The following is a 41,043-nucleotide window of genomic DNA, read 5'->3' as shown; positions in this document are numbered from 1 at the left end:
TTTTTGTATTTTGGTAAACAAAAAAGCATATATCCGCCCCTCGAAAGGGACGAATATATGCTGTATACCCGTGGTTCCACCCAAATTTCTACTCATGTTTGCACATCAGTAGCTCATTGATACAGATAACGCCTGTAAACGTCACTAGTTTCCTAGCGCGGCTCTAAGGGAGTAAATCATTTTGTCCAATCGGGAAACTTTCAGCCGGTGATTTCCCTCTCTCATGACCTTCTCAAAAATGACTCATATCCTTTTCATTGCCTTTTCTTTAGAAATTAGTTTCCAATTTATCGCGAAATTCAAATCTTGTCAACAATAAATTTTTATTTTTAAATGGCTTGTGTGTTAGATAACGGTGCTGAATAAAGCTGTTTTTCAAATAAAAGCCTGTTGATTTTTCTTGATACTCCGATGTTTTGTAGCACAAATACTATTGACAATAGTATAGGCGAATAATGATTATTATGTTGTCATCGCCCATTTTCCATCTAGTAAGCATATGCTATTCATTTTGTTCAGTAAAGGGATTTATATACATATCAATGTCTAAAAAGGCATTAATAGCAGCAGCGAAAGCACTAAATTCAGGATAAATAACTAAGCCGGGTGTACACCCCTCCTCCATGATAATAACCAGTTCTAATTGAACATCTAAATGGAGCTCGGTTTTTAAATTATTAATAATCTCAACCTTTGACTGAAACGTATTTAAAAGAGGACGTAACACATCTTCTGAGTCGAGTGTTTCTATTTGTTTTGTCTCATATTTCCAACAAGTGTATGCCCATTTATGAGGATGATTTGGGCGAATAGCGTCACCTACTTTCCACGTCTTAGTAGGCTGTACATTTAACCGCTCAGTGACTGTAGTAATTGGAAAATCATCGTTTCCAGTCAATTTAATATAAGCGTAAAGGGATGTTTTCTCCATTTATACCTCCATATTTTTCTATTAATTGAATTTATAATAGTATACGGATTTTTTTATTGAAGGTTTCAAATTTATTTTTCCGTAATAGCATCAATAATCAAATCACGATAGACAGGTAACTGCAAAAAAATTGTATTTTACGCTTGCATATTAAAATACTCTGTATTAAAATCTAACGTATGTTAGTTAAATTATTTTGTGGAGGTTAAAGATGCTACCGATTATCTTAAAGTAGTACCGACAAAAATATTTTTTTAAACAAAAAATCTAACGTATGTTAGTTAAATTTAGAAGGAGAGATTATTATGGCATGGTTTTATTTAATTCTTGGGGGAATTTTTGAAGTAGGTTGGGCGTTAGGGTTAGGTTATTCAGAAGGACTTACAAAAATAGAGATTGTGATTCCCACAATTGTATTATTAGTGCTTAGCTTTTGGTGTTTTGCAAAAACGTTAAAAATGCTACCAGTGTCAACAGCTTATGCAGTTTTTACAGGGTTGGGAGCATTCGGTACGGCATTAGTAGGTATGGTGTTTTTAGGAGATCCAGTTAGTTTACCTAAAGTTGTGTTAGTGACTTTTCTAATTAGCTGTATTATAGGGCTAAAATTGGTTTCTGATGAACCTAAGGACAAGAAAAATACAAAGGAGGCTGTGTAATATGTATTGGGTATTTTTGGTGTTAGCTGGGTTGCTTGAAGTAGGTGGCGTTATTAATCTAAAATTAACAGAGGGCTTTACCAGATTAAGACCAACAATCTTTTTTATTATATGTATGGGTTTAAGTTTCTTCTTTCTTTCAGTATCATTAATAGAAATACCTATTAGTATTGGCTATGGAATTTGGACAGGAATCGGCGCAGCAGGAAGTGTTTTATTAGGTATGTTTTTATTTAATGAGCCTAAAAATTGGAAGAAGTTAGCGTTAGTAGGAGGAATCATTTTTAGTATAGTGAGTTTGAAGTTAATATCTTAATTTAAACATAAAGAGGTGACAGGTTAATTGAAGAAAGGTGAAGAAACTAAAAAAAATATAATCGAACAAAGTTTAAGATTGTTTTCCTCACAGGGTTATGAGGAAACAGCACTTAAAGATATAGCTGTCAGTGTAAATATTAAAACACCATCCATTTATGCCTATTTTGAAAGTAAACAGAACCTTTTTGAGGAAATTGTAAACTATGTAATAGAAGATTATTTACGATTCATTGACAAGCAAGCGCTTATTATTGAGAAATTTCCGACGGAGCAAAAGTTGCACCATATTTTGCAGGAATTGAATAAATACTATTATATGAATGATAAAGGCCTTTTTCTTAAAAGGTATGGTATTTATCCACCTGAAAAATTCAAAGAGCTTATTACACTTAAAAATAAAAAAGTGGAAAATGAGATTAGAGCACTTATTTTCTCCATTTTGACAGGTAATAAAGAAGAAAATCTTATTGATAGTGAGGCTGTTGCCACATGCTTTATGACGATTTTGGATGGGATGCTATACAATCTGATGAATTACTCATATGACGAATATGAGAGCAGGTTAGCGATTACTTGGTCTGTCTTTTGGAGAGGGATAAAAAATTAGTAAAATAACAGCATAATTTAAAGCAGCATGTAGAGCGGTTTCTAACATGCTGCTTTTTTATATTCATATACATAATCCTAAAAGTTTTGCTGTGTTTAAATGTGTTTTATAAACGAAAATATAATTTGTTTACAAAATAATAAACTTTATATAATATATTTGTTGAGGTGGTATTTATGGATTTTCAAAGTATATCGATTGAGGAGTTAATGAACGGCTATCAATTAACGGATGTACAATATCAATGCCTTCATTGTGATCAAGCATTTGCGATACATGAAGTTTATCCGTTTCAGAACAAATTTTTAACAGCAGAAGGCATGATACAGGTACATCTTCAGCAAGAGCATGGCTCCGCTTTTCATGCACTTTTGCAAATGGATAAGAAAACAAGTGGCTTATCAGAGGTGCAGCAGGAAATGTTAAAGCTGTTTTATGAGGGACTATCAGATAAAGAAATTGCTGTAGATAGTAGTGTTAACAATATTTCAACAGTGCGACAGCATCGTTTTAAGTTGCGTGAAAAGGAAAGGCAAGCTAAAGTCTTCCTAGCCCTAATGCAGCTACTGTCAGAACCGAATCATTACAAAATTCATAGGGGGGCTACACAGGTGGACGAGCGTTATAGTATTGAGGAAAAAGAACGTGAAAAAGTGCTACAAACCTATTTTAAACAAGGCTTAGACGGTGGGATTGAGACAATTCCTAGCAAAGAAAAGAGAAAGTTGATTATTTTACAACATATTTTGCAACGATTTACAGCAGGAAAAGCTTATACAGAAAAAGAAGTGAATACCATTTTAAAAACGGTGCATGCAGATTTTGTTACTTTAAGACGCTATTTGATTGAGTATGGATTTATGAGTCGTAGTGCGGACGGTTCGTCTTATTGGATAAAGGAATAGGGAATTGTTGCTGAAAAAAGTGTCACTTTCTATATTATATTTTGTACAAGGTGCAGGAGCGCTTCTAATTTGAGGATAATACAAATTGGATTGTGAAAAGGTATTTACAATAGTAGGAATAATGTGTTACGTGGGTTTAAAGGTGGGAGTTTTGATGCTACCAAAACGGTAAGAGCCAGTATGAATTTTAAAAAGGTGGGGAATGTACAATAGCTACATTCCTCACCTTTTGAATTTAGAGCAGTGCCAGAACAAATCTTATAACATAAATGAATATAACGATGAATGCGATATATTTTAAAATAGTAAATGATATTTTTAAAATGCCACCGAAAACGAATAATATAGCTAAAAAGATAATTAAAGAAATTAAAAGGCTCACATGTTACCTCCTTTTGCATGAAATGTCCTTATATCATAATACGCATTTACAAGGGAAAAAGATTCACCTATTCAAATTCTTTAGTTCAAAAGTAATGATTCGATCGTAAGATAGATGAATTCGCCCGCAAGAAGCCCATTTTCGCACGTTAAACATTGAAATTCGCACGAAGAACAAGCAAATTCACTCAACGAAACTAAAAAATAGGGACGTGTTAGAAAAGTATGACCTTTTCTAACACGTCTATTTTAGGCCTCCTCTATTCTCTCTTTTAACAAAATATTAATGAGAGAAGTTTATGCAACGCAATTACTTATATCCATAAATCATTTTGATTACCTCTAAAATCAAATGTATAGCGTTAGTACTGATTATTTTTCTTTTACCGCAACCCAAACCTCACTATAAACATTATCAGCTGGGTCATCATAGCGGGTGAAAGAAATCATTGGCTCGTTTAACAACTCATAATTCGATGAAGGGAGCCACTGTGCATAAATATTGGCATAGGTTTGCTGCAGTGTAGCGGGAAATGGTCCGCGATTCGGAAAAATAGCCCATGTATTTGCTTCAAGTGTAATTTGTTCTAAGTCATCATATGGATTTTCCTTCGTAGTAGCAAAGCCAATCATATGCGTTAGATTCCCCTTTCCCTCCAAGTGTCCTTCATCAAAATGATAAGATGCATTTAATACTTGATGCGGATATAAATCACTTAGTTCATGCATTTCTGTTCTTTGCTGCTCTGTAATTGTTTGAGCTAATTCAATAATGGCATTGTTTTCGCCTTCGAATTGGATGGGTACTCTTTTCGTTACCCCAACTAAATTGAATTTTGCCTTCTGCTCTATTTTAAATTCCATTGAAATGCCTCCTTTAATATCAATAAAAAATGAAAACTTTGGAAAGGTTTTTTGGATTTTATTTTTCGCAACTTCGGAGGGTAAAAAGCCACTCCACTCGCGAAACGCCCTTGAGAATCCATCGACGGATTGATAGCCATATTTAAAAGCAATGTCTGTCACTTTTGCACCGTTGACGAGTTCAGCATTGGCACAGGACAATCTTCTGTTTTTGATATACTCTGTCAATGACATACCTGCCATATAAGAAAACATTCTTCTAAAATGATAGTCAGACAGCCCAACGATTTGAGAAATGGTTTCCCCTGAAATATTTTCTGTTAAATGAGTCTCGATATAATCCATTAACTGATTAAATTTCTGTAGCATGCGTTTTCCTCCTTTGTACATTTATCATAGCGAATAATATCTAATCCCACTCGATATTTCTGGAACGGAAATTATCGTTTGGTATGATAGAGAGAATAAGGGGGCTAAAAATGTTTACAAATGAACAATTAAAACAGCTGATTCAAGGTGAGATGATTGGTGAAGTTTTCCCTTATAATGCAGGGGATGAGCAGCAAATTTTTAGTTATTTAAAAAGAATAAAAGCAGAGTTAGAGAGGTCTAAGCGTATAGAGTGTGATCAAGAGCTATTACATTTTGGGAGCGGGTATGCCTCCTACATGCAATGGTTTGTTTATGAAAAGAGTGCCGTAACACGTCTAGAGCGAGCGGGGGGCTTAGTGGAGGCGGAGAAAATAGGGCTTGTTGTACAAATTAGTATGCTTGCACCTGTTGTATTAATTGGTAAAGGCGAGAAACGGGATGACTATTTTGAAGGAGAGTGGCAAAGTGGGGGGGTGAATTCTTTAATTAACCCGCAAAGTTTGCTCATTCCAACACATTTAACTGAGCTATACGAAAGCTTGCAGCGCCTTTTTATGAAGTATAATTATAGCATTTTGCGTAAGGAAGATGTGGAGAAGCCACTCCCTTTTAAAGCGAATATCGCCACTATTTTTAGAGAGCCAAGGGAGTATCTGATATGGGATGCGATTTTTTATTGGATGGACTGATGTGTGAAACCTCTTATCGAAATGTACGTAAATAAATAGAGGTGAAAAAATATGTATCATCTAGTTTTACTTTTTATGTTAATTCAGCTTGCGATTATCGCAAGGTTTTTGGTGTATGGATTATTTAGTGTCACGGCATATGCATCAACTTTTCTGCTATTGATTGCAGCGATGTTTATTTTGCTTTTGAGTAAACGACTTGTACATAAGGAGCAAAGCTATCAACCAAATAATATTGAAGGCTGGTCACTGTATGAGCGACAAACAACCATTTTATCTAAGAAGCCGTTGTTTAAAGGAGATGTAAAGCGCGGCTATATAAAGCGTTATTTTGAAAAGAAGTGGCAGAGGGTTGTGGCTGATATTTTAGGAGTAAACTGGTATTTGGCGTTTGATATTCAAATAGATGAAGATAATTATTTAGTACGCTGGCATGCGAAAAACCGCTCGTTAATACAGGAGCATTGGACGATATATAAAAACGGTGTAGCAATTGGTGAGGCATGTACATCAATAAATATAAAGAATAGTGCCCAATTAAAAGAGGTAATAGAATTTATAGTTGAAAATGAGAAATTCACTAGTTCCGCAGCAACCATTTCGTCAGCTATTACAGTGCAAAATAATCAAGGTATTATAGGAACAATGAAGCGCAATCATTTAATTAGCAATGTTCATGTATTCGATATTCAAGAGGAGCGACCAGCATATATTATTGCGCTTATGATGCATGCGTATTATTTCAAAAGTAAGTAGTTACTTTTAGAAGAATGAAAAGTGTGGTGTCCTATTTTGAGTATTTTTATTCTTGAAGACCATGTAATCCAAGCTCAAAATTTGAAAAAATTAATTGAGCAAATTTGCTTGGAGCAGCGCATTCCGTATGATTTTATTGAAGCAACAAGCAAGTATGAGGAGATTTTAGAGAAAATTGCGCATTGTACATATACACCGATTTATTTTTTAGATATCGAAATTAAACAGGAAGAACGCAAAGGGCTTGATGTGGCGCAGGAAATTCGTAAGGTGGACCAGCAGGGGATTATTGTTTTTGTGACGACACATTCAGAATTAGCCCCCATTTCCTATCAATATATGGTGTCAGCATTAACATTTATCGATAAAAATGCTCCTTCAACCGCGCGGAAACAGAGGGTTGAAAGCTGTTTACAGCATTATGTTGTGAAAAATGGGATGACACAGCAGGAGGATTATTTATTGATTGAAAATGCACATACAACAATCAAAGTGCCATTTCAAGAAATTGAATATGTAATGACAGATGAGCCGCACCGATTAAAGCTGATGACAACAAATCGACTTATTCAGTTTTACGGCACATTAAAGGAAATCGAGCAATATGACGCGAGACTAATTCGTTGCCATAAATCCTATTTGGTGAATGTGCAGCAAGTACAGGAACTCGATTCGAAAAATGGAGAATTACTTTTGCTGAGTGGAAAGAAAATCCCTGTATCGAGGCGGCTATTAAAGCCCATTAAAGAATTGATTGGGCAGCGTGATAAAAGGGAGTGGTGATAGTGCTGTTTTATCAATTAGCCACATTTATTTGCATAGGAATCGGCCATATTTATTTGTTTAATTTGTTTGCAGGCAATACGAAAGCACCGATGAGCTTTACTGTGTTTTTGAGTGTTTTATTATGCTTGCTCTTAAACATTATAATTCCATTATTCGGTATGATGGAATTAAACATTGTTGTTTTGTTAGCCTTTTTAGTGTTGCTAGGTACTATGTACAAAAAGCATACGTTGGCACATACGATTTATTTTGCATTGATAAGCATTGTGCTTTATACGGGTGTAAGGAATGGTTTGTTTACTATTTCTTTAGACCTGTATATGGATAGCCCATTTAATTATTATATTTGGACAAACCTAGCAATAGGCTTTTATGTAGCTTTAGGTATGCTAATCGTTTTATTTTTAATGAGAAATTGGATTGCATCTGCAGGAGACTATTTAATTCATAGTAAGCTGTATATTCCTTCCTTTATTTTTTTAATTATTAGCTTGATTTTATTGTTAATTATTAACTATCCTACGATTCAAGTTTTAGCTGAAATTAATGTGCGCTATGGGCGACAGTTATATGTGGTGATTCTTTTAATGATGATTATTTTATTACTTATTACCACAGTTAGCATCTATGTGTCGAAAGAGCGTCTAATCGATAAATATGAGCAATCCCAACATCAACAGCTGATGGAATATGTCGAGAAGTTGGAATTTATGCATGATGAACTTGCGACATTTCGACATGATTATAGCAATTTATTATTGTCACTTGAAGCATCGATTCATGCGAATGATTTACAGCAAATCAAACAAATTTATGAATATACGATAGCGCCAACAGCTGTGATGATGAATCATCAACAGCTAGAGTTAACAAAGCTAGCACACATCCAACAACCAGAATTAAAAAGCATATTAAGTGTGAAAACTTTAACAGCACAGCGCCAGCAAATAACGGTGCATTTAGATATTCCGCAAAATATCAAGCAAGTTGCGATGTCTATAGGACCATTTATTCGCGTTATTAGTGTTTTGCTTGATAATGCTATAGAGGAAGCGGTGAAATCGACTGCCAAGACGATGCAAATTGCATTGTTTGAGGTAAAGGATGCACAATATTTTATCGTTAGAAATAGCGTAGATTCCGAGGAAATCGAAGTGGAACAGCTTTACACGAAAAATTATTCAACAAAAGGAAATCAGCGAGGCTATGGCTTGTTTTCTGTACAGCGCATCGTCAAGCAATATCCGAATACGACATTGCTTACCTCAGTGGATACGGGCATGTTTAGTCAGGAATTAATTGTGAAAAAATAACCGTTTAAGATGAAAGAATGACCGTTTGAGAAACATGCATTTTATTTCATAGAGCTTTCGTTACAATAAAGTCGTGAAGGAGGTGACTTTGTTGTGGGAAAGCTCTTTTTTATAATAAGCGTTATCATTTTGCCTCTGTTGTTTTTTCTCTATGCCTTATATAAAAAAAGCGTCATACCATTTATTTTAGGAGTAGTCGCGTTTTCATGCTCACAGCTTTTAATTCGTATTCCACTAATTAATTTTATAGCGAAAGAAAGCAGTACTTATCAATTTTGGAGTGCGACAAAGCCGATGCTGATTTTATTTTTATTAGCTTTGTCAGCAGGAATTTTCGAGGAAACAGCACGCTGGCTGGCAATGCGATTTTTCCTTAAAACTTATACGCTTCGTAATGGTATTTTATTTGGGTTAGGTCATGGTGGGGTTGAAGCAGTCACTATAGTTGGTATCCCTGTAGTGGTGAATTATTTTTACATCATGCAGCCATTCCAACTGTATATGAGTGGTATAGAACGTCTTTGTGCAATGGGCATCCATGTCTGTTTATCTATATTTGTATTGATAGCGGTAAGGCAAGGAAAATTTATCTATTGTAGCTATGCTATTTTATTGCACGCTACTGTGAATTTTGCAACAGGCTTCGTTGCCATGCACACGACACCACTTATGACAGAGGTATGTTTAGTTGTACTCTCAGCCATTGTTATTTTAATTACATATTTATTTTGGAGGAGGAAGAAAGATGAAAAGGTTTTACATCACACTTATTAGTAGCTTATGTTTAGGGATTTTATTAGCAGGCTGTGGCAATAAAGTAGAGGAGGAAATCGCGCAGCAATACGAAAGTAAGGCGGAGGAAATCATTCAATTCGTTAATAAAGGCGAGTTTGAAGAAATCACACAGCAATTTGATGCAAAGATGAAAGCGAGCGTAACAGCGGAGCAACTAGCGGAAATAACACCAGTCATTGAGGCATCAGGCAATTTTGTGCAAATTAAAAAGAGCTCAATCCAAGAAAAAGATGGAGTTTTTATCGTTGTTCTTGTGGCAGAGTATAGCAAAGATGAACGAATTTATACAATAAGCTATAATGATAAGGAAGAAATTGCCGGTTTGTATATACAATGATAGAGGGCTGTCTAGAAGCAGATGAATCTGTTTTCTAGACAGTTTTTGTATTGATAGTAGCGAAGTAAAATACAAAAGGTTATCTGAAAAAGCGGCGTACAGCCTACATTTTTAGACAACCTCTTCAATATTAAGAAATAATTGTTTCGGCAATGTTAGATGCATGGTCGCCGATTCTTTCAAGGTTGCTTACGATATCTGCAAAGACGATACCAGCTGAGCCTGAACAAGTTCCTTCATTTAATCGCTTAATATGCATTTTGCGTAAACGGCGTTCCATATTGTCAATTTCGTTTTCATTTTCAATGACTTGCTGTGCTAAGGCAATATCACGTTGATCTAAGCACTCGATAGACATTTTAACAGTGTTCAATGTGAGAATAAACATTTCTTCCAATTCTTTTAAGGCCTGCTCACTTAATTTTACTCGATTGCTCTCTTTGTATTGTAGCAATTCGATAATGTTTTCTACATGGTCACCAATGCGCTCAATATCGCGAATATTTTCAAATAAAGCATGATGTACTTGGGAGTCATGACCAGATAGCGATTGCTTTGAAAGCTCTACTAAATACTCCGTTGATTTGCGATCTAAGTTATTGATAGCTTCTTCCAATTGACTGACTTTACCTATAGCTTTTGTATCAGCTGTTTTTAAAATGTTTAAAGTTTCCTCAAGTCCTTGAATGCTGTATTCCCCCATACGCACAACTTCCATTTTAGCTTGACCAAGTGCGACAGATGGCGATTTACTAATTAAATTTTTATCCAAAAATTTTGGTGAATGCTCAATTGTTGAATCTTCCCCTGGAATTAATTTTGTTACAATATATGCCCAAACACCAATAAATGGTAGTTGGATAATGGTGTTCACTATGTTAAAAGTTCCATGTGCAAAAGCGATTTGCATTTTTGGATCTAAATTTAGAACACCAGAAATCCATTCGACATAATTTGTGAAGAGTCCTAGTATGAGCATAAATATAATTGTACCTACAACATTAAATAGTACATGTGTAGCAGCAGCACGTCTTGCAGCTACAGAAGCTCCTAGAGCAGCTAAAATAGCAGTAATCGTTGTTCCAATATTGTCACCAAACAAAACAGGTAAAGCACCTTGTAAAGGTATTAGCCCTTCTGCATATAATCCTTGTAAAATACCAACTGTCGCTGAGGAAGATTGCACGATTAATGTGAAAATTGTTCCAACTATCACACCTAAAATGGGTATATCTGACATTTGTACGGTTAAATCTAAAAATGGTTGCCAGTCTCGAAGCGGCTTCATGCCACCACTCATTAATTCTAAGCCGATAAATAAGCCTGCAAAACCAAAAAGAATCTGTCCGATATTTTGAATGATGCTTTTCTTAAAGAAAAATAAGCAAATTGCGCCTAATGCCATAATTGGATAGGCGTAGGCACCTACGTCAATACCGATAATAAATGCTGTTACGGTAGTCCCGATATTAGCTCCCATAATAACACCAATTGCTTGACGTAGTTTCATGAGGCCAGCGCTCACTAGTCCGACTGTAATAACGGTAGTACCAGAGCTAGATTGGATAAGAACTGTTACTACAATACCAACAAGTACACCCATTAATGGATTTGTTGTAAACTTATCTAAAATATCACGCAGACGGTCACCTGCTGCTTTTTGCAAGCCGTCCCCCATAAACTTGATAGCAAATAGAAATAAACCTAACCCTCCAAGGAATTGGAAAATCATTTCCTGTATATTAATAGTCAATCTATTACACCTCTACTTTATATGAACTTAGTCTAAATTTTCTATCCCTATTATTGATTGGCATTAACTATATGTACATATACTTTACAATTAGTTAAATAAATATTTACAATGTCTTTACAATAGCTCTAAAAAATCGACATAATTAAAGAATTTATTGGAATTCGAGATAACAGAAATAAGGAAATATATTTAAAAAAACAGATTTAGACGAAGTTGATTGTCTAAATCTGTTTGAAATTATCTTTATTGCACAATGGGTATTTTTATTTTTTCACTAACAGGCTCTTCATCTGAAAGCACTTGTAAATATAAATCACGATTGACAAAAGAGGCGCTTGCAAAATGCTGATACCCTTTTCCATCATCATCACGATAGCCTGATTGCCAATAATAGCTTTGCCCATTTTCATCATAGAGCACAATGTTTGCGTCTGCACCGTGATAATAAACAGTTGTTGAAATGGGTGTTGTCACAATGCGCTCAATCATTAAACTATCGCCATTTGCTAAGGAAATGCTTTGATTCACATTGAGTACAACCGTTTCTTGTTGGACAGCTAACTGTGATGCTGTGAAGTCGAATGTCCAAGGCTGTTCTAGTTTTTCACCAAAAGGTGCAGACTCTTTATTAGCAGGTGTTGATAACGTCTCGTAAACAAGTTGTATAGAAATATTTTCATCCTCAATAGGCTTTTGCAATTTAAATTCATTATAAATCATAAACATTTCGCTATTTTGTTCGATGGATTGTGAACTTGCATCAGCCTTTTCAACAATTTGCCCATCAATATACAAAGTAGGGTGGAGATGGTGTCGATATGAAAACTTAGTCTCTGCTGATTTTTGCAATGTTGCGCTAACTAGAATTCGGTCATAGTTAATAATGACTTCATTTAATGTTAAATCACCCATCTCCGTTGTACTTGTTGTAGCGATAATATTTTTGTATTGTGTCCAATTCTCATTCTCTCTATTATTGTTCCAACCCTCTAATAAACCTGCAACAAACGGCATATTGGCAATCGTTTCATGGTTTGCTGCAAGTAGTCCGATTGCTAGAACGGCTGTAGCTGCACCGATGCCAAAAGGATTGCCTCTTTTTTTCAGCTTTAATTTTTTCACTACCTTTTTCTGAATGCGTTTTTTTTCTAAGCTTGAAAGCGGCTGCTGCTCAAATTCCATCAAATCAATTTTCACCTCGTTTAATTGCTGATAAATGCTCATCCTTACACCTCATCCCGAATAAATAATGTTTTTAATTTTTTGCGACTGCGTGATAGCTTATTGTGTACCCACGATTCCTTTGCGTCATGCTGTGCAGCAATTTCCTTTGTTGCCTTGCCTTCGAAATAATATTGCTGAAAAATTTGCCGTTCTTGAAGTGGGAGCTCTGTTAATAGGCTTTCCCAATCAAAGACCTCTTTTGTCGTAGTTGGAAGTTGCTCGGGGAGCTCGGTTGTTTGTTGGTGGCGCTCAAGCTTGCGTAATACATCAATGGCTTTAAATTTTGTAATGGCAGCAACCCAGTTTTTCAATGAATTTTTCGAAGCATCAAAGTCATCGATATGATACCAAATCGCAATGATGGCATCCGCCATACATTCCTCAATTTCTTGAGGCCTCCCAGCAATATATTTACGAATAATCGATTTCATCAAGCCGCCGTATTGCCCAAGTAATAAAGAAATACCTTGCTCTTGCCGTTGCTTAATAAAGGCTATAATTTTGTCGTCCATAAAGCACCTCGATTCCATAAAACATTTTTTTCGCGAAAAATCTGTTCGCTGTTATATTCGTTTACTTTTGATAAATCTATCACTTTTTTAACTTATTTTTCATCGGATTTTGTAGGTATGTCCATTGCGGAATATATGTGAATGATGTGTTTAGCAAGGACATCCACTATATAGCGAGGAAAAAATCCTTGATGAAGAAGTAAATGTTAGTTTATTGTATATAAATTTGGAAATTGAGGCCGAAATATTAGATGAGCCAATAAATTTATCATTTGAGGAATAGAGGTTTTTAATGAAAAAAAGAATTGAAGTAATTGATGCATTAAGGGGTTTTTCGTTGCTGGGTATTTTGATTGCCAATATGTTGCACTTTCAATATGCCAATGTAACATTAGAGGCCATTCAGCCAACAGCGTGGGTGGATAAAATCGCATTTTATTTCACGAAAATTTTTGTGGAAGGTTCATTTTATCCGATTTTTGGCTTTTTATTTGGCTATGGGGTTATTTTATTTGTCCGTTCGTTAGAAAAGCGAGATTTAAAGGTGAGAGGGCCATTATGGAGACGTGCCATTGGCCTAATTTTATTAGGTATTTTACATATGGTGTTCGTATGGGATGGCGATATTTTACTAATGTACGGCTCTAGTCTCCTCATTTTTATGCTGTTTATCCAGCGTAAAGTGAAAACTATGTTAATATGGGCGGCCATTTTAGCACTTTGTATGTTGCCACTTACAATCGTAAAAACAGATTTGATGGCAATCGTAGCGACAGAGATGGCGACAACATTAGATATTTTAAAAAATGGCTCATATTTAGATGTTGTTCAAAATCGCATTGGTATGACAGGTGACATACTACTGATTTTCTATATCGTAGGGATGATGATAGGCTTTGTAATGATGGTTATTTTATCATTTTTAGCTGTAGGACCATTTGTTTTGCTTGGAATGGCTGCGGCGAAGGTTGATTTCTTCAAGCATATTGAGGAGAGAGGCGTGCTACTAAAGCGTTTAGTATTGTTTATTCCAATAGGCTTATTATGTAAGTACCTTTTATTCTTTGACAACTTTGTAGCAAAATTAGCGCATGGCGTAGGGGCATATATGTTAGCAATCGGTTATATGGCTCTCTTTACAATCATTTTTATGTTGATACAGGAAAATAAGTATACCCAAGCTTTCACAAGCCTTGGACGTCTTTCATTAACAAACTACTTAATGCAGTCTATTATTTGTACGACAATCTTCTACGGTTATGGCCTTGGCTATTTTGGTGAGCTAGGTGTGGCGCTAGGCCTTTTAATTGCAGTTGTTCTTTATTCGCTACAACTGTATTTATCGAATTTGTATAGCAAGCGTTTTTCGATAGGGCCAGTGGAATGGGTGCTACGGAAATTTGTTTATTTGGGGAAATAGCGTAAAATATTTAACATAATGATGTAGAGAGGTAATGAAATATGAAATATGTAAAGATAGAAGTGCTATTGCCAGAAGAATACATTGAACCAATAAGAAATGAGCTGAATCAGCTAGGAGTTTTAACTGTGGGGCATTACGACCATGTTGTATCTTATACGGTAACAAAGGGATATTGGAGACCCCTTGAAACGGCTACACCTTATAATGGAGGAAAAGGGGAGATTTCATTTGGAATGGAGTGTAAAATGGAATTTCGATGTAACCAGATGAAAATTAAAAAAGTACTAGAAACGGTAAAATCTATTCATCCATATGAAGAACCTATTATAAATATTATTCCTTTACTGAATGAATAAATGAATCTAGAAAGTGAAATCACTTTTGATGATTTCTGTTCAAAGACAATGATTCGCTCAACGGATAGCAAAATTCGCTCATCAAAGTGTGGTTTTCGCTCAACGGATAGCAAAATTCGCTCATCAAAGTGCGGTTTTCGCTCAACAAAAATCAAAAACAAGAGCATTTGAAAAAGTATTCTCTTTTCAAATGCCCTCTTTCTTTATTTAAGCCATTGCAAAATAGAAGGGTCTTTAATTTTATTGTCCTCACTCAGCAGTACAATTTTTGACATGATTTCTGCTGTACGTGGGTCTTCATCGGCAAAGGGTAGGAAGATGCGTCCACGATGCTGGGATTGAATGGCCAAAATTGGCATCATCGCACCGCCAACCTTGTGCACAGTACCACTGCCTAAATGAACACTGTAGCGTGCTAGTGAACCTTCAATAAGAACATGCTGCTTTTCAACGGAGACCTTTGGCAGCTTCAGCATTTGTACTAGTTCACGAACAATTGCTGCGCGTGTTTCGATTGTTGAGAAGCTTGCCTCTGGGTCTACGCCACCAACATGTGCAACGCTTACGACTAAATCAACATCGCGCATTGCCTCAGAGAAAATTAATGGTGGTACATCTTGCAGCAAGATAGATTTACCTGTACGACGATTATAAAACGCTACATATTCAATTGTTGGCGCTTCAATATCTGCTGGTGAGAACCAATCCGCCATCGCATAAATTGTTACGATAATATCTTGGTCATAATAAATTTTGCGCAAGCCTTCATCATAGCTCGCTGTCCAGCCACGTGTTTTTAACATTGCTAATGTTTTTTGTGGTTGAATTTGATGCCCTGCATAGCGTGACGATACTTTTTTGTCTTGTTCATCGACATTGACCACATAGAGCTCACGGAAGATTTGCTTAAATGGCTGAATGATTTCGTTGGCAAATACTTCATGCTGAATAGTAGCCCATTTTTGGGATGCATACAAATCATATGGATGTGCAATGCGAGCCTCTGCATCATCTGCTAGCTCTAAATCCTTAATTAAGCCAATTGTAGAATCACTGACGATATAAAGCTTTGCAAGCATTGGTGCTAAAACAGGGTGCTCGAGTAAGCCCTTTATTTCACCAAAAGTGAAGGTTGTTCCTTTTTCCATTGCTTCTTCAAACGCTCGACGTGATCTACTTTGTTGCTCACGTAATTGCTTGCGGACATCGGTCATTTCTTGAATGATTTTATTCTTTTTCAAGCGAGCAGGTACAGATTTTAATTGCTTGTCAGCCTTCTTCACAACAAAATCGACAATGCCTTTTTCGTCAGCCTGTAAATATAGCGTAATATCATCTACTTCGATTGGCTCGAAATAGTTTTTGATTGCATCTAGTTCGAAAATTTCCATGCGCCATGCAAAGCGTGTAACATCATCGCCTAAATTGCGTGCTAAATTTTCAATGGCAATGCGGCAAGCTAAGCCTTCACTTTCTCGACGCTGAGCACCGAATTGCTTGCTTTCCTTTAAAAATGTTTGTATAAACTGATAACGTTTATAGGCATCTTTAAGCGGATTTTTTTTACTTAATGGCACAAGACCGATACAACGTAGTTTATCTTTATTGCGCTTATCAGCAACTTCATCTATTAAAGGCTTAAGCTTTATATGACCTAATGCGGCATCTGCAAACATTTGCGCACGGCGATGTGTTGCACCTTCAGAGGCGTATTTAGCACTGTCATATAGCATATTGAAGCGGGCTTTGCCAAGTTCGTTATAGCATTCAAGTAGCCAATCATGTGCGAAGGCACCGTCTTGTAGCTCATTAGCCGTAATGCTTGTATATAGCTGTATTTGGCTCATACTTTCATCGTTCAACGTATTCGTTGTATGTGCGCGGAAATACCATGCGGCACTTGCTAGTCCTTGCCAACCTAAATATTCACTAACAAGTGGAATGTAAGCAGGTGTATACATCATCGCATTTAATAATTCTTCTTCTGTAATAGAGTAAGATTCTAATGCTGTAGCTAATTCTTCTACTGTATCGCTAGAGGCTGGCTTGCAATGCTCTAACATACTAGAAAACACTTCACGTTTTGTATAGTCATTTGACCAAACATAGCCGCGTACTAAAGTCAAACCTTTCAAGGCATTCATAATTCGTGCAAAATAAGTAACACCAACAATTGGCTTTAAAGAATAGTTGGCAAAATGGCTCACTTCTGTTCGCATATCACCACGACTTAATTCAATATCAATAATACGTTCTGCGCCTTTTTCATATACTTCTGCTAAAAATGGATAGCTTGCAATCAATTTTTCACGCTTCTTTACATCAAAAATGTCTGCTGCATAGTAGCGATCATTCAGTGGGTTGAACATCTTTAAATAACAAGCATCGATTGGTACGAGTCCTAAACTATGTGCACGTGCAATCACTTCATCATCTGCATAGAAAATCGGTAAGTAAAAGGAACCTTCCTCAGTTTCCCGATTATACTGCTCATGCAATGTTGTAATTGCTGTACAAAGTGAGAATAGCTGTGTAAATTGTTCATCTGTATCAATATAGCGTTGACACGCTCTTAAGAATACTTGATACAATGGATAGGTTTCGTAACTATATGCTGACCAATCAGACTCTAAATTAACGCGTTCAAACCATTCAGGCATTGTCGATAGATTTTGGAAAAGCTCAACCAGTGCGCTATATACATAGTCGAAGGCTTCGTCATGGCGATATTCAGTACGATAGAGCAAATCGATAATATCGCGTATTTTTCCACCGTTTGCAAGCGTATTTAACCAATAATTGAAGTCATTAATATTGTCGAAATTAATCCACTTTGCTAATGTTGCCCTTGCTTCATCCGTTAATCCTTTATCCCAAGGCTCCTTGCCGTAATAGCTTTGTTTAACAAAGAGGGTAACTGCTAGACAATCTAAAGCGGTTAGCTGTACATCTTCTTTCCATTGTAGCCAAACATCTGCGAGAGGATAGTTTTTAATATGTTCTCCCTCAGTACCGTGAAGTGGTTGAAGTTCACGGCTAAGCAAGGCTTCATAAGGCTGACCGTCCCATGCACGCGCTTTATATTCAAAGGCTGCGTATTCCTCAAATAAATCCGATAAACGCTGCAATTTCAGCTTTAGCTTTTCAATATCGAATGACGTAAGCACATGTGTGGCATTATTAATCGTCATTTTAATCGGTGGTATAGCATCTTTTGAATAGCTTGGATTAAAGATACCGTAGCCACCAGCTAATGTTTTTTGGCTTGTGTCTTCAACTAATGCTGTGATTAATTCCTGCTCCTTCGCAGTAGGTTTTGCGATGCTATTAGCAATTGTAGCTATTTCCTGCGTGCTGACACTACCTACTTTCTTCAGCTCGACTAATAGCTCTAAGCCACCTAAACGTAAGTCTTGTTTAGTCTTTTTCACTAAACGCTGGGCACTGTCGATTGCTAATGGTTGTGCTACAAGTACCTTTAAAATAGCCTGCTTTGTTGCACCTGATTTTAAGTAGAAGAGCTGTTCAACTGCTTCAATTTGTGCAGCAGCTAACGGCTCCTTTTTCTTCGTAATGAATTGTAGCGCTAAATCACGGGTACCACGCTCCTGTAAGCATTCGATTAAAAATTCATCAGCAACAGGTAGCTTTAATTTTTCTACGAAGTAGCCTAATAAATTTTCACGCTGGTTTGATGTCAAAGCCTTACGATTATCATATATTTTCATGACATAATCATGGTCGTTCCAAGCAACTGCCAGAAGCATTGTGCCGTTACTAATATATTCTTTTGTTAACGTATAATTTACCCATGGGAATGGTTTGCCTTGCACTGTATGTTCTTGTTTTTTCATCAACTCAGCGATTTGCTCAAGGCGTGGGATTAACGCTTTCGGGTAATGCTCAAAATAATTTGAATCTAACTCTCTATCGTAAAAATGATATTTCGATTGTGTGTAATATGGGAAAATATCCTGCATAGCAAGTGTTAAAACATCTAAATCATCCTGCTCCATAATGACATCTAAAATTTGATAACGTAAATAGACTTCAAGATTTGTTGTTTGGGCGAAGCAAAGAGCTGTTAATATTTGATGCTTCTTGCCTTGTAATAGCTGCTGTAAAACAGGCTGTATATCGTTCACATTAAGCGTTGCAGTTGCCCAAAGTGCGGCGTAGTTGGCGATAGCATCCTCTGAATAAATAAGTGGTTTAACATCAGCATCGTTAGCAAGTATGTCATAGGCGATATCTAGAAGCTTTTGTATCACCTTTTTGTCATCTACATAATATTGCAAACCTACCCATGTCTCGACTGCACGTTGAACAGAGGAAAAGCGCAATAAATCGTTCTCTTTTATTAGCTTCATAAAATAAATAAGTGTTTCTGGTGTGCCTCTATCGGCATTTTCTAATATGACCTGTCGAGTCCCTTCCTGACGTTGTGCAGCAAGTAGTAGCTGTCCGAGCCATGCGATTATTTTCCTATTATTGCTACTGACAATACTACGAATTAATTGATGTGTTAAAATCGCAACATTGTTTTCACCGAAAATTGCCTCGTTTACATAATGCACAGCTTCTGTATCATCTATTGTTAATAAATGGGCAAATTTTGCTTCTATAAAGCTTTGTGAAGCAACCGGTGTATCCTTTTGGTTGACGTAAAAGTCCACAATCCCACGATAATAGCTAGGCTGATAATTACGTAAAATCTCAATTACAGCGGCTTCTTTATTTAAAGAGCCAGCAGCAATAAGTGACAGAATACGGTTTGAATGCTCCTTTAAGGAATCGCTATGTATAGACCGACGATAAATTCCTTGTTGAAAGGAGTGCGATACTTGTTTATTGCAATAAATTTTTAATTCCTCAGCAAAACCCTTATCATAGAGCTCTGTTAACGCCTCTAAAAGTCCACGATCAAATAATTGATCAACTGTAGTGAGCTTATGCTCTGCAATTATATTTTGGAATTTCTCTTCATACTCATATTGATATTCATAGCCTTCTTTTTTTGCTTGTAGTTCCATTGCTTGCAGAAATTCAACTAGTTGTTGTTTCATACGGTTATCTCCTGTCTCTTTATTTGAGGGCAGCCATATTTTTTTGAACACCTGTAATACCCGTCTAATCAATATAGACGTCCCGATAACATAGTTAATTTAATAAAGGTGAATATATCATCTGCCTGCAAATGTAATGGTTCGTCTAATTTTGTTAACTCCCTCTCACCATGAAGTACTTTATAAATACCGTCCTCAAATGCCAATAATGCCTCAGCGATAGCAGCTTGTTCAGATTGCTTTGCATCATTGTATTTATGATTAAAGCCAACTTTCCCTTGCTCATAGGCTGCTTCAATATCCTCTTCTAATAAATAGGTGGAAAACGGCTTTTCCGTATTAAAGGATTTGACATTGTGCTTTACAATTTGCGTAATTAATTCGTGTAATGTTTCTGCTGATGTTATATCAAAGGGCTGTAGCTCCAACACAGGTTTCCGTTTTCCAATCGACTTTACTTTCGCGTAAATTCGCAATATTCTCACCTCTTTATGTTCGATTATACAAAATCACTCTAATGATGAATAATAATTTCTAGTAAATTCTTGTAAAATGGTGCGAAAGGTATGGAAGAAATAGTTCAGATTTTCTATTAATATAAATACAGAACAAACGTTCCTTTTTGTAAAGTTTGTAGCTAGAATTATGGGGATAAGATTTAATTATTTTTATAAGAAAATCAACTATGCTAATCTCTGTTAAATAAAGGCTAATCAACACGCCTATAATTATATGGTATCTTTATACAAGAAAGGTGGCGCTCAGCTATGTCAAAGATTATATTAACGAATATGTGTATGGTTTATGATCAAGAAAATAACAAAGTGCTTGTGCAAAATAGAATTAAATCATGGAAAGGTATTACATTTCCAGGTGGACATATAGAGGATGGAGAAAGCTTAGTTGAATCAACGATAAGAGAGGTCAAGGAGGAAACGGGCTTAACGGTTGCTAATTTAGAGCCTTGTGGTGTTATTAATTGGTATAATGAGGAAAAAGATGAACGGTATTTTGTTTTTAATTATCGAACATGTGATTTTAGTGGAGAATTGCTAAAAGAAACAGATGAAGGTGACGTATTTTGGGTACATAAAGATAATTTGCGACAGCTTGATTTTGCAGAAGGATTCTACCATGAAGAGCAGGTGAAGTGGTACTAAGTGAAAAGGGGTGATGGAGAAAATTGTGGAATTATCAGGGGAACAGAAACTGAAAATCTTTATCTATAAAAAAGAAAACGTGTATTGGGCAGAAATTCATCATGACGAGCAATTAAAGAAAACTTCAAAGGTGTCTGATTTTTTAGCGCTTGTGACATTATTGAAGGTGCAGCATCTTGATATTGCACTGTTATTAACAGTGGTCAGTGCTTACATAACACCCGACATTTATTGAGCATAAAATGTCGGATAGAAAAACGCATCTCCTACTATAGTAGTGATGGAAAGGAGAATTTATGGATTGGCTAGAGAGAATTAATAGAGCAATGGATTATATCGAACAAAATTTATCGAATGAGATCGATTTTAAAGAGGTGGCAAGGCTGGCTTGCTGTCCTGAGTATCATTTCCCAAGAATGTTTTCATCTATGACGGGGGTGACCATGTCAGAATACATTAGGCGAAGACGTCTTTCACTTGCGGCATTTGAGCTTCAAAATAATGCGAATGTTCGAATTTTGGACCTTGCCTTAAAATATGGATATGATTCTCCAGATGCTTTCAGTCGTGCATTCAAGACCCTTCATGGAGTGAATCCAACAGTAGCACGTAACAAGGGAATTGAATTAAAAGCTATTCCGAGGCTCTCCTTTCAAATTTCAATTAAAGGAGCTGTGGAAATGGATTACAGAATTGAAGAATTAGATTTCGAAATTGAAATTGTAGGTGTTAAGCAAAAGGTGACAACGAAGGATGCTTTTCAAGTCATTCCGAGGTTGTGGGCGGAGGCAACAGAAAATGGCTTGCTACAACGATTAATTAATATGTCATGGGAGCAACCACAATGCAAAATGGAAGGCATTTTAGGAGTGGTAGGTAAACAGGCAGCTATTACAGATGAAGATTTTGAATATTTGATGGGCTGTCGCTATACAAGAGAACTACCAGCAGATATGGAGAAAATCATGCTACCTAAAAGCACATGGGCTGTCTTTCCAAATATTTCAGAGGCATGGCAGCGCCTTTATACAGAATGGCTACCTGTAGCTGACTATGAGCTGGCTGATTTGCCATGTATAGAAAATCAATTAGCACCAGACAGAGTGCCAAACAGCGAGCTTTGGGTTCCTGTAATATCTAGAAGATAAATAGAGAAAAAGCTATCTAATTCGATTGTGAATTAGATAGCTTTTATTAAATTTTCGACAATGTTTTACCGCTCCAGGCGAAAAGAACCGTTAAAATAGGGCCAAGTAAGCAGAAGAAGGCAAATGGAAAGTAGTCTATTGTAGAGACACCAAGTATATTTGTAATAAAAATACCGCAGACGCTCCAAGGAACAAGAGGGTTGACAACTGTTCCTGAATCTTCGATTGCACGGGCTAAGTTTTTAGGCGCAAGCCCAACTTTTTTATACTGCTCTCGGAAAGTTTCCCCTGTTAGTAAAATAGCTAAATATTGTTCACCAATTAATGTGTTTACACTGATGGCTGAAATTGCAGTGCCTGTAATAACAGAGCGTGCTGTCGTTAAAGAGGATTCAATTTTAGCAAAAATGCTTTGGATAATGCCTAATGTAAATAATAGGCCGCCCATGCTAAGCGCTAGTAGCACTAATGTGATAGTGAAAAACATGCTTGCAATGCCGCCGCGATTAAGCAGCGCATTGACATCCTCATTCGTTGTATTTGACACATACCCATTAAATAAACTATCCAAAATAGCTGTTATTGAAAGCGTGTCATGTAAAAAACCTAGTGCAATACCGAATATTGAGCCAATCGCTAATGTTAGTAACGCGGGCACTTTTTTTATAGATAAAATAACAAGTAGTACAAGCGGTAATAATGCATACCAGTGTACTAAATTTGTGCTAAGTAGTGTTGCTTGAAAAGCTTCAATGTTTGTAAGAGATGCTGTTGCATGCTTTGGCGATAAAGCAGCATAAGCAATGATAGAAATAATAAACGCTGGAACAGTTGTCCAAGCCATATTTTTAATGTGCTCAAATAAATCAATACCAACGATACTTGATGCTAAATTTGTTGTATCAGAAAGTGGTGACATTTTATCACCGAAAAATGCCCCAGATACAATTGCACCTGCTGTTAATGCGAGCGATAAATCCATCGCACTCGCCATACCGATAAAGGCAACACCAACTGTAGCAACAGTCGTTAATGAACTGCCAATTGTAATACCAATTATACATGTAATTATAAAGACAATCGCAAAGAAAAAGTTAGGTGTTACTATAGAAAAGCCATAGTAAATTAAGGTTGGTATTGTGCCACTGATAATCCAACTGCTAATCAGTATGCCAATGAAAAAGAAAATAAAAACAGCCGCAATGCCTGACTGTGCACCATTTACCATTCCTTGTTGAAGATGTTGAAATGAAACTTTCTTTAGTAAGCCATAGATAATTAGTAAAGTGATAATGATAAGAATAGGCATATGTGGTGGTGCATCAAATTTAATTATGCTGGCACTCATAATGCCGACAATCGCTAAAACGATGATAATCGCTTCCCAAAACACGGGAATGGTTTTTGCTTCTGTTCGAAACATAAGGAGCCTCCTCTAAGATGTTAACTTTGTCACTGCAACGCGTTGAAGTGACGAAGTATATTGTAGCATAATTATTAATAGAAGAATAGTCAACTGATCAATTACGACGAGGCATAGTTGTTAGTATTTACTCAGAATTGGGATGAAATATTACGATAGGTAGTGATTGAAAATAGAGTTAGTGGACAAAAGTAGTGTAATTAATAGGGTATTAAAACCTTATATTATACAAATTAATCCCATTAAATAGGTCTTCGATAATGAAGTTCGCCTTTGGAATTAACGCTTCTCATACCAATGCATTATTGCACAACAAATACAGGCTTGGCATAATGAAAAAGGTTAGTGTTATGAAGGAGGAAGAAAATGAGTGTTGGTAAGAAGTTAAATATAGTATTCTTTTCAATAATTTTTTTACTTTTGATTATAGTAGTATCGGGGTTAATGAATTTTAGTAACGTGGGCAGTAAAATGGAAGAAGCACTTGAGAATCGAGTGACTCAAATTCGTCTTGTTGACGATATTCGTTTTGGTGTAGCGGCACAAGGGGCTTATATACGTGCTGTAGCATTAAAAGCCTCTAGAGAAAATGAGGATAACTTTGTTGCCAATCAGGAGTTATTACAAACAAAATTGGCTGAGCTAGGGGAACTGATAAGATCAGAAACGATGATGGATCATCATATGGATATAAAAGAGAAAGTTGCTCAATTTAATACTACTTCTGAAGATTTTTTTACGGCTATAAAAGGGCGTCATGTGAGTAAAGCCCAAGATATTGTAAATAATGAATTAGAAGCAATTAACACAGAAATTTTAAGCATTGCCGATCAAATGCTAATATATCAAGATGAGAGCTTGGATAAAATTTCGAAAGACTCTGCTGTAGCATTGACGACAGCTAAAATTATGACAGCTATTTTAACTGCTATCGCGTTATTAATTGGAATTGGTCTTGTTATTTTTGTTAAGCAAACAATAACAAAGCCGTTAATACGTATTGTTAAATCGACAAATGTTATTGCTGAGGGAGATTTGACAGAGCGAGATATCGTTGTGCAATCGAAGGATGAAATAGGCCAACTTGCCACAGCATTCAATTTAATGAAAGGCAATTTGAAAAACTTGCTTGGCAATGTTCAATCAAATTCCGAGCAATTAAGTGCAGCAGCTGAGCAGTTATCAGCGAGTACTGAGGAAGTGACAGCAACGACAGCAGATGTGACAAATCGCGCTGCAAATACAGCGGAAATTACAAAAACAGCCTCTGATGCAGCCAATGAAAGTGCAAGAGCAATGGAAGAAACGGCTGTCGGTGTACAACGTATCGCTGAGGCTGCTCAAGATTTGCAGACGAGCTCTGTAGATGCGAGTACAACAGCTACGAGTGGTAGCAGTATTATCAATAAAGCGAAGCAGCAAATGGAAATAATTAATACATCGACAACGCAAGTAAATGAACTTGTACAAAAGCTATCAAAGCAAACCGAAGAGATTAGCCAAATGACACAGGTTATTACTGATATTACAGAGCAAACAAACCTACTTGCACTGAATGCAGCAATAGAGGCAGCACGTGCCGGCGAGCATGGTAAAGGCTTTGCGGTTGTGGCAGATGAAGTACGCAAGCTAGCAGAGGAATCAAAAAACTCTGCCAATACGATTGTTACGTTAACGACTGAAATTCAGTCAGATACAGAAAGTGTAGAGGCGGCTGTAAATCACTCCCTTCTATCCGTGAAAGACGGTGTTGAGATTATTGGTCAAGCGGGAGAAGCATTCCATGCGATTGAGGAAGCAGTAACGCATATGACAACACAAATCGAAGATATCTCTGCCACATCCGAGCAATTATCAGCAAGTGCAGAACAAGTATCAGCATCTGTCAATGAAATTGCTACAGGTGTAGTAGAGTCAGCTACTGATATTGATATGGTCGTAGCCGCAATGCAGGAGCAGGCTGCCACAATGGATGAAATAAGTAGCGTGGCTGTGAATTTAAGCGACAACGCGCAAGATTTACAGGAGCAAATTCAGAAGTTTAGAGTTTAAGAAATTGGTGACATTTATATAATAAGAGGACACAGATCATAAATTGACCTGTGTCCTTTTATTTCATCTAACCTTCGTTAGGATCTTATTTGAAAACGATTAATTTCTAGTTGTAAGGATTGTGCTAGCTGAGCTAATTGCTCAGAGGCATCGGCCATTTCAGCCATTGTTGCGGATTGTTCTTCTGTTGTAGCAGATACGCTTAATGTATGATCATTTGCTATAGCTGCCTGTGCCCGTAATTCGCTGACGACGGAAGAGATTGACTGTAGCTCTGAAAATACTTGTGTTGTATAATCACTTGTCACATCAATCATCTGCTTCAAATTATGAACAGCCGCTTCGATTTCTTCAAAAATACTGCCTGTTTGTTTTACAGAGGTAATCCCTTCTTGAGCAATTTCTCGACTTTTACTCATCATTGTTACGGCCGTTTCGATTTCGGCTTGTATTTTATGCACCATTGTAGCAATGTCGTTTGATGTGTCACCTGTTTGTTCGGCTAACTTTTTCACTTCTCCAGCTACTACGGCAAAGCCTTTCCCCGTTTCTCCAGCCCTTGCAGCTTCAATAGAGGCGTTTAGCGATAATAAATTTGTTTGATTAGCAATTGTTGAAATAAGTGAGCTCATCATGCCGATTTTTTCTGATTCCTCTTTTAATTGAATAACAAGATGGGTACTTGCTTCCACTTGCTCATGTAAGCTTGTTATATCTGAGACAAAGTCGTGAATTTGCGTTGCACCGTTAGTAGCAGCTTGAACAGTGGAGAGCGAGCTTTGCACAACCGCCTGTAACGTAGCTGAGAACTTTTCCATATTGTCTGTAATAGCAAGCGTCACTTGATTTAATCGCTCATTCATTTCATATTGCTTGGTGCTATCTTCAGTCAATTCAACCATTGAATTTGCAACGTTTGTGATTGAAACATGGACTTCATTGACGCTTGCTGTTAATTGCTCGGAAGTGGCAGCGACCGTTTCAGAACTAGAGTGAATATGGTTCATAATATGAACGAGTGAATCCAATGCCGTATTATAAGAGGTTGCCATTTCACCAAATTCATCTTTTGAGTCGACGACCATCTTTTTTGTTAAATCGCCAGTAGATAAAATATTTAAATGGCTATTTATTCGGTCAATTCCTTTTGTAATATATTTATTAATAACAATAAGCACAGCAATCAATAGCAGTAATAATATAGCGCTAATCGTGATTTGCATTGTTAAAGATTGCTTTAGTGGGGCATACATTTCTGTCGCTGAGGCTAACAGTACGACCTTCCAAGGCATACCATCAACTTTTTGATAATGGATGAGATAAGGTTCTCCTTCTATAGTGGCATCAAAGGAACCTTCATCTTGAGCAATTTGCGCTATAGGTATCGATAAATACTCCTGCATCGATGTTGAGTTTACTTTTTCAATGTCGGGATGTGTTAAAAATACGCCATCATTATCTACTAAAAAGGCATAACCGCTATTGCCAATTTTGACATCGGAAACAATTTCTTGAATGGAGTTCAATACGTAATCGCCCGATAGGACGCCAATGGGCTTTACGCCTTGTGTAATTTGGATAGCTGCTGTAATAAATGTTTGCTGAAGCGCTTCATCAAAATAGGGCGCTGTCCATAATACAGCATCAGATGCAAGTCCAAGTTCATACCATTCAGTTGTGGGGTAATCATAATTCGCATCCTCATAAACATTTGTATATACGATGTTATTGTCTTCTTTATAAGAGTATGGTCCAAAGTATTCATTCAAAATATCAGTGTTGTACCAAATGCCCATACCAAATGTTTCCTTATTAAGTGGTAATATTTTTTCAAAATACAACTTTGCTTCATCACGTGTTATTAAGTCTTTTCTTGCTTCTAAGGAAGATTTCGTGCTCAGCATCATTTGTTCGTGCGAGTGCAATTTTCCTAATACAGCTTCTGATGTATTATCTAAAGTTAATGACATTTCATTATGAATAGAATTTTTCATATTTGTAGAACTATTCATGTAGTTTAGGGCAGTAAGAATAAATAAGAAAATAGTAGTGATGAGTATAATGAAGCTAACTTTAAAGCGGATTTTGATATTTCTGAAGATTTGTTTCATAAGAAAGTCCTCCTAAATCCATCTTTCGGGTAAAAATGCACCTTAAAATTCCAAATAATTCTATAATAAAGCGTGTATAGTCTTATTCTATATAATAGATTATATGAAGTCTATCTATCTTTTCAAAGAGTTTGTGAAGGTTTAGTAAATAGAGGATGTAATATGCCAATCATTCCTGTGTATAAATGAAGTATAGCTATACACATCAAGGCTGGACAATTCATTAAAATATTTTAGATAGAGATAGGATTGTTGTTAGTTAGTATTTGTATTTCCTTGGTAGAGGCCTGTCTATTTCTATATTTTGTTTTAGCTATTATGTATGAGTTTAAAGAGGACTATTTCTATTTACATGTAGACTGCCTACTTGGGCGTGTATGTTATGCTAATGTTAAAGATAATCGTGAGCTAGATGATTTCCTTGATATAGATACGGGTTCTAATTTATTATCATGCACAAAAGGTATCTGGAAGAGAGAAGGAGAATTAAATGAATAGCTATTTAGAAAAAGTATTCCCAAAACTACATTTAGAGCCAGGATTATTTTACAAATGGCCTGTAGGTATTCGCTATGAATTAGGGACAGGCGATTCAAAAGTGGGCAGCGCGGCGTATATGCGAGGGGTTTATGAGCGAGCCATCACATTGTTTAAGGCATTACATGATATGGATGATGATTTGCTGGTTGTTGTAGATGGTTACAGTGTAGGTCGCCTTAACAAGAAATTTAATTTTTTTACACCATACATTAGAAATAAAAATAGTTTATATAAAATGAGTCATATGGTTTTTCAAGAAGATGGAGATGACCCAATGGTGTGGACGCATCGTTTCATATTGCCGTGTAAAGTAGCGGAGGTAAAGTATGTGCAAATGATACAGGCGCTATGTAATATAGATATGGGGATAACCCCACAATTGCCGGGTCGTGTTTATTTTATTAATATGACAAAAAATACAATTTTTCATGTGTATGATGATCGAGGGTGTGATTTATTAGCCCCTTCAGCAGAAATTATAAAGTATATGTATACAGACTTTAACGCTTGGATTTTGGACTATGACCGAGAGGCAATTGATTCTACATTTGATGAGGGGATACAAAATGACGAACCCAAAGGTAGATGAGTTTTTAAATACCACCACGACATGGAAGCAGGAGTTTGAGTTATTGAGGGAAATTGTGTTAGATAGTGGCTTAACAGAAGATTTCAAGTGGAAGCATCCTTGCTATACATTACAAAATAAAAATATTGTGCTGATTCATGGTTTTAAAGAGTACTGTGCATTGCTTTTCCATCAGGGTGCATTATTAGCGGACTTGGAAGGGATTTTAGTGCAACAAACCGAAAAGGTACAAGCAGCTCGTCAAATTCGCTTTAAAAGCTTGCAGGAAATACAGAATCTTGAGCCAACTATAAAGGCATATATTAACGAAGCGATTAAAGTTGAAGAAGCTGGATTAAAGGTAGAAGTGAAAAAGGGAGCGGAAGTCGAAATGCCAGAAGAGCTGCAAAGTAAATTTGCGGAAGATACCGCATTTCAAGAGGCTTTTGAGGCATTGACACCTGGTAGGCGACGAGAATATATTTATCATTTCACACAAGCAAAGCAATCCAAGACGAAAACAGCACGCATCGAAAAAAATATGTCGCGTATTTTAGCAGGCAAAGGCTTGCGCGATTGCGTTTGTGGATTTTCGAAGCGGATGCCTACCTGCGATGGTTCACATAAATATCATTAATGAAGTAGTGGAGGTAGTGAACTAATTATGCTGGAAGTTAATCTAATCATGGAAAGTGACAGGAATATAGTAAATTCGCTTAATATTTATGGTATTGCCGTTAAACATTCTCTAAAGGAAGATAGTGAGTTGGCGATTATAGAATCAATGAAAAAATATTTAAGCCATCATTTAGATATGCAAACGGTTAGCGATGTTTATTTGGTACAGATTTATCCTGAAGAGTATAATGTTAGTAGCGATCGATTCATAACCTTTTTAGGGGGATGTTGTCAAAAGGAGCCTGACAGTAAGCATCTTTCAAAATTAGTTATACCAAGCTCTACAGGGGTATCCTATATATACAATGAACAAGGCTCTGCGAAAAGTATAGATCAAGTATATGAGGAGATTTACAATCATTTTGAAGAAGCAGGTATTATTTTAAATGCGAATTATGATTTTGAAGTATGGAAAAGCAATGAGGATATAATTATGTATTTTCCTATTAAATCAGATAATATTGCTATACCCAAAATAACACCACTGAGCGCGATTACAAGCTAATGAAACAAAAGTTACTTGGAAAATCAGGTATAAGTTTGACTTTCCAAGTATTTTCCTTGAAAAGAGGTATAAAAGGTGTAGCGCAAAGGACAAGATAAACTGCAGTTGATGCTATCTAAAATTTTCCTATATAAAAGCGGATGATAATCAAACCTATGTAGATTTGTATTTAATAGAACGGCACCGTTCACTTGCTCAACTCACAGCTATTATCAAAGAAACTATCTTCAGTTAAGTAATTAATAGTTTACTTCATTTATAGCGATTTGTTAGCTTTTCTTTATGGCTTATCATAATCTCTGTTAAGTCGATATTATATTTGTCGGCTAGTATAAATAGGTTATCTAATACATCACCAAGCTCTTCCTTTAAATTTTCGATTTGCTCGGTTTTGGTTAGCGCGGTTTCGTCTGGACGGTCACGCCCAATCTCAATTGTACGAATGGCTCTCGAAACTTCGCCTACTTCTTCTGTTAAAAAATTTACTCGAATGAATGGACTTAATCCATACCAATTGCGCTTTTTATAAAACTCGGTAATCCATTGTTGGTATTCAAAAATATTCATCATATATCCTCCTATTATTAGATAGTAATGGTTTGTCGGTCAATGCCTATCAATCTAGATAAGCTACTACGAGGTGTCAAGGTGACTTAATTACACATTTAAATATTATAGCATCTTGGCTAAAATTTTAGTTAACTTGTATAGGTAGCTCCATTATGATTGTATTAAGGCTATATAGTACGTTGGAATTATTGATTTGCTATTGTTAGTGTTGAGGGATAGAGCAACTGTTTTATGTGAGAATGAATTAGTGTAGCTTTTAAGTGGATAAATATGTAATGAAGATTATATTTGTTTTATTTAACCATTTTATATATCATTTTTATTAATGTGCAATTACTTGATTGTGAGCAATAAGGCTCTATGTTGTACTTGTTTTTTAGTTTTATTGTCCTATAAAATCGTGTCGTTTTTGGTAATGTTGTATTTGTGTGATTTGAAATGACTAATAGATATGTTATTATTAAATAAATAAGTATATAAGAAAAGGGGAAGTTTATGAAAATACTTGTTGTTGATGACTCTGCATTCTCTCAAAAAATAACGATAAAAACATTAAAAACAATATACCCGAATGCTATATATGAAACTGCGGATGATGGTGTTGAGTGTATAGAAAAATACGGGACTTTTTTACCTGATTTGGTATTTATGGATTTGTTAATGCCAAATATGACTGGACAGGAAGCGATTGTTCAACTTATTGACAAGTTTCCAAACGCTAGAATCATTGTACTTTCAGCAGATGTACAAGTAACGGTTCGTGAAGAGGCTTTAGCTGCTGGAGCTTTAACATTTATTAACAAACCAATAAATGTTGATAAGCTTGGAGAAATTAAGCAGTTGATAGAAGGGTGAAATCCATGCTTACAACTACGCAAGAAGATATATTAAAGGAAATGTACAATGTGTTTGTCGGTGAAGCAGCTAGCTTGCTGTCAGAAATTCTTCAAAAAAGAATTTATCTATCTGTTCCAGAAGTAGAGTTATTATCAGTTAATGACTTAAACGCTGAGGATAGAGAAAATTTAATACCTATTTTAAATGGAACAATTTTATCTACTTCGTTAAAATTTGGTAACGTCTTCTCGGGTAGAGCTGAGTTTATTTTTCCAACTGAGCAAATTAAATATGTGACTGCACTTTGCTTAGGTGAGGAATATACAATGGAAGCTGAGGAATCCTCTTTTAGCGATGAGGATTTTGATGTAGTAAAAGAAATAGGAAATATTATTTTGAATGCAATAATGGGAGGTATGGGTAGCCTTCTTGAAATGAAGTTAGATTACGATGTACCACAAGTAGTATTGCATGAACAAGGGGAATTTAGTAAAGCATTTTTCAACACACGGGAAAGTAACATATTATTGTTATATGTAAATTTCAGTGTAGATGAATCCGAAGTAATCGGTCTCATTTTAATTAAATTCTCATTGGAGTCGATAGAGTTTTTAATACAAAAAGTAGATGAGATTAGTAGGGACGTAGATGAATAATTTATATTTGACTATTATTAATCAGTTAGACAACGGAATTATTTTGCTAGATGAGCAATTGAATATTCAATTATGGAATGACTGGTTAAGAAAATTTACAGGTCAAGATGAGAGCAATGTCAAAGGGCAACATATAACACAAGTTATTCCACGATTAAATAAAGAAATTTATATTCGTATGTTCGAACAAGCACTCTCGAATAAGCAAAAGAACTTTTGCTCGGCAGCAATGCATGAATACTTTATAGATGGTGATGGTGAACGTACAAAGAAAATGCGACAAAATATGTTGGTAAGGCATATTGAATTGGACAATCAAATATATGTAATGCTAGAAATTCATGATGTCACAAATCACTATGAGCGAATTCGCAAGCTTAACAAATCGTTACAAAATTCAATAGGGTTTACGAAAAGCTTAGAGCGCTTTGCTTTTTATGATAGCTTAACGAATTTACCAAACCGAAAATATATTGTCGATCGAATTGAAAACTTAACGGAACAGGAAGATGCGGTATTCACATTATTTTTCCTAGACTTAAATGGCTTCAAATCCGTTAACGATAACTTTGGACATACGCAAGGCGACCAGCTCTTACAAATGGTAGCAGAGCGGTGTCAACAATTGACAAATGACCAATCTGTTTTTGCTCGCCTTGGTGGTGACGAATTTGTGCTATTAGTTGAAAATATTTCTTCTATTGAGGAGCACGATGAACAAATCGCGAAGATTCATGAGCTATTAGTAGAGCCATTTATCATTGAAAATGAATCTATTTCTATCTCAACAAGTATTGGTTATGCATGCTTCCCACAAGACGGTGTGACAGTTAAACAATTATTGAATATAGCGGATCGTCAAATGTATTTGCATAAGCAAAAAATAAATGATGAAAGCTAAGTAGAAAATGCAATTCAAATTTGTGAGAATTGCATTTTTTTGTGTGAAAAAAGAGGCTAAGATGAATGGAAGGAAAACTTAAAGCCCACCAATCTCAAAAGACTGAGGTTGGTGGGCTTTATATTAGCGTAACATTTACGGCTTCTGTTTTTTGGACCGATCTTTAGCAAAGTAAAAAACAATGGATAGTGTGATGCCAAGTATAAGAAATGTTCGATCATCATTAGCGATGCCAAGAACGAAAAAAGGAATACCGAGTATCCATAACATAGTATCACTCCTTGTTTTATTTTGAACGGAGGCTTTTAAGTTAAGTCTCTGAAAGGTGTCACAGATGGAGATTAGTAAATCCATCAGCACGTGTTGTGACGATTTTAGGATAGAGTAAGCTCAGAACAATCTAGACGCAATTAAGCCTTTGTGTATTTGATTTAACTGCTAAAATTTTGTTTGGAAGATACACCGAGGTTTAATTACTATTTTATACGATTGAAAGATATAAAAGATTCAATTTTTTGTTAGAGCTATTTATCTCGTATTAACGGAGAGTACTATAACAGGTAAGGTGTTCATTGTATGTCGTAAAGGGCGTGTGAAATTTAAAGTTGAGGAGCAAGTAACTGAACTTGATGCCGATGCACTGTTAATGCTCGAGCATAGCCTTGAAGCGATGGAGGATTGTGAGATGATTGTTATACGCTTGAAAAAATAATGGGTGGAAAAGCTTTGGTTGTTGCAAATCAGGACTTTTTGTTATTTTCTGTGGGCTAGGAGATGGAGCAAATGACACATATATTATACATAGAAGATGAAGTAGAGATTGGTAATTGGGTGAAGAAGGAGCTAACGGAGCGTGGTTATGAGGTGACATGGCTTACATCTGGAGAAGGTGCTGAGCAATATATTGAGCTAGTAGACGTTGTTGTGTTGGACGTCATGCTTCTCAGCTTGGATGGTTTTTCGATTGGGAAGAGGTTAAAAAATAAAAATAGTGAATTGCCGATTTTAATGCTTTCTACGAGGACAGCTGTAGAGGATAAGTTAGAAGGATTAAGCTTTGCCGACGATTATTTAACAAAGCCCTTTCACCCAGATGAATTAATCGCACGTGTTGAGGTGTTGTTAAGACGTTTTCAAAAGAATGAGACGCAATTAACGATTGGGCATTTAACAGTGTATACGAAGGATATGCGAATCATTAACCAGCAAATACAGGAAGAAATTCAGCTAACAGGCAAGCAATATTATTTATTTCAATATTTTATTCGCCATTTAAATCAAATTTTAACGAAGGAACAGCTCTATGAAAATGTGTGGGGTGAGGTATATATAGAAGGAGATAAAACGTTAATGGTACATATTCGCTATTCGCGAGAAAAAATTGAAATCAATCCTGCACAGCCGATTATTATCGGGACGATTCGCGGCATTGGCTATCGGGTGAAAGAATGAGGAGAGTTTTTAATTCACTACAGGCGAAATATATGTTTGTTATTTTTACTGCAATTGGTTTGGTTTGGGGCATGCAAATCATTTATTTTGGCAAGTAATATTAGCGTGCCTAATCTTTCAGCGGAGGTGCAGCAGACAAGTACAGTAGATGAAACGATAGAGGAATGGAAGGAGTGGGCTAATGATCATGCATATAAGCTGACATCGATTCAACCAACCGATGATTTTGAAAATGTAGAAATGCTCAAGCCGTTGCTGCATGATTAGCACCTTGTGTTTTCAGGCGAGAGTGCGCATGGTGTAGGGAAATTTAGAGCTTAGTCAAAACGCGTTCGATTCAATTTTGCATTAAGTGCTAGGCTTCAATGTATTGGCATTTGAAAGCCGGTTGGGCGATGGCAACATCAATCAAACATCTGCCGAGCAGCAGCGTAAACCTGGGCGAGGCAAATCCCCCAAATATTTTTGTGTAGCAACATCCGTATTTTTTCGCTCTACTCCCAAGTAGGTGGTCAAAGGCTCCTTTCACTTTGACAGGCTACTTGGGATGTAGAACGATCTATTCGGGATGTTGCCACAAGAAAAAATTTAAGCACAGTGTGTTTAAAAACTTGACGTAGATCCACTCAAAGTTAGACGGGCGCTTTAGCGCAATTGTTGTTGTGGTTATATCCCTTATTCAGGATCAAATCGAATCGCAAATCCTCTGCCTGTTTGTCTGTAGTTACTATATACAAAATAGAATTCTTTCGCTGGATCAACGTCTTCAAAAGTCAACACTGCTCGAATCATTCCATTCCCATATGGCTCTAAAAAATTTTCCTCACTTAACCCGACAACTTCTACTATTTCTACAGATTTCGGGCGATATTGTTCATCATCTTGTTTAATATAAAAATGCATTTTTGGTTTCATGTAAAAGGAAAGATTATCTCGTGTTGCAAACGTGTATTCAATCGTTAATGGACTTTCATTCACCTTTTTCGCTTCAAAATAAAAGAATTTTTTATTGTCTCGATGTGCTTCATCACTCGTTACTTTTGATGAAATTTCAAAATCATAATCACTGGCGGAAAGAGGCACATAATCAGGTTTTGGACTTTCTACTTCAGTTGAATTGTTACCTGTAGAGCCAGATGATACTGGTGTTGCAGTTCCTCCTTCAGTAGGAGTGTAGTCGACTGCAACTTTACTCTCTTCTGTTTTAGCGATGTTTATAATTACTTGGGTCATGACTGTGCTAAATGCCATAATGAAAACGGCCATCGCAACGACCATACCTCTTCGTATGAGCTTTTCCTTTTTAACACTCGTTTTTTGAACGCCTCGAATCCCATTCATTGGGGTTAAACGGCTTGCACGTTCTGCTGGAATAAGTGTTCCGATAACACCTGTTACAATTGGAACGAATGATGATAGTACGATTAAAGTAACACCAAATAAGGTAAATTCCTCGTATAAGAAGAAAACAATTCCGGTTGCAACGATGACAACAAAGATCATAGCGGTTAATCCTGTGTATAGACCTTCAGCTAAGATTAACTTCCGAATAGAATGTCTTCGCCAACCAATTGCTTGTAAAACACCAATTTCTTGCTGCCTTTCAGACACGTTTTGCCAGTTAATTTCAGCAGTCGTTAAAAGAGCAATGAGTAGGGCAATTGCAATCGCCACGTAATGGAACGTACCGACCTCAAATGCTACATACTCGCCAAGAAGTGACGTAAACATGACACCTTGCATTCGAACAGTAATATATAAAAAGACTGCTAGTAAAGTTGAGGGTAAAGCAATCGCTAATACGGATAAGGCACTGCGCTTCCATTTTGTTAGGAAATGATTCGCTGCAATCGCATAAATAGAATTAGCGCGTAAAATACGTTTTCCGTTTACCGTTATTTCACCCTCACGCATCGCTTCATACGGAGATATTTTACGGACAATATTCATCGGTAAAAGTGCACCGATAATATAAACGGTAAGTGCAAATATGCCTGTTAGTAAAAAACGTACCGGTGTCACGGCATCTTGTGACGTCACACTAATAATCCCTAAAATTAACCAGGAGATTGCAGTTGCAAATATGCCGATTAAAACACCTTCTAATAACAGCATTCGGTAAACTCTAGTTGGCCGCCAACCGATTGCTAAAAGCACCGCAAACTCTTTTTGTCTAGCGAGCACATTAACGATACTGGCACTCCAAACGTACGTAATGGCAACAACGACCACACTAATCATTAATGCAATAAATCCAATATTTGCCTCTTTAAAAATGGAAATAGAAGAACCAATGTTTACCCATGGTTGTTCGATCCATCCAATTGCGGCTTCATCATTTAACCCAGGTACATATGTTAAGGCTAATTGTGGAGAGGAGCCTAATGTAATATCTGTAATTAAGCCCGTTTTCTCTTCAATTTCTTGTGCTACCCGCTCTAAAATTTGCTGGCTCTCCTCATTTAACGCTGAAACATTTGCTACTTTAATTCGGATTGTTGAAATGGGGTACTCACCTAATATAGCTTCAGCCGCCTCTAACGTCGTTAACATGCCAGGTGGATTCGTTAAAAAGTCTAAAGGATCATCTGTTGGCAATACGTCGATTGCTGGGCTAATTGGATTTCCTTCATTGTCCATTACAAATTTTGCCGATGCAGGGCGGTATGTTTCCATCGGTAACTCAGTTGTTGGGTCCATTGATAACGTTAATTTGCTTGCATCATAAAAGCCGATAAATTTCGGGTTTAATTTTGGTAAATCAATAAACTCCTCTGCCGCTAAATGAGGCACACGATAAGTTTGTAAGTTACGATAACTGCCAATTGCATCGTCTCCATTTTCTATTGGTACAATTTGATACGAAAATGGCCAGCGTTCAGCGAATGGACTTGTCATTTCCTCGTATTGAATTGGATTTGGTTTGAAAGTTATACCGATTATACGACCTGGGTCAAATACATCTGAAGCAGTTATTACTTGCTCACCCGATTCCCAATCGATACCTGTTGTGTTCGATACGAATTTTTGGAAAATGTCCTGTTGGTTCCAGTTTTTTTGTTCAACGACTGTTGTCTCAAGTGATTGTAAGTATTCTCTACCACCATTTTCCCTTATCTTTTCCATTGTTTCATTCGCGTTTTCTTGTGTAAAAGGAATATTCACGCGCTCAAATGAAATATTTGTTGTAGAATCTACAAAGTTTTGTGCATTGACGATGATTGGAATTTCATGTAAATTATTTCCGAGACGATTTATTAGATTATAGCGGTCTGTTTCGTTGAAATAACGACTCGTTCCTTTTTGGACAATGGCATTTTCAAGTCCAATCAGTTTATTTTCCTGCTCAGGATCAATCGCTGCTAATAAAACATGTGAATAGACCGTATAATCAATGGACGGTGCACCTGCCCCATAAGAACCATCCTTATTCATATAATCCCAAACATCATCTGGGTACGTAAAGTGATTATATGAATCTACTTCTTTAGTAGTTAACCCATTGTTTATTTGCTTTGTTAGTTTTCTTCGATAAATACCTGGCTCAAGTAAAGTAGTAGCATCCCCGAAATTTACCTTATAGTCACTGTAGCCAAGCATCGCGATGGGAGCAGCAACTTCAACGTCTTCAATCCCTTTAATGATTTCATAGTGCTTCATACTAATGCCGCCACTCAGACCACTCATATAATTGGGCTCTAGTAAACTTTTATTTTCTGTAACGGAGCGTGATTCTTGTGGACGAACAACAATGTCATACGAGGCAGTCCAACGTTCCTGCAATGTATCGACTACTGTTCCTTTACTTTGACTTGATAAGCCGACCAAGTAGGTTAGTCCTGCACTTATAATGATTACACCAACTAGTAAGAGGAAAAATCGCTCTTTCCTTCGCCACCAATTTTGAAAAATAAATTTAATCATACGGATACTCCTTTTGTATCTTGTATGACAGCACCGTCTTTCATTGTAATTATACGTTTTGCACGAGAGGCGAGGGCAGGGTCATGTGTTACATAAATAATTCCACAATTTTCTTGCTCATGAAGTGAAACGAGTAGCTGGAATATCTTTTCCCCTGTCTCACTATCGAGATTTCCAGTTGGCTCATCGGCTAATAACCAGCTCGGTTTATGCATGATTGCACGAGCGATGGCAACACGTTGCTGTTGACCACCGGATAACTGGGAGGGAAGGGCGTTGAATTTATTTTCTAACCCTACTTGTATTAATACTTCTTTCGCACGAGTGAGCTTATCATAATTTACCTTTCTTCCATAAAAAGCAATCATGACATTTTCAAGTACCGTTAAAGTAGGGAGTAGGTGGAATTGTTGAAAGATAAAACCGATTTCTTCGAAGCGAAAATCGGCTAAAGAATTTTTGTTCTTTGTGATGACTTCTTCACCGTCATACTGGATTGTTCCACTTGAGGGCCTATCTAATGTACCAATTAAGCTTAGTAGTGTTGATTTGCCAGATCCAGACGGACCGATAATAGCAATAAAATCGCCCTTTTCAAACGTAAGTGATGTGCTTTTGAGCGCATATGTTTTCGAGCCATCGCCTTCAAACGTTTTTTCTAATTGACTACAAGTGATAAGGTTAACCATTTTATCCCTCCGTTTTAATTATTGAATCTCCCATTTTTGAATGACGGGCAGTTGAATTTTATTAAACTCGATAATACTCCTCTGTTGTCGCAGTATTATAGTATAATCATAGAATAAGTAACAATATTTGCAATTTTTAGTTTATAATATATATTTGAAAATGTAAATATTTATTAATAAATTACTTTTACAAGATGGTGATAATCTTGATATTAATAAAAAAGATATTTGCTTCATATATATATATAAACTCACATGGCTAATTTGTAAGTGGAAACTACTTTGGTTGTCAGGGATAAAGTTAGTATTAGGAGTTTTACCTATTGTATTAATATAGTGCACTGAAAGACTTATAAATAGTGTGAATTTTTATATTAGTTCAAGTGTAGGATTAAAAGATGTTATATTTTTTTTCGCACTAGAGGTTACACTTACATTGGTTATTTTCCTATTGCAAAAAGTGTCCCTAATTGTAGAGCAAAAGAATACAAATACTTTTAAGTTGAATTTTAAAAAAATCTTGTTTAAAAAACAACGACGTTGCCTTTTGAATTGTTTGAAGACCACGAATTTCAAAATAGTCTTAGCAGAATAAATTCGAATGATACAAAAGTGATTCAAATTGTAAACAGTGGAATGGATTTCTTTTCAAATTTAGTTTCTTTAGTAAGTATTGTAATGTATCTTATTTCGATTAGTTGGTTGTTTGGTCCTTTACTAATACTTATAGTATTGATTTGATAGCTTCAGGAAATAAGTCAGAGTTGGTTCAGCTTGTCAAAGAGCAACATCATATTGAGACAGGCTATGTTGTGGGGGACCGAGCTTCAGGTATTAATGCAGCTCAGCATAATCAATTAAAATCGATAGGCGTTCGCTTTGATTTCGCGCAGGACAGTGAGCTAGCACAAGCGAATTATATCGTTGAGGATTTTATCGATATTTTAAATATTGTTGAGAGATGCTGTAGGAAAAGTAAATTGCTTTTTCTACAGTTTTTTACTGTAACATCTCAAAGAGATAAACGTGTTAAAGATAAAGGTGCTAGAAAGGAGGGGCTATGGGAAAGAGAGAAACGCTGGATGATTTGTATCGACAGCATGCAAAATAACACGTTTTCGAACAGCGCATTCAAGTTGTTGAAGAGTATATTGAGCTAACAATTCAATCAAATATTGAACTGCAAGAAAATAATCCAGCAACTTTCTATAAAACAATGGAATGGCGTGATAAAGCGATGCTTGAAAATCTACTTTGGCTAGCACATGAAGTGTATCCGAATGAAAAATTCATTGTTTGGGCGCATAATGACCATATACGCAAAGCACATTCAAAAGTCATGGGGTCCCCTTACCCAGTAAAAATGCTGGGGGAACTTTTACCTGAAGAAGAGAAAAAATTAAGCTATGTAATCAGGCTTTATATGGGAGGCGGAGAGTTATCGACGAATGATCGCATGGTACTGCCTGTTTCCCCATTAGAAAAAGGCTCTATTGAGGATATTCTTTCTGCTGTGAATACGGCGTATACATTTATTGATATGCGCTACTGTCAAAACGAGCGCGGTAATTCATGGATGTTTGAGCCACGCCTAGCATATAGCTGGGGTATTATACCCGAAAGCTTTGTACCGCGTGAGCAATATGATGTGCTATTGCTGATAGATCAAGCGAGTCCACCGACATATATTGAATAAAAAAGAGATAAAGTGAACCTTCAATCAGTGGGGTTTTCCTCATCCCCCACTGATTGGTAGTTTCACCAATCGGGTTTTTACAG

38 protein-coding genes are annotated in these 41,043 nt (G+C 36.4%); 26 read left to right on the top strand and 12 right to left on the bottom strand.

Annotated features, from left to right (window positions below):
* Positions 1–502 precede the first annotated feature (502 nt).
* On the bottom strand, positions 503–931 hold the full coding sequence (locus C9J34_RS13070; RefSeq protein WP_107840474.1) for a DUF4279 domain-containing protein: 429 nt from the start codon (positions 929–931) through the stop codon (positions 503–505).
* Between the two features lie 305 nt (positions 932–1,236).
* Here C9J34_RS13070 and C9J34_RS13065 point away from each other — a divergent pair, with 305 nt between their 5' ends.
* From C9J34_RS13065 to C9J34_RS13050, 4 genes are all read left to right on the top strand, one after another.
* Entirely contained in the window at positions 1,237–1,590 is a 354-nt protein-coding gene (locus C9J34_RS13065) for a DMT family transporter (protein ID WP_107840472.1), read from the top strand.
* Between the two features lies 1 nt (position 1,591).
* Positions 1,592–1,906 (top strand): DMT family transporter, encoded by a 315-nt coding sequence (locus C9J34_RS13060; protein ID WP_107840470.1) that lies wholly within the window; start codon positions 1,592–1,594, stop codon positions 1,904–1,906.
* A gap of 27 nt (positions 1,907–1,933) precedes the next feature.
* A complete protein-coding gene (locus tag C9J34_RS13055; protein WP_107840468.1) occupies positions 1,934–2,515 on the top strand; it encodes a TetR/AcrR family transcriptional regulator in 582 nt (193 codons plus the stop codon).
* A 176-nt stretch (positions 2,516–2,691) separates the two neighbouring features.
* On the top strand, positions 2,692–3,420 hold the full coding sequence (locus tag C9J34_RS13050) for a DUF2087 domain-containing protein (RefSeq protein WP_107840466.1): 729 nt from the start codon (positions 2,692–2,694) through the stop codon (positions 3,418–3,420).
* Between the two features lie 753 nt (positions 3,421–4,173).
* Here the strand turns inward: C9J34_RS13050 and C9J34_RS13045 are convergent.
* Positions 4,174–5,034, bottom strand: coding sequence for an AraC family transcriptional regulator (locus tag C9J34_RS13045; RefSeq protein WP_107840464.1), 861 nt, complete (start codon positions 5,032–5,034; stop codon positions 4,174–4,176).
* Positions 5,035–5,144: 110 nt separating this feature from the next.
* Between C9J34_RS13045 and C9J34_RS13040 the strand changes: the two genes are divergently transcribed.
* The 6 genes from C9J34_RS13040 to C9J34_RS13015 all read left to right on the top strand — a co-directional run bounded on the left by C9J34_RS13040 (position 5,145) and on the right by C9J34_RS13015 (position 9,713).
* Entirely contained in the window at positions 5,145–5,726 is a 582-nt protein-coding gene (locus C9J34_RS13040) for a hypothetical protein (protein WP_107840462.1), read from the top strand.
* Between the two features lie 51 nt (positions 5,727–5,777).
* On the top strand, positions 5,778–6,482 hold the full coding sequence (locus C9J34_RS13035; RefSeq protein ID WP_107840460.1) for a tubby C-terminal domain-like protein: 705 nt from the start codon (positions 5,778–5,780) through the stop codon (positions 6,480–6,482).
* Between the two features lie 36 nt (positions 6,483–6,518).
* Positions 6,519–7,265: a LytR/AlgR family response regulator transcription factor gene (locus tag C9J34_RS13030; protein ID WP_107840458.1), complete on the top strand. Its 747-nt coding sequence runs from the start codon at positions 6,519–6,521 to the stop codon at positions 7,263–7,265.
* Positions 7,266–7,267: 2 nt separating this feature from the next.
* Positions 7,268–8,581: a sensor histidine kinase gene (locus C9J34_RS13025; RefSeq protein WP_107840456.1), complete on the top strand. Its 1,314-nt coding sequence runs from the start codon at positions 7,268–7,270 to the stop codon at positions 8,579–8,581.
* Between the two features lie 93 nt (positions 8,582–8,674).
* Positions 8,675–9,355, top strand: coding sequence for a YhfC family glutamic-type intramembrane protease (locus C9J34_RS13020; protein ID WP_107840454.1), 681 nt, complete (start codon positions 8,675–8,677; stop codon positions 9,353–9,355).
* Positions 9,327–9,713 (top strand): DUF3887 domain-containing protein, encoded by a 387-nt coding sequence (locus C9J34_RS13015; RefSeq protein ID WP_107840452.1) that lies wholly within the window; start codon positions 9,327–9,329, stop codon positions 9,711–9,713. Before C9J34_RS13020 ends, C9J34_RS13015 begins: the two co-directional genes overlap by 29 nt.
* Before the next feature lie 130 nt (positions 9,714–9,843).
* Here the strand turns inward: C9J34_RS13015 and C9J34_RS13010 are convergent, their stop codons facing one another.
* From C9J34_RS13010 to C9J34_RS13000, 3 genes are all read right to left on the bottom strand, one after another.
* Positions 9,844–11,445 carry a Na/Pi cotransporter family protein gene (locus tag C9J34_RS13010; RefSeq protein ID WP_193768998.1) on the bottom strand — a complete coding sequence of 534 codons (1,602 nt, stop codon included), beginning with the start codon at positions 11,443–11,445 and terminating at the stop codon, positions 9,844–9,846.
* A gap of 267 nt (positions 11,446–11,712) precedes the next feature.
* Positions 11,713–12,693, bottom strand: coding sequence for a hypothetical protein (locus tag C9J34_RS13005; RefSeq protein ID WP_107840448.1), 981 nt, complete (start codon positions 12,691–12,693; stop codon positions 11,713–11,715).
* A gap of 2 nt (positions 12,694–12,695) precedes the next feature.
* On the bottom strand, positions 12,696–13,205 hold the full coding sequence (locus C9J34_RS13000; protein WP_193768997.1) for an RNA polymerase sigma factor: 510 nt from the start codon (positions 13,203–13,205) through the stop codon (positions 12,696–12,698).
* A gap of 292 nt (positions 13,206–13,497) precedes the next feature.
* Here C9J34_RS13000 and C9J34_RS12995 point away from each other — a divergent pair, with 292 nt between their 5' ends.
* Complete coding sequence (locus tag C9J34_RS12995) at positions 13,498–14,625, top strand: DUF418 domain-containing protein (RefSeq protein WP_107840444.1); 1,128 nt, start codon at positions 13,498–13,500, stop codon at positions 14,623–14,625.
* Positions 14,626–14,666: 41 nt separating this feature from the next.
* Positions 14,667–14,984 carry a YqfO family protein gene (locus tag C9J34_RS12990; protein ID WP_107840442.1) on the top strand — a complete coding sequence of 106 codons (318 nt, stop codon included), beginning with the start codon at positions 14,667–14,669 and terminating at the stop codon, positions 14,982–14,984.
* Positions 14,985–15,187: 203 nt separating this feature from the next.
* Here the strand turns inward: C9J34_RS12990 and C9J34_RS12985 are convergent, their stop codons facing one another.
* On the bottom strand, positions 15,188–20,050 hold the full coding sequence (locus C9J34_RS12985; RefSeq protein WP_107840440.1) for a DUF4132 domain-containing protein: 4,863 nt from the start codon (positions 20,048–20,050) through the stop codon (positions 15,188–15,190).
* Positions 20,051–20,118: 68 nt separating this feature from the next.
* Complete coding sequence (locus C9J34_RS12980; protein ID WP_107840438.1) at positions 20,119–20,526, bottom strand: hypothetical protein; 408 nt, start codon at positions 20,524–20,526, stop codon at positions 20,119–20,121.
* 291 nt (positions 20,527–20,817) lie between these two features.
* Here C9J34_RS12980 and C9J34_RS12975 point away from each other — a divergent pair, with 291 nt between their 5' ends.
* The 3 genes from C9J34_RS12975 to C9J34_RS12965 all read left to right on the top strand — a co-directional run bounded on the left by C9J34_RS12975 (position 20,818) and on the right by C9J34_RS12965 (position 22,358).
* Entirely contained in the window at positions 20,818–21,210 is a 393-nt protein-coding gene (locus C9J34_RS12975) for an 8-oxo-dGTP diphosphatase (protein ID WP_107840436.1), read from the top strand.
* A 13-nt stretch (positions 21,211–21,223) separates the two neighbouring features.
* On the top strand, positions 21,224–21,445 hold the full coding sequence (locus C9J34_RS12970; RefSeq protein WP_107840432.1) for a hypothetical protein: 222 nt from the start codon (positions 21,224–21,226) through the stop codon (positions 21,443–21,445).
* Positions 21,446–21,506: 61 nt separating this feature from the next.
* Positions 21,507–22,358, top strand: a complete 852-nt coding sequence (locus C9J34_RS12965; RefSeq protein WP_107840430.1) for an AraC family transcriptional regulator — start codon at positions 21,507–21,509, stop codon at positions 22,356–22,358.
* Between the two features lie 46 nt (positions 22,359–22,404).
* Here C9J34_RS12965 and nhaC read toward each other — a convergent pair whose 3' ends face one another.
* Positions 22,405–23,781, bottom strand: a complete 1,377-nt coding sequence (gene nhaC, locus C9J34_RS12960; RefSeq protein WP_107840427.1) for a Na+/H+ antiporter NhaC — start codon at positions 23,779–23,781, stop codon at positions 22,405–22,407.
* Positions 23,782–24,147: 366 nt separating this feature from the next.
* On the opposite strand from nhaC, the gene C9J34_RS12955 reads away from it, so the two are divergent.
* Positions 24,148–25,833 (top strand): methyl-accepting chemotaxis protein, encoded by a 1,686-nt coding sequence (locus C9J34_RS12955; protein WP_107840425.1) that lies wholly within the window; start codon positions 24,148–24,150, stop codon positions 25,831–25,833.
* 77 nt (positions 25,834–25,910) lie between these two features.
* On the opposite strand, the gene C9J34_RS12950 is transcribed toward C9J34_RS12955, so the two are convergent.
* On the bottom strand, positions 25,911–27,944 hold the full coding sequence (locus tag C9J34_RS12950; RefSeq protein WP_107840423.1) for a methyl-accepting chemotaxis protein: 2,034 nt from the start codon (positions 27,942–27,944) through the stop codon (positions 25,911–25,913).
* A gap of 490 nt (positions 27,945–28,434) precedes the next feature.
* On the opposite strand from C9J34_RS12950, the gene C9J34_RS12940 reads away from it, so the two are divergent.
* Genes C9J34_RS12940 through C9J34_RS12930 form a run of 3 tightly spaced genes read left to right on the top strand, consistent with a single transcriptional unit; the run spans position 28,435 to position 30,235 of the window.
* Positions 28,435–29,073, top strand: a complete 639-nt coding sequence (locus C9J34_RS12940; RefSeq protein WP_107840419.1) for a DUF3885 domain-containing protein — start codon at positions 28,435–28,437, stop codon at positions 29,071–29,073.
* Entirely contained in the window at positions 29,051–29,689 is a 639-nt protein-coding gene (locus tag C9J34_RS12935; RefSeq protein WP_238600651.1) for a DUF1801 domain-containing protein, read from the top strand. Before C9J34_RS12940 ends, C9J34_RS12935 begins: the two co-directional genes overlap by 23 nt.
* 27 nt (positions 29,690–29,716) lie before the next feature.
* Positions 29,717–30,235, top strand: a complete 519-nt coding sequence (locus C9J34_RS12930) for a GyrI-like domain-containing protein (RefSeq protein ID WP_107840415.1) — start codon at positions 29,717–29,719, stop codon at positions 30,233–30,235.
* A gap of 252 nt (positions 30,236–30,487) precedes the next feature.
* Here the strand turns inward: C9J34_RS12930 and C9J34_RS12925 are convergent, their stop codons facing one another.
* Complete coding sequence (locus C9J34_RS12925) at positions 30,488–30,802, bottom strand: MazG nucleotide pyrophosphohydrolase domain-containing protein (RefSeq protein ID WP_107840412.1); 315 nt, start codon at positions 30,800–30,802, stop codon at positions 30,488–30,490.
* Positions 30,803–31,300: 498 nt separating this feature from the next.
* On the opposite strand from C9J34_RS12925, the gene C9J34_RS12920 reads away from it, so the two are divergent.
* The 5 genes from C9J34_RS12920 (at position 31,301) to C9J34_RS12900 (ending at position 34,918) form a co-directional block, all read left to right on the top strand.
* Positions 31,301–31,660 carry a response regulator gene (locus tag C9J34_RS12920; protein WP_107840410.1) on the top strand — a complete coding sequence of 120 codons (360 nt, stop codon included), beginning with the start codon at positions 31,301–31,303 and terminating at the stop codon, positions 31,658–31,660.
* A gap of 5 nt (positions 31,661–31,665) precedes the next feature.
* Complete coding sequence (locus C9J34_RS12915; protein ID WP_107840408.1) at positions 31,666–32,298, top strand: chemotaxis protein CheC; 633 nt, start codon at positions 31,666–31,668, stop codon at positions 32,296–32,298.
* Entirely contained in the window at positions 32,291–33,199 is a 909-nt protein-coding gene (locus tag C9J34_RS12910; RefSeq protein WP_107840406.1) for a diguanylate cyclase domain-containing protein, read from the top strand. The genes C9J34_RS12915 and C9J34_RS12910 overlap by 8 nt, the downstream gene beginning before the upstream one ends.
* Before the next feature lie 783 nt (positions 33,200–33,982).
* Positions 33,983–34,651, top strand: a complete 669-nt coding sequence (locus tag C9J34_RS12905; RefSeq protein ID WP_107840404.1) for a response regulator transcription factor — start codon at positions 33,983–33,985, stop codon at positions 34,649–34,651.
* A 36-nt stretch (positions 34,652–34,687) separates the two neighbouring features.
* Positions 34,688–34,918: a hypothetical protein gene (locus tag C9J34_RS12900; protein ID WP_107840402.1), complete on the top strand. Its 231-nt coding sequence runs from the start codon at positions 34,688–34,690 to the stop codon at positions 34,916–34,918.
* Between the two features lie 408 nt (positions 34,919–35,326).
* Here the strand turns inward: C9J34_RS12900 and C9J34_RS12895 are convergent, their stop codons facing one another.
* Both C9J34_RS12895 and C9J34_RS12890 read right to left on the bottom strand, forming a co-directional pair.
* The gene (locus tag C9J34_RS12895) at positions 35,327–38,575 is read right to left on the bottom strand and encodes an ABC transporter permease (protein ID WP_107840400.1); all 3,249 of its coding nucleotides are present in this window, start codon (positions 38,573–38,575) and stop codon (positions 35,327–35,329) included.
* Positions 38,572–39,264 carry an ABC transporter ATP-binding protein gene (locus C9J34_RS12890; RefSeq protein WP_107840398.1) on the bottom strand — a complete coding sequence of 231 codons (693 nt, stop codon included), beginning with the start codon at positions 39,262–39,264 and terminating at the stop codon, positions 38,572–38,574. The genes C9J34_RS12895 and C9J34_RS12890 overlap by 4 nt, the downstream gene beginning before the upstream one ends.
* A gap of 764 nt (positions 39,265–40,028) precedes the next feature.
* On the opposite strand from C9J34_RS12890, the gene C9J34_RS22405 reads away from it, so the two are divergent.
* Both C9J34_RS22405 and C9J34_RS12880 read left to right on the top strand, forming a co-directional pair.
* Positions 40,029–40,424 carry an HAD hydrolase-like protein gene (locus C9J34_RS22405; RefSeq protein WP_238600650.1) on the top strand — a complete coding sequence of 132 codons (396 nt, stop codon included), beginning with the start codon at positions 40,029–40,031 and terminating at the stop codon, positions 40,422–40,424.
* Positions 40,394–40,960, top strand: coding sequence for an erythromycin esterase family protein (locus tag C9J34_RS12880; protein WP_338016215.1), 567 nt, complete (start codon positions 40,394–40,396; stop codon positions 40,958–40,960). The genes C9J34_RS22405 and C9J34_RS12880 overlap by 31 nt, the downstream gene beginning before the upstream one ends.
* Positions 40,961–41,043: the final 83 nt, after the last annotated feature.

The sequence above is a fragment of the Metasolibacillus meyeri genome, assembly GCF_003049505.1.
GTDB lineage: Bacteria > Bacillota > Bacilli > Bacillales_A > Planococcaceae > Metasolibacillus > Metasolibacillus meyeri.
The sequence above is the reverse complement of the archived record's forward strand: the minus strand, read 5'-3'. Positions and strand labels throughout refer to the sequence as shown.

Bases quoted from the DNA above. Each gene is read 5' to 3' on its own strand.
- C9J34_RS13070 (WP_107840474.1), bottom strand. From the start codon at position 931: ATGGAGAAAACATCCCTTTACGCTTATATTAAATTGACTGGAAACGAT.
- C9J34_RS13065 (WP_107840472.1), top strand. From the start codon at position 1,237: ATGGCATGGTTTTATTTAATTCTTGGGGGAATTTTTGAAGTAGGTTGG.
- C9J34_RS13060 (WP_107840470.1), top strand. From the start codon at position 1,592: ATGTATTGGGTATTTTTGGTGTTAGCTGGGTTGCTTGAAGTAGGTGGC.
- C9J34_RS13050 (WP_107840466.1), top strand. From the start codon at position 2,692: ATGGATTTTCAAAGTATATCGATTGAGGAGTTAATGAACGGCTATCAA.
- C9J34_RS13045 (WP_107840464.1), bottom strand. From the start codon at position 5,034: ATGCTACAGAAATTTAATCAGTTAATGGATTATATCGAGACTCATTTA.
- C9J34_RS13040 (WP_107840462.1), top strand. From the start codon at position 5,145: ATGTTTACAAATGAACAATTAAAACAGCTGATTCAAGGTGAGATGATT.
- C9J34_RS13035 (WP_107840460.1), top strand. From the start codon at position 5,778: ATGTATCATCTAGTTTTACTTTTTATGTTAATTCAGCTTGCGATTATC.
- C9J34_RS13015 (WP_107840452.1), top strand. From the start codon at position 9,327: ATGAAAAGGTTTTACATCACACTTATTAGTAGCTTATGTTTAGGGATT.
- C9J34_RS13010 (WP_193768998.1), bottom strand. From the start codon at position 11,445: ATGATTTTCCAATTCCTTGGAGGGTTAGGTTTATTTCTATTTGCTATC.
- C9J34_RS13005 (WP_107840448.1), bottom strand. From the start codon at position 12,693: ATGAGCATTTATCAGCAATTAAACGAGGTGAAAATTGATTTGATGGAA.
- C9J34_RS13000 (WP_193768997.1), bottom strand. From the start codon at position 13,205: ATGGACGACAAAATTATAGCCTTTATTAAGCAACGGCAAGAGCAAGGT.
- C9J34_RS12995 (WP_107840444.1), top strand. From the start codon at position 13,498: ATGAAAAAAAGAATTGAAGTAATTGATGCATTAAGGGGTTTTTCGTTG.
- C9J34_RS12990 (WP_107840442.1), top strand. From the start codon at position 14,667: ATGAAATATGTAAAGATAGAAGTGCTATTGCCAGAAGAATACATTGAA.
- C9J34_RS12985 (WP_107840440.1), bottom strand. From the start codon at position 20,050: ATGAAACAACAACTAGTTGAATTTCTGCAAGCAATGGAACTACAAGCA.
- C9J34_RS12975 (WP_107840436.1), top strand. From the start codon at position 20,818: ATGTCAAAGATTATATTAACGAATATGTGTATGGTTTATGATCAAGAA.
- C9J34_RS12970 (WP_107840432.1), top strand. From the start codon at position 21,224: ATGGAGAAAATTGTGGAATTATCAGGGGAACAGAAACTGAAAATCTTT.
- C9J34_RS12965 (WP_107840430.1), top strand. From the start codon at position 21,507: ATGGATTGGCTAGAGAGAATTAATAGAGCAATGGATTATATCGAACAA.
- nhaC (WP_107840427.1), bottom strand. From the start codon at position 23,781: ATGTTTCGAACAGAAGCAAAAACCATTCCCGTGTTTTGGGAAGCGATT.
- C9J34_RS12955 (WP_107840425.1), top strand. From the start codon at position 24,148: ATGAGTGTTGGTAAGAAGTTAAATATAGTATTCTTTTCAATAATTTTT.
- C9J34_RS12950 (WP_107840423.1), bottom strand. From the start codon at position 27,944: ATGAAACAAATCTTCAGAAATATCAAAATCCGCTTTAAAGTTAGCTTC.
- C9J34_RS12940 (WP_107840419.1), top strand. From the start codon at position 28,435: ATGAATAGCTATTTAGAAAAAGTATTCCCAAAACTACATTTAGAGCCA.
- C9J34_RS12935 (WP_238600651.1), top strand. From the start codon at position 29,051: ATGACGAACCCAAAGGTAGATGAGTTTTTAAATACCACCACGACATGG.
- C9J34_RS12930 (WP_107840415.1), top strand. From the start codon at position 29,717: ATGCTGGAAGTTAATCTAATCATGGAAAGTGACAGGAATATAGTAAAT.
- C9J34_RS12925 (WP_107840412.1), bottom strand. From the start codon at position 30,802: ATGAATATTTTTGAATACCAACAATGGATTACCGAGTTTTATAAAAAG.
- C9J34_RS12920 (WP_107840410.1), top strand. From the start codon at position 31,301: ATGAAAATACTTGTTGTTGATGACTCTGCATTCTCTCAAAAAATAACG.
- C9J34_RS12915 (WP_107840408.1), top strand. From the start codon at position 31,666: ATGCTTACAACTACGCAAGAAGATATATTAAAGGAAATGTACAATGTG.
- C9J34_RS12910 (WP_107840406.1), top strand. From the start codon at position 32,291: ATGAATAATTTATATTTGACTATTATTAATCAGTTAGACAACGGAATT.
- C9J34_RS12905 (WP_107840404.1), top strand. From the start codon at position 33,983: ATGACACATATATTATACATAGAAGATGAAGTAGAGATTGGTAATTGG.
- C9J34_RS12895 (WP_107840400.1), bottom strand. From the start codon at position 38,575: ATGATTAAATTTATTTTTCAAAATTGGTGGCGAAGGAAAGAGCGATTT.
- C9J34_RS12890 (WP_107840398.1), bottom strand. From the start codon at position 39,264: ATGGTTAACCTTATCACTTGTAGTCAATTAGAAAAAACGTTTGAAGGC.